Below are 57671 nucleotides of genomic sequence, written 5' to 3' on the forward strand. Positions count from 1 at the left end.
AGTGATAAGATCCGTAGTCAAGAGGGAAACAGCCCAGACCACCAGCTAAGGTCCCAAAGTATACGTTAAGTGGAAAAGGATGTGGAGTTGCTTAGACAACCAGGATGTTGGCTTAGAAGCAGCCACCATTTAAAGAGTGCGTAATAGCTCACTGGTCGAGTGACTCTGCGCCGAAAATGTACCGGGGCTAAACGTATCACCGAAGCTGTGGATTGACATCTTTGATGTCAGTGGTAGGAGAGCGTTCTAAGGGCTGTGAAGCTAGACCGTAAGGACTGGTGGAGCGCTTAGAAGTGAGAATGCCGGTATGAGTAGCGAAAGAAGGGTGAGAATCCCTTCCACCGAATGCCTAAGGTTTCCTGAGGAAGGCTCGTCCTCTCAGGGTTAGTCGGGACCTAAGCCGAGGCCGAAAGGCGTAGGCGATGGATAACAGGTTGATATTCCTGTACCACCTATTTACCATTTGAGCAATGGGGGGACGCAGGAGGATAGGGTAAGCGCGCGAATGGAAATGCGCGTCCAAGCAGTTAGGCCGATGACGAGGCAAATCCCGTCATCATCAAGGCGGAGCTGTGACGGCGAGGGAAATATAGTACCGAAGTTCCTGATTCCACACTGCCAAGAAAAGCCTCTAGCGAGGTAAAAGGTGCCCGTACCGCAAACCGACACAGGTAGGCGAGGAGAGAATCCTAAGGTGAGCGAGTGAACTCTCGTTAAGGAACTCGGCAAAATGACCCCGTAACTTCGGGAGAAGGGGTGCTCTTTGGGGTGAATAGCCCCGAGGAGCCGCAGTGAATAGGCCCAGGCGACTGTTTAGCAAAAACACAGGTCTCTGCGAAGCCGCAAGGCGAAGTATAGGGGCTGACGCCTGCCCGGTGCTGGAAGGTTAAGGGGAGCGCTTAGCGTAAGCGAAGGTGTGAACCGAAGCCCCAGTAAACGGCGGCCGTAACTATAACGGTCCTAAGGTAGCGAAATTCCTTGTCGGGTAAGTTCCGACCCGCACGAAAGGCGTAACGATCTGGGCACTGTCTCAACGAGAGACTCGGTGAAATTATAGTACCTGTGAAGATGCAGGTTACCCGCGACAGGACGGAAAGACCCCGTGGAGCTTTACTGTAGCCTGATATTGAATTTTGGCACAGCTTGTACAGGATAGGTAGGAGCCTTTGAAGCGTGAGCGCCAGCTTACGTGGAGGCGTTGGTGGGATACTACCCTGGCTGTGTTGAACTTCTAACCCGCACCCCTGATCGGGGTGGGAGACAGTGTCAGGTGGGCAGTTTGACTGGGGCGGTCGCCTCCTAAAAAGTAACGGAGGCGCCCAAAGGTTCCCTCAGAATGGTTGGAAATCATTCGCAGAGTGTAAAGGCACAAGGGAGCTTGACTGCGAGACCTACAAGTCGAGCAGGGACGAAAGTCGGGCTTAGTGATCCGGTGGTTCCGCATGGAAGGGCCATCGCTCAACGGATAAAAGCTACCCCGGGGATAACAGGCTTATCTCCCCCAAGAGTCCACATCGACGGGGAGGTTTGGCACCTCGATGTCGGCTCATCGCATCCTGGGGCTGTAGTCGGTCCCAAGGGTTGGGCTGTTCGCCCATTAAAGCGGTACGCGAGCTGGGTTCAGAACGTCGTGAGACAGTTCGGTCCCTATCCGTCGCGGGCGCAGGAAATTTGAGAGGAGCTGTCCTTAGTACGAGAGGACCGGGATGGACGCACCGCTGGTGTACCAGTTGTCTTGCCAAAGGCATCGCTGGGTAGCTATGTGCGGACGGGATAAGTGCTGAAAGCATCTAAGCATGAAGCCCCCCTCAAGATGAGATTTCCCATAGCGCAAGCTAGTAAGATCCCTGAAAGATGATCAGGTAGATAGGTTCGAGGTGGAAGCGTGGCGACACGTGGAGCTGACGAATACTAATCGATCGAGGACTTAACCAATAAAGCAGAGGCGACTGTTCAGACATGACAAGCAAATGTTCTGACGCTGGAAAGACGTTAGTCTTGTAAGCGGTAGGTTATTTGACTCGAATGTCTAGGAGCCGGAGCTAGAAATAGATACACCAATAGGCGATTTGCAAGGTTACAATACTTATTATCCAGTTTTGAAAGAACAACTCTTTCAAACTTTATAGTCTGGTGGCGATAGCGAAGAGGTCACACCCGTTCCCATACCGAACACGGAAGTTAAGCTCTTCAGCGCCGATGGTAGTTGGGGTTTTCCCCCTGTGAGAGTAGGACGTTGCCAGGCGATTAAAGTAGGCCCGTTGGTCAAGCGGTTAAGACACCGCCCTTTCACGGCGGTAACACGGGTTCGAATCCCGTACGGGTCACCATTTGGAGGATTAGCTCAGCTGGGAGAGCACCTGCCTTACAAGCAGGGGGTCGGCGGTTCGATCCCGTCATCCTCCACCATTTAATTTTATTAAATGGTCCGGTAGTTCAGTTGGTTAGAATGCCTGCCTGTCACGCAGGAGGTCGCGGGTTCGAGTCCCGTCCGGACCGTCATTTAAATGTGCAAAGGAAAAAATCCTTTGCACATTTTTTATTTTCAATTTATTATAAATTTATAGTTGTAAAAATATAGATATTATGTTAATGTAAATATAACTAAATGAAGGAGGCATCGAAAATAGCACAATGGATATCCGATAATTTTTTCGCTTAATTAATTGAAAAGCAAAAAAAATGACTTTGCCTAGGCAAAGAAGCGGGATATTTGTGTCTATTTTTAAATGCCTTGATCGGAATAAAAATGAGTGAGTATAGCAACAACCTCTGCATAAGAGGGTGTGGTCTATTCTTGTTTCATTTTATTTAAGGACACAGGTGTACGTATAGCCTGTGTTTTTTAATTTGTATATAATAAACCAATTTAATCAACAGACACTTTCCGCTTTTCTTTGGTGAAGAAAAATGGAGGAATTAATATGTTTATGTTAAAAGTAGAGAATGTCAAGATGGAACTTGATGGAGTAACTGTGTTTGAACATGCTTCGTTAGAGATTCAAGAAAATGAACGAGTGGCTTTGATCGGAGAAAATGGGGTAGGTAAGACAACGTTACTAAAAGGTATTCTTGGGCAACTACCAATGATAGAAGGGAAAATTACGTTTGGGGTTTCTCATGATGAAATTGGTTGGATGATGCAAGATTCAGACGGTGATGTTTGTCTTTCTACTCGTGAATGGGTGGAAAGTGAGAATCAAGAGTTGAGTGAACTGAGGAGAGGCTTGTTAAAGAGTCAAAAGGAGAAACGACTGGATGACTACAGTGAAATTCTTCAAAGGTATTTGGATATGGATGGATATCAATGGGAAGTTCAAGTAGAAAAGATGTTAAATCAGCTCGGTCTTTCACAAGCTGTATGGGAGTTGCCGTTTTCTAGCTTAAGTGGCGGGCAAAAAACGAGGGCTAAGTTGGCGAGAGTCATGATGAAATCACCTAAATTATTAGTTCTTGATGAACCGACAAATCATTTGGATACAGAGACGATCCATTGGCTCCAAGATTGGCTCAATCGTTATCGAGGTAGTGTGTTATTTATTTCTCATGAGCGGGATTTCATTGATCAAACGGCTCAGGTGACGTACGAATTGATGAAAAAAGGAACGAAAAAATATCAAGGTGGGTATCAAGCCTATAAAGTGCAAAAAGACCATGAGATCAAGTCGCTCCAATCGTTGTATGAGAAGCAGCAACAGGAGCGGAAAAAGCTAATGGAAACCATTCAAATGTATAAAAATTGGTATCAACAAGCAAATGCTGCCGCGAGTGTGCGTAATCCATTTGCACAAAAGCAAGCAGCGAAACAAGCGGCAAAATATAAAACGAAGGAAAAGGAGTTGGAGCGCTTAGAAAGTAAACTTGTCGACAAACCTCAAGAGGTGGCGTCTATTCAAGCGAGTTTTGATGCGAGAGACTTTTCTGGAAAGAAGATGCTGGATGTCAACCAAATTAACTTCTCCTATGGAAATGATCTTGTTCTTCGTCAAGCCAACATGCAAATTAAACAAGGTGATCGACTAGCGGTGATCGGTAAAAATGGCAGCGGTAAAACGACGTTATTAAAACTGATGGCTGGAAAATTAACGCCGATGAGTGGGAAGATAGTAAGAAATCCACAATTAAAGATCGGCTATTTTTTTCAAGAGCTTGAAAATTTACATCCTGAACATACGATTTTAGAAGAAATTTTGTCTTTGCCAAATATGACTCAATCTGAAGCAAGGACGATTCTTGCCTGCTTTTTATTCCGAAAAGAAGAGGTTTATAAGCAAGTGAAGGAATTAAGCATGGGGGAGAAGTGCCGTGTTGCTTTTGTAAAGCTTTATTTTTCTGGAGCTAATTTGCTTATTTTAGATGAACCGACCAACTATTTAGACATTGCGACTCGTGAACGGATAGAAGAAATGTTGGGTGACTACGAAGGAGCGGTTGTTGTCGTAGCTCATGATCCATATTTGTTACGGAAAATCGCGAACAAGGTCGCGATCATTGAGGAAGGAAAGGTGTCTAACTATATTGGCACTTATGAAGAATGGGAACAGCATGTGAGTATCTCACCAGAAATTCAACAACTGAAAAATGAGCAGCAACGATTAGAATGGGAGATTGCCGTGTTATTAAGTGAGGATGGCATCGAAACAGAAGAGCAGCAGCTTGAAAAAGTGAGAAAGCTGAAACAGCAGCTGGAGCAGTTGAAACGGATGGAAGATTAAAAAAGGCGTCAGCTCGTGAAACATAGAGCTGACGCCTTTTTTCTATATTCTTTTGTGAATCAGGAAAAAGTAAGCAAACAAAGCGACTAAATTACAGCCGAGAATAATGATTCCCATAGGTAGTGCATTTTCGTCTCCTGCTATTCCAACGAGTGGTGATACAAGGGCGCCACCGATCGAAGGAAGCAGCCCAAGTAGAGCAGAAGCACTTCCGGCTGCTTTTCCTTGGCTTTGCATGCTAAGAGAGAAAGCTGTCGTTGAAACGACCCCTACACTTGAAACAATTAGAAAGAGAGCGATCACCATAGCGATTAATGGTAGTTTAGCAAGAACAACAACGATGAGCAGAACTCCACCTATAAATGCCATCAAGACCCCGCTAAAAAGTAGCTTCACTTCACTAATCGTACTAGATAATCTCCCAGCGACTTGAGCTGTAAGGATAATCCCAACACCATTAATGGCAAATAAAATCGAAAATTGCTGAGGTGTCACTCCGTAAATATTCTGCAAAATGAAAGGCGATCCTGCAATGTAAGCAAACATACTTGCCATAATGAGAGCTTGTGTGAGTGCTAGCCCCATAAATGAACGGTTTTTTAAGAGTACCCCAAAAGTTGTTAATGTCGCTTTTAAACTACTTTCTGAGCGGTGGTGGATAGGCAATGTTTCTGGTAAAAAGAAAAACACTGCTAAAAACATGATCAGTCCAATTACGCCTAAAATGATAAAAACGGCAGGCCAAGAAGTGAAATTCAAAACGGCTCCTCCGGAAATGGGTGCAAGAATTGGTGCAGCTCCATTGACAAGAGCGAGTAAAGAAACAAATTTCGTTAATTCCTTTCCAGAATATAAATCACGAGCAGAAGCACGAGCAATAACAATTCCAGCAGCTCCTGTTAATCCTTGAACGAAGCGAAGGAAAACAAGTATCCAAATATTAGGACTAAAAGCGCATAGCACAGAGGCCATGGAATAAACGATTAACGTAGAAATAAGCGGTTTACGTCTTCCTTGTATATCACTTAAAGGGCCGAAAATTAATTGCCCGATAGCTAGCCCTAGTAAACAAGCAGTTAAGCTTAATTGTGCGAGTGAGGTCGTTGTATGTAAATCTTCTGCGACCATCGGAAGAGCAGGCAGGTACATATCCATTGATAATGGACCAAATGCTGTTAAAGACCCAAGAATAAGCACGATCCAAGCTTTGCTTAATGGGTTCGCCAGCTCTGTTTGTTTTTCTAATGAGTTCATCTTCTATTTCCTTTCAAGTTAATTTCCAATGCATGACACTAGTCTAACATAGGGGGTGGAAATATACACCTTTAGAACAGTAATAATAGTAAACATGATTAATATCATGGTGGGTTTATATGAAAACATATTTATCAGTAAGTTAATCTGTACCTTTTCGACAAAAATTTACAAACTTAAAGAAATACTAGCCACAAATAATATTTACTTTTTTATAACAAAGTATTAATAGAGGTTTAATAAATGTGAGCTATTCTATGCTTATCAACGACGTAGGAACGATTCTATGTAGTGTGGATGTTACATATATATTCTTTCTAGATTTAAGTTTCCATTATCTTTTCGACATATTTCAACGATTACTGTGTATGACAGAAATAAATAATTTATTTACTTTTTTATAACAAAGCATTAATAGAGAATTAATAAATACAAGATATGATTAATTTATAGAGCATATGGGAACGGTTCCATAAAAGTTCAGATTATGCTTATAGATGATCAATAGTTTTGTATTCCAGAAAATACGTAGTAATGGTAAATAAATAATAATATGGGAACGATCCCATAAAGTTTTGTAAAGGTGATGTGTAATGAATATTAAAGATGTCGCACAAAAAGCGGGCGTCAGTAAAACAACTGTTTCGCGAGTGCTAAATAATGAAAAGTATGTATCTGATGAGAAAAGAGAGAGAGTTCGTCAGGCTGTAGAGGAGCTAGGTTATGCGCCGAATTGGGTAGCCAGAAGTTTAGTGACGAATAAAACCAACTTGATCGGAGTCATTGTGCCGGAAGTTGATTTGAGTTTTTATTACTCGATCATTTCAGAGATGGAAAAAATCGCTTTCGAAAAAGGCTATAAATTATTTGTCTGTAATACGTTGCATCGTCCAGAGAAAGAAATTGAATATCTTAGTTTATTAAAGGAGATGAGGGTAGATGGCTTGATTTTAATGCATGAAGAATTATCGAAGCAATCGATTAACATCATTCAAGATTGGGGAATCAATTCAATCTTCTTATGTGGTGAAATATTGGGTTCTGATATTCCTAGTGTACTTATCGACAATTATGCTGCTGCAAAGGCGATGACGGAGTATTTAATTGAATTAGGTCATGAAGACATATTGTTTATTGCTGGTAGTGAATCCGAACACGCGACATTAAACAAGCGTTTAGCCGGATTCATGGATGGGATTAAACATTCAAACAAACCAATTACATATAAAGTTGCTTATGGTGATTACTCCATGGATAGTGGTTATCAAGCAATGAAAGACGTTCTAGAACATAACAACAAGCCCACTGCAGTATTTGCAATCAGTGATGACGTAGCTGTTGGGGCAATGAATTGTCTAATGGATTATGGGCTTCAAGTACCTAAAGATGTGTCTGTTGCGGGATTTGATGCCAGTAAAATTTCAACAGTTTGCCGACCGAAATTAACAACGATCGAACAACCGATCGGATTATTAGCTAAAACGGGAATGGATAAGTTGATAGATCATATTGACAAAACGACCCATGAGAAAAAAATCTATGTTCCGTACCAGTTGCTCATTCGTGAAAGTTGCAAGCCACTTAAAGGAGGTGAGCATGTAACGTAAACTACTAATTTGGAGGCTATAAAAATTTATGTGGTATTTTAAGGCTTTATCGAAAGGAAAAATTATTGAATTTATTATTGTTGCAATATTTTGCTTGTTCTTTTTTGGACCATTATTAAATCTTGTTATATTAGCATTTTCTGGAGAATGGAGATATCCCGATATGTTTCCAACATCTTGGTCGTTAGATTGGTGGAAGTATGTTTTTGAAAACGATCAAATTGTCAAATCCATTCTTTTATCTTTTTTAATTGCAACGATTGTCACCATCGTTTCTATTATCATTTGTATTCCTGCAGCCTATGCATTTGCGCGACTGCAATTTCCATTGAGAAGAATGTTCTTATTCTCGTTCTTGCTGACAAATGCTTTCCCTAAAATGGGTCTTTATGTTGCGGTAGGTGTGATGTTTTATCAGTTTGGTCTTATGAATACTTTTGTAGGTGTTGTGCTGATCCATGTGATTAATACGCTTATGTATATGACTTGGATTCCTTCAGCGGCATTTAAAAATGTCCAAAAATCACAAGAAGAAGCAGCGAGAGATTCAGGTGCGTCTCCTTTAAGAGTGTTTTGGCATATTACTTTGCCTATTGCCGCACCGGGTATTATTGTAGCTTCTATCTTTACTTTCTTGTCTTCTCTAGACGAAGCACAAGGAACTTTGCTAGTAGGAATTCCAGATTATCAAACGATGCCTGTTATTATGTATTCTATTATTGCTGACTATCCGGCTAATGCTGGTGCTGTATTTTCGATTATTTTAACATTGCCAACGATTGTGCTGTTAATGGCTGCTAAAAAGTTTCTTGGAAATGACGCCGTCGCTGGTGGATTTCAGATGAAATAAGGAAAAGGTGGATGTAATGAGTGTGCAATTAGAAGTTAAAGACTTAACAAATATTTATAAAACGGGAGACGGGATCAGAGATATTCATTTACAAGTGAAAAAAGGAGAACTGTTAACTTTACTAGGCCCTTCTGGGTGTGGAAAAACAACAATCCTAAGGTCTATTGGGGGCTTTGTCACTCCTCAAAAAGGACAAATTCTGATTGATAATGAAGATATTAGTCAATATACACCTGAAAAAAGACCGACAGCTATGGTGTTTCAAAGCTATAATTTATGGCCACATATGAATATATATAACAATTTAGCGTTTAGTATGAAGCTTAAGAAGATGAAAAAAGAGGAGATCCGAGAACGGGTGCAGTGGGCGCTGAAATTAGTGCATTTAGAAGGAATGGAAACGAAATTCCCTGCTGAACTTTCCGGTGGACAACAACAAAGAATTGCTTTAGCAAGGGCATTATTATTAGATCCTAAAGTCCTCTTGCTAGATGAACCTTTCTCTGCTCTCGATGCCAAATTACGTCACGAACTAAGAGAACAATTGAGAGAAATTCAAGCGATTCAAAATTTGACAATGATATTCGTTACGCATGATCAAGAAGAGGCTTTAGCTATATCTGATCGCATTGCGGTAATGAACAAAGGGAACATTGAACAATTAGATGCTCCAAAAGAGATTTACAATTCGCCTAATACTTATTTTGTAGCAAACTTCATTGGGAAGATGAATTTTATTGAACGACAAGCGAAAGATGGAATCGTTCAATTAGGAAATTCCGTGTTTGAAGTGCAGGATGTAGGAAATTCAAAAGTAAATATAGCTATTCGACTTGAAGATATAGAAATTAGTGATTGTAACGGAGATGTAAAGGGTACGATCAAGAAAATTATGATGTTAGGTCACTATGCAGAAGTAACCATTGAAACAGAACTTGGCTTATTCAAAACATTTATTGAAAAGAGAAAGCTAGAGACATTAGCTGTTAATCAACAAGTAGAAGTAAGCATTAAAGCTGCTACATTTTACAAAGATAATCAACTACAACCAGTTGTTAAAAGGAGCGTAAATCATGTTCAAAAACTTACAACAGTACACTAAAAAATTATCTATCACAGCTATCGCAGGTATGACGGCTTTATCACTGGCTGCTTGTAGTGATACTAAAGAAGAAGGTAAAACAGAAAGCGGCTCTACGTCTGAAGAGAAAGTAAAGGTATCTTTATATTCAACAGGATCATTAAATGTGCAAACCTTTTGGGAAGAAGTGATTCCGAAGTTTGAAGAAGAGCATCAAGATATCGATGTTGAATTAGTATTTTTAGCTGCTGGTCAAGGTGGACAATCGACAATGGATCGTATGCTGGCGGCGAAAAAAGCGAATAAAGACTCAGGTGTAGATATTTATGAAGGTGGACTTGAAGATGTCCTTCGTGGAGAAGAAGAAGGACTATTTGAGAAGTTAAATGAATCGAATATTCCTAACATTACAAATATTAATGAGAAAAATATGGATGGAACGAAAGAACTGGCGATTCCACACCGTGCTTCTGCCGTTGTACTAGCATACAATAGCGACAAAGTGAAAGACGTGCCTAATACACCAGATGAACTTTATAAATGGATGAAAGATCACCCGGGTAGATTTGCTTATAATGACCCTACAACAGGTGGATCAGGAAGCTCATTTGTTATTACAACGCTTTATAATCAGTTACCAGAAGATGCGATGAATAGTCAAGATGAGAGCATCATGAACGATTGGGATAAAGGATTCCAAATCTTAAATGATTTAGAGCCTTATTTATATAAAGAAGGGATTTATCCTAAGAAGAACCAAGGGACGTTAGATTTATTGGCTAACGGAGAAGTAGATATGGTACCTGCATGGTCTGATATGGCTTTAGAACAAATGAATAATAAATTACTTCCAGAAACGACTAAATTAAAGCAATTAGAGCCAGGCTTTACTGGAGGCCCTGCTTATTTAATGGTTCCAGCAGATAACGATGAGAAGGAAAAAGAAGCAGCTCAAGAGTTTGTAAACTATGTATTAACACCAGAAGTTCAAGAAGTTGTTATTGAAAAAATGTACGGCTTCCCGGGTATTAAATGGGATCAATTAGATCAAGATTTACAAAAAGAGTTTGAAAGTGTATCAGGAGAATACAGAATCTTTAACGGTGGTACGTTAGGAGAAGAGATCAACAAGAGATGGCAAAAGGAGATTGCTAATTAATGAATGAAAAGAAGCAAAAGTTTTTGGGAGTGGCGATGGTTTTACCATCGTTTCTCTCCTTATTTATTCTAGTCATTTGGCCAGTTTGTATTTCGATTAAACAAAGTTTTTTAAATGAAAACGAAGAATTTACTTGGGATAATTATAAGTATGTTTTAACAGATCCTATGATGGTAGCTAACTTCAAGCATACGATGATCATTACATTAGTTTCGTGTGTATTAGTATTAATGATCAGTTATGCACTTGCAGCTTATTTAAGGTTTTCAACGAGTTGGTTTGCCAAATTTATCGGTAGGTTCTACTTTATTCCGATGTTTATTCCGGGGATTATTGCCATCTATGGATTTATTAATATGTATCGTGAAACGGGCTGGATTGCTAGATTTATCGGTTCGGAAAACATGCCTACATTTTTGTATGATATTAAGGGGCTTATATTAATGAATTTATGGTTTAATATCCCATTTACTACGATGCTTTTGCTTTCTGCATTATCAGCGATTCCTAACTCAGTGATCGAAAGTGCTAGAGACGTAGGAGCTAAAAAGCTTACAGTGTTTTTTAAATTTATTTTACCTCTGTCTTATAATACGCTATTAGTAGCGTTAACCTTTGCATTTATGGGGATTGTTGGTAGCTTTACTGCTCCATTTTTAATTGATAAAAACGCTCCTCAAATGCTAGGAGTTTCGATGCAGCAACATTTCTCTGTCTATCATGAATTAGGGCAATCAAGTAGTATAGCGGTTATTTTATTTCTAATGTGTGCAGCGGTCGGCTTTATCTACATCAGAAATATGATGAAAAATGAAAGCTAGTTATAAGGAGTGCAAACTATGAAGCCAACGATCCATGAAATGAAACGAGACGTATTCAATCAATCAGTTGAATATATCGTTGATGCTCCAGCAAAAGGTTTATATAGTTTAGATATTCAAGCTACGTCTCATTCCGATTGGGGACGAAAAGGAAACGAGTCTAATTTATTAGTAGTAGAAGTAATGAATGAGGACAATCAAGCCTTTCATTATCATATTGTTACATATATGGGCGAGGAGCGTTATTGTTATAAATTATTTCTTGGATTTATTGCAAAAGGATCTTATAAAGTCACGATCAGTAATCAAGAAGTTCCTGTTTGTGAACGAACGATCGTAACGGTCCATGAGGTGAATTTAAGAGAATTACAGCTGTCTCCATTAGAAACACTAGCGCATCAGCATGCGCCAGTACTATACGGAAGGAATCATTTTTCACCATTTGATAGCTGTTATACAGATACTCCTTTAGCGTTGTCATATTTAATGGCGGAGTTAAGTAATGACATCATCGAAATAGAATATCATTATGTTTTTAGCCATGAGGATGAAGGAACACCAGGACAATTATTAATGTCAAAATGGGGAAGAACACTAGATATTGAATATTGTTATCGAGTGAAATGGAACCGAAAAACGTCTGAAATCGTAGAAGCGAGATATCAAGGACCTCATCATGAAGATCGTGCTTTTATCGGTCAATATGTGAGCGGCAGCCACCGTCCTATTTTGCAAACGAGAACGACTAATGGCAATTTTGATCATGTGATCGATTCGGAATACTGTTTTTCGGTCGCACCAGAGATTTTCTGGGATCATCAGACAGAGCCACGTGAATGGTTTATGAGGAAGCGTCCAGATATTAACTTAGTGATGATTAAGGAAGCAGAACGGCAACTATCCCAAAATTCGGTTCCGATGAATCAAATTTCCTCGCCTACGAACTATTTATATGCCTATTGCTTTACGGACAAAGAAGAGAGCGATCATGTGATTGACTTCGTGTATCAATTAGGTGGGAAAGAGGTTAGTTCCTCGCATGATTTTTATAGTCCAGTTTATGGATTAGGTTCTTACAGTGATGCATTTTCAAATTTTACTATTGCCTTTGAATACGATGAAGTGCAGCCATGCCTGTCTTCGTTGCGTGTTCGATTGTTAGAAGGTGAAAACATCACCATTAATAAAATAGAGTTTTATATGTTACGTGAGGATGGCATGTTGCATTTATTGGAACGAACAGAACAGCCTATCATTTTAACAAAAAAAAGCTCGATGATTTCGATAGGGGGATTAAGCAATGAGTGAAGCGTTACAGAATAAAGTAGAACTATTGAATAGCCGGATGGTCGTTCATCAAAGCTCTGATCAAAGTCATATTTCCCATCGATTTTTTTTGCCAGAAGGCATTGAAGCTCTTACTATTAGTTTTTCTTATTCCCCTAAATTCGTTGAATACGGGCCAGGGAATCAAGAGATTGTACGTAAAGCTTTTGATTTTTATGATGATAAATTGGCAAAGAATAAAAAAGTCGTAAAGGATTTTTCTCCTTTTAAAAATTTATTAACGATTTCAATTGAAGATCCTATTGGATTTCGGGGGAATTGCCATCGTTTTCATCCTGAAGGTTATGAGATCTATGTGTCAGACGAGAATTCGACTCCAGGTGTATTAAATCGTGAAATGAAGAGTGGGATGTGGACCATTACAATCAATAGTCATTGTATTTTGTCAGAAACTTGTGATGTACAGTTAATTGTTCATGGCACACAATCTATTCATCAAGATAAACGATGGTACAATAAGCCATTTGAAGATATAGAGAGGATCAACTTCACGACCAATAAGGACAGTGAGAGCCCAAGTAAAAACAGTGCATATTCTTGGAAAAGAAGTGAAATTCATTGCCATACGAACCATAGTGACGGGGTTCAAACAGTAGAAGAGCTTGTAAGTAAAGCGAAGGAATTAAACATTTCTTGTTTAGCGATTACTGATCATAATACGATGAGTGCAACGGAAAAGTTGGAACAATTAGAGGCAACGTATGGGGTCAGACTGATGAGAGGGATCGAGTGGACCACTTTTTATGGTCATATGTTAACACTTGGTTATGATCAATTAACGGCGATCAATTGGAGCAACGTGGGGCCTACCTCTATTGAAGAAAGTATTCAAGAAGTGAAGAAGGAAGGCGCGATTGTTGGGATTGCGCACCCGTACCAATTAGGCTCTCCTTTTTGCACAGGATGTTATTGGGAGTATGAGACGTTAAATATTGATCATTATGATTTTATCGAAGTGTGGAATGGAGAAAATCCGCACATTAGTAGAATCAATAAAGCTGCTTTTGAAACATGGACTGAATTATTAAATCAAGGCGTGAGAATTCCAGCTACGTGTGGTCGAGATTGGCACGTAAATGAAACAAGTAAACAATTGGCCTTTTTATATTTATACTTACCAGAAAACCCAACGATTGTGGACATGAGACAAGCGATTAAAAGAGGAAATTCATTTGTTAGCATGGGACCTCAGATTGAATTTCATGCGGCAGATGAGTATATCTCAGGTGATGTGCTATCTGTTCATAATCAAGATCAAATTAACGTTCAAATAGATATTTCTGAGTACAATGATCCATATGTGATTGTGATTGACTCAAATGTAGGAGCTGTATATAGAAGTGATTGTGAAGGGGATATTCGCCAAACTGTAGAAGTAAAAACGAATATCGATTCACAACAAGTCAACTGGATTCGGTTGTTAGTTTACTCGGATCGCAGAGAACTAATAGCCTTTACGAATCCGATTTATTTTGAAGCAGAAACGCATGAGTCATAACCGAAAAATCACTTTATTTTCTTTAGCTTCTATCATATTTATTGAACAAGTCTTTAGAGTTTTACAAGGAAATATCGATATTTTAGTATTAGGGAAAGTTTCAAATGATGCAGTAGCTACTGTAGGACTCATTAATCAAATTATGGCATTAAGCTTCATCTTTGTGAGCATCGCCGTTTTAGGAACCAATATTTTATTTTCCTATTATTACGGAGAGAGAAATTATTTAAAAATGTCACAAATGATGGCGAGCGGAATGGCCTTTGTCTTATGTGTAGCTATTGTATTATCGGTGGGATTGATCATTTTCTCTGAAGAAATATTGTTAACGATGGGATTAGATGATTCACTAGTGGATTTAGGAAATGAGTTTTTTATGATTTTGGCATTTTCTATTCCGATCCAAGGGATTAATTCCGTTTTTCTAGTATATTTAAGAAACGTGCAAATGAGAAGGGTCATTATCGTGACGTTAATCATTAGTACAATCGTTAATTTCATCGGAAATATTTCTAGTTTGTTTTTATTTGAATCTGTCCATAACATTATGCTTGTAGTCGCCATAATGACAGGTGTGTCTTATTTAATTCCTTTCTTTGTTTATGGCTATTTTATTTTGAAATCAGACATTGTTCAGTTGAAAGTGAAATATATTCATTCATCTAATGTGAAAGAAATCTTTCGATTAGGTGCTCCGACAGCGGCTGAACAGTTTTCATATATGATCTTTCAATTGTTTTTAAGTTGGGTTGTTCTATCTTGGGGATTGGAGCAACTAAAGGCAAAAACATATGTTCAAACGTGGTCGGAGTTTATTTTTCTTTTTACAATTACGATTGGGCAAGCGACACAAATTCTATTAGGTCAACGATTAGGGGCCAATAAAGTAGAAGAGGTTGTTCCGATTGTTTCAAAGAGCATTAAAGTGAATTGTGTCGTCAGTGTGATGCTTAGTTTATTATTATATTTGCTTCATGATCATCTTGTCGCTTTTTATCATCTTAATGATTCGATCGCGATGTATATTGCTAGCATGCTGTTAATTACGATTTTTTTAGAGCCGTTCCGAGCAATTAATGTCAATTTAATTAGCTCATTATATGCTATGAAAGATACGAAGTTTGTTTTTATTAGCATTTTCTCTCTTTGGTTCATTGTCGTACCTATCCTGTTTATTTTTAAAAATGAATTAACGATTGTGGATGTCTGGATGATCATGGTCGGGGATGAATTATTTCGCTCGATACTATTCTTCTTGAGATGGAGGCAACAGCTAAAAAATAGACTAGGTATAAAGGTGTGGCAAAAGGTTGTTTAATGGGCTGCCATGAGCAAAAAGGTAATGAGGCTGGGACAAAAGGTTTTCATCTAATAAAAGAAGCCGAACTATTATTTAGAACTTCGTAATAGTTCGGCTTTATTATGTCATTTGACTAAAATCAAATACTCAACTTCAAAAGATTGCGAAAAAACACCATTTGTTAGTGACGACGAGTGTTGATTTATGGAGGGGAGCGACAGCGACGCAAGCAAACATGATAGTAGCTGTGTATTTAGGGGTTTCTCTTGCCTTCGGTAAAAATATGATTAACTGGGCAGATGAAAAGTTTCGATATTATGTGCTTAAAGAGGATTCTAAGTCTGTCAAGAAGTATGGTATGGAGCATACAAACATGATTTCAGAGGCTGGATTCGTCATACTGTTGTCTTTGTCATAGGAGCTACATTTTTACTAGGACTGATGTTTCTTATTGATGACCCATCAAGGACTGAGGCATTGGAGGGCGCATTTAAACTATGGTCGCTCGTGCTTGGGATTGATTTACTTATCATTACCAGTCACTTCGTTTGGCCGACACGACCTAAAGTGTAAGGGGGTGCATATACATGCGTCCCCTTAGCTATTTGTATATTGGTTCAATGGAGAAATATATTGTAGAAAAAATATGATTTTTGACGGTACTGATTTACATATTCCTATTGTAGGACGAATGACTTAAAGAACCTTTTGATATCATATTATGAAAGTATCGATTAATAAAAATAGTTAAATATAACTATTAATTACATATTGTTTAATTTATTGTAATTATTTATCATTGAGGGCGTGGTAGGCAATATATTCATGATTAACAAATGATGTTAAAGGTAGAGAGGAGTGGATTGTATGAAAGGGAAATTAGGCACGTTCACTTTAATGATCGTTATAATGACAGTGCTTGCCGCATGCAGCAGTGAGGGGAAAAGTGAGGGACCTTCAGGCAAAAGTAAAGTAATGGAGGCATCTGTTGAAAATGCATCGTATATTTTAGCAGGTGAAGATGGTGAGGTGTCTGAAAGTCAAGAAAGGGGTCTATTACTAGTTAAATTTAAAATAAAGAATCTATCAAAAGAATCAATTGATGTCTCTATACATAGAAATATTAAATTATATGATGGGGATGAACAGCTCGAACCGGTTATAGACCTTTATAGCAGGGATGTAGATTTAGAATTATTATCTAACGGAGACGTTGGTGCAGGGAAGGAAAAGCCGCTTTTAGCCGCTTTTGAGGTAGAGAAAGATAAGCAATATGAAATTGGGGTACAACCTACGTTAAAAGACTATTCTAAAGAAGCGGAAGAAGTGAAGATCAAGCTAGATACGAAAGAGTATGCAGAGAGTTATGATACACTACAAGATCCAGCGAAAGCGTTAGTTGCCTATATTGATACGATTTACTTAGGGAAAGAAAATGTGGACTATGAAAAGTATGTATCCGCTGATAAAACGGCTCTTCAACAAGAGGCGAAAAGCGTATTCAAAGAACGTGTGGAAAGCTTGGCTTATGACACGACAATGGCGGATGCCGACATCGAGAAATATTATAACAGTTATAAATCGGCACTTAATCAAAAAGCGACAATCGAGGCCACAACGGTAGCGAATGCTAATGATCAAGCAGTTGTCCATTTGGAATATTCAACGGTACCTTTGCAAGGATTGAGTGAGGCTATGTTAAATCTTAAAAAAGAATACAACGACAACAACCCTTATGATTCAGAAAAGTCGGAACAATACGCTTTATCTAAATTTGATGTAATGGTTAATGGCATCGAAGTGAAGTCAGCGAGAGACCCACTAAAGATCAAGATGGTTAAAAAAGATGGAAAATGGACGGTGGACACATCTGACCATTATAGTGAGTACTTAGTGGAAGCGTTTGCTGACGGGTCAGTATACTAAGGGGGGGTGGCATATGACAAAAAACAAATTGCTGACCTTGATAGCGATGTTAGTAGCTGTATTGTTAGTTGGAGTGTACGTAGCGATGCAACAAGTAGTGAAGCCAGAAAAAACAGTCGAAAAGTTTACAGAAGCTGTTTCAAAGGAAGATCCGAAATTGTTGAAGAAATTAGTCATAACAGACAATAAGAAAGCGGCAGTGAATGATACGTCAATGAAGGCAATGATCGATTACTTAAAAAAGAATAATAGTAGCTTTGATGCGATTAAAGAAGGATTGAAGCAACAAGTTGAGGATGAAGACTACGTTGCTCAGAGTCAACAAATTAGTTTAATAGAAGATGGAAAGAAGTGGGGATTGTTTCCAAACTATAAATTGAAAGTTAATACAGTGATGCTCAAAGTTACAGGACAGAATAAAGACGATCAGCTAGCTCTTACGATTAATCAATTAAAAAAGCCACTATATAAAGAAGATGAGGCTTTATACGGACCTGTTATTCCAGGTGTTTATGAAATGAAGGTTAAAGTTAGTAACGCTATGGGTTCTTTTTTTGATGAGCAGAAAGTAGATGCATGGGGAAATAAAGAAGTTAGTATCATTACAGATAGTGTTCAACTTGCACGGGATGATGAAAAAGTACAAAAAGACATCTTGAGTGCGATTGATGTATTCAACAATGACGTGGCCTCGTTCCAAGCCTCTGGGTTCAATATTGAAAAGTTGACGAACGCAACGGATGATATTAAAAACGATCCTACGATGAAAGCTGACAAAGCGATATTTGAGGAGACGAAAAACTATATTGCAGAGTTACAATTCAAATATTTAGGTGCGATTGTTAATCTTGATCAAGTCAGCTTGAGTTACTTTGATGGGCAGTGGAAAGCCCAAGTGAACGCGCTCGTTGATTATCATTCAAAATTGACGCTTAAAGAGAGTGGAGAGAGCAAAGAAGAACAAACGAAGTCAATTGGACAATATTTATTAGTGTATAATACGGAGAAAAAACAATGGCTGATTGAAGGGCTGCAATCTAAACCGGCGATGGGAACTGAAGCTGATAGTTGGAAAAATAAATTAGACATGAAAGTGAAGAGTCCGCAAGTTCATACATGGAGTCAAAGTAATGAAGGGAATTATTTTTAATTCATATTTGGTGACTTGCACGAGGTAGATGACAAAGAGGGTCGTTTAAATAGTCCTATCGTGACTAATCGGTACTTAAATGAAATTCCCCAAGAATGATGATTGAATAACATTCTTGGGGAATAATGCTCCCTTTGTTTTTTCTCTTAATAAGGGAGACATCGAAAAACCTACACTGGTTGTATAATCTTACTCCTTCTTTCTACGCTTCCGTAGAAGGATAGCCCCGATTATAATGATCAATGACATGAATCCAACGATATATAGCCAAGACGTTTGTTGGTTTTTCAATTGTGTGTCGTTAGACTCCTTTGTATGAGGGAGCTCGATGCTTTGGCTGTTAGTGAACACTTTTCCGTTCTGATTTTTAACAGCGATGCTAAAAGGTTCTTCAGGAGAAGAAATGGTTGTTAATAACGTTTTATCAGTGAAATTACTTTTTGGGTTGATATTGTCTAACACGATTAAGGCATTTTCTTCGTTCCATATAGAAGGCTGAATCCAAGCGACTTGATTAGAAGTTTCTTGTACGAATCCTTGACTAGCTATATCGATTTTTCCATTCTCATAAGGTATGAGCAGTTGTTCTTGAACCTTATTTAAGTATTCATGTTCGTCTGGACCGCCTAAAAATAGTAATGAATTGTCTTTTAATATTTTTTCATTTACGTCCTCTTCCTTGACGATATGAAAGTTTTGTGTAGATAAAGCATTAGGAATGGAAGAGGTAATTAAGTTTAATTCTTGCAATGTACGGTCATCTATCTGATTAGGTACGATAACTGTTCCCGAATTGTTACTGCGAAAGGCAGAAGACCAATTCGTAAACACTTGATTGTTTAGTTGCTCGTTCATTTGAGGCAGTATCCACTGACTATCCGCAGAGACAAATACCCATTTTCGTTCGTCTGTTTGGATACAAGCAACATCCTCTTTTAAGCCTGTTACTTCCATATACATGTCTAAGAAGGAATTATTTTTAACCACACTACTATCTACTTTTAGCTCTTTTTCGATCCATGTTTGATTCGTTTCTTTTAAGTTATTAAGTGTAATCGGATGAGGAACATCGTTCACCCAAACAATCAGTTCGGCATTCGTTGTTAGTTCTTCTTTGACTTGAGCGAGTGAAGAGGTTTTAAATTTGAGCTTTAAAGTCAATGATGAACCTTCTTCAAAAGCAGGTACCGGATAATAGTAGTGAGGTGACTTCGGTGCATGACCGGATAAATATAAATCTTGGGCTCCCATCTGCTTGAAAGAGACGTTGTTGCTACGAGTGGCCGTTTTTGGTGTGTTTGTAATTTCCATAGAGTTTCCTGATAGCTGAGAGTGTAAATCAGGATGCGAGAGCACAGGTAACTTGTCAACGAGAGTATTTTCGGTATCTGCTAACACAAACATCCCCTCAGTTTTGGTTTTGCCGTTTGCTAATTGAATCCGTTGTACATGTAATGTATCTTTTTTTGCTTTTAGCTTACTTTGGTCCACTAACTTCTTGACTGTATTTCCCCACGAATCATAGGTTCCCACAAAAATATAATTGCCTGTCCATTGACGAATGCGATTTTCTTGTTGAATGAGCACATTATCTGTATTAGAAGCGATCGATTGCAAGTTGTTTTTCAGTAGTAATCCAGCCTTTACTTCTTCAGCAGAAGGATTAGTAGGAATGACGATGACCGTCGGTTGTTCTGCTGTATGAACAAATGGCTGTGGGAATTCTGCCAATGTTAATGGAGTCATTTCATTCTCTACGCGAAGGTAACTTGCCGGTTTAATATTAAACCAATTGCCAGTCGTGTTTTGATTCACACACACGCCTTCTTTGATCACCCCATAAAATTGGATGTCCACTGTATGATTGCCCTTCGTTAAATGATTTTTTTGTAATGGGATCGTTAGCTGACTATCTTTTGTCTTGTCTGAAATCGGCACTGACTTCACTGGCTGGCCGTCAATGGAGATCGTTAAGCTAGATGGTGCAATTAAAAGTTCAGAGTGATTCCACTTTAAATGAAGCACATTTGCTTTACTAGGTTGCTGATCCTTCGTTAACGAATAATTGTATTGAAACGTATTGTTTTGTCCATACAGAGTTTGATCTGTTGGAGTTATTCGCTGTGTAGCTGGCTGCTTTTCTGTTGGTATTGCTAAATTAGTTTGTAATGTCTGTACTGGTGGGGCGGCCATTACGTCATTAGTGCCATTCATTAGAAATAGGCTAATACAGACGAATGTGATGATTTTTTTTATATGCATAATAGATAACTCCTTATCCGAAGCGGTCTGTTTTGTACCAGCGAACTTCTTGCTGCAGCAAAACGCGTTTGATTTCTAAGAATAATGAATAGACGACGAGAATGATCCACATTTGACTATAAGTAAAGTACATAAATAATACGATGAAAAAGTTGCCCTTATTCAATTCGGAACGCTCGATACTTAAGGTAATGAATACTTCAGTGACATACAGTAAAAAGGCAAGTGCCCATAGCACGAGTGAAATGGTTCCGATGGACAGCTCCAAATCAATAAATAAATTAGTCACAAACAAGACATTGGACATGATGACACCAAAGAAAAACAAGAAATAGGTGAAGAAGAAATAGAAAAGATCAAAGATGATCCGCTTTCTGTTTAATTTAAAAAACTGAGAAAGAAATTTTAAGACAACATATTGATTTCCTCTTGCCCATCTTGTTCGTTGCTTCCACCATACGCTCCACGTTTGCGGCTCTTGTTCCCATGTAATAGCAGCAGGGAAAAAACGAATATGATAGCCTAGTTCGTATACGCGAATGGTTAATTCGGTATCCTCTGCCAATGCTTTTTCATCCCATCCACCAAGGGTTTCAATGATCGAACGTCTAATGGCGAAATTGGTTCCAGGAATGGTAGCGATTTTGAACCAGCTCCACCGCCCGCCTTGAGCCATCCATTGAAAACAAATAGTTTCGATATTAATAAAGCGAGTGAGTAATGTTTCATAAGCGTTGATGACACGAAATTTCCCGACAGCGGCTCCGGCTTTTGGATCATTTAATAGTGCCATCACTAAATAATAAACGGCATCTTTTTCAGGCGTATTGTCCGCATCGTAAACAACGATAATATCGCCCGTGGATTTCTGGAAACCATAGTTTAAGGCAGATGATTTTCCTTTTCCCGAGAAAGGAGGTTCTGTTTTGACGGTTTGAATGAATGGGAACTTTTCATGAAATTGTGCGGCAATTTCGCCTGTCCGATCAGATGAATTGTCGTTGATCACAATCACTTCTAATTTATCTTTTGGGTAATTCAGTCGCGACATTGCACGCAAAGTAGCTCCGATGACGACTTCCTCATTATGAGCTGGGATTAGGATCGATACTTTCGGGAGGTTCACCATTTTTCTTTCCCACTCAGGGATGACTTTTCTGTATCGTAAATAGTGTCTGAACCCGCCTTGCATGAGAAACATGTGATAAAGTAGCATGCTCCAAATGAGAACAAGTGAGATATAAAATAAAGTGTTAGCCATGCGTCAGCGCTCCTTAAACAATTGCTTTTTTCGTTGAGACCTTAAGTACAGAGTATATAAAGCGAACAAGGTAACAAAAAAGAATACGACGATAGAGAGCAAGAAGAGTGCTTTTTCAATGAATGTCTCAGGCATTATTTTTTGTATTTTGTCTTTAACATCGTTACTCTTTGTCTCATATTTTATCGAACTTTTTACACTTGTTTGCATATCTAGCCACTCTGTATCGCTTATGGACTCAATGAGTTCAATAACATCTGGTAAATAATCTACCCCTATGTATGGATGGTATAAAGCACCAATCGTACTATCGCGAACAAAAAGTAAAGGTTCTAGTTGTTTCTTCACATTTTCTATTGGCATGTAGGATGTTGTGTCAATATACCCAATCGTTTCAGGGTAGATAGTCATCCCATGCAAAAATGAAGGCTGTGCTACATAAGGTAACGTTCCTGTATTTTCCCCGACAAGGGAGTTGAACGACATTTGCCCGAAAATAGTAGGAAAATACTGAGGAATTGATTGGTAAGCTGTATATACCTTTGTATCGTCAGCCGCTTCAAATGAAACCGGAAAAAGCCCTAGACTAGACAAGCTGTCGATGGTTGCTTGTATCATCTCTTCCATAGATATTTGTTCTTTCTCTAAAATAGAGGATAAATATTGTTGATAATCTTCCTCATTAGAAAATGCTTCAGGTTTCTTTATGGAAGGCGTGTTTGTCTCGACATCGCTACTTCCTGCATTTGATTGATTTGGCTGTGCATCACCATGAGCGATGATGCTTCCACCGTTATTTTTCAGATATTGAAGTACTTCGATCAACGGTTGTTGATCAGCTAGATAAAGCTTTTCGGATGTATCAGGATGGCTGTATACAGGGGTCACAGCCATTAAAAAAGGAATTTGTCGATCAATGAAATATTGTCCAACCTTTCGCAATGTTTCAGCGTCTGATGAAGGGTTAATATCCTCTAAGCGAACATAACTCGTATGTTGCTCTTCGTGATCACTACGGAAAAACTCATGAAGAGCATCTGCAAGGAAATATTGAAATCCAGCAGTTAATGATTTAGCCCCCGCATAAAACACTTTTTCATTTTGAGAGATAAGAGGGAATGTCTCATCATCTATTTTCCCTGTTAATAACACTTGATCATCGGCGTGCAGCTTACTTGGCGAATATACATTTAATACGTTAGAAAGAACGATTTCCTTGCCGGTACGTTGCTGTTTGAAGGAAGGGACTTGATTCCTTTGTTTAAGTGGTCCTCCTTCATAAAGAGGAAATTGTTCAGCGTTTTCCCCGATCAATGCTAGCCTCCCAGAAAAGTGTGAAGATCTCTCTGTTAAGGTCAGCGGCAAAGAGGTTTGATCTAGCCCATAATAAACAAGCCAATCTGCCTCTTGAAGTATTTCTTGTGTCACTGCGGTATCTTTAACGATCTTAATCGTAACGTCAAAATGACTGAGTAAACTGTCCAACATCCACACACTTCCAGGTACATCTGTTTCATCGCTAGAATAGGTGAGTAGAACACGCTCTGTTGCTTGTTCTGCATGGGATGGAAACGGAAAAAGAATAACGAATAACAACGTCGTCATAATGAATTTATAGCGCATTTACTTTCAACTCGTTTCCAAGAAGCGTCAATAGCTCTTCTGCTTGACGTTCTTCTTCTTGACCTTTAACTGTAATGTGAGCGACGTGAGAAGAGAAGCTCAATGTTTTCCCTTTTTCCGTTTGATAGTCCTGAAGCAGTTGAGTGAATCGTTCGTAAATGATGCCAATATTTTCTTCAGGTGTATACGGAAGGAGGATGCCGAATATATCTTGTTCGACACGAAACTTCTTATCTGTTGTGCGGGTCATCTGCTGAATATCTGTTAAAAATGTTTCAAGTAAGCGATTATATTCTTTGTTTCCGTACATATTTTTAAATTCTTCAAGGTAGTCAATTTTGTACAAAATAATGGTAAATAGTCCACCATAGCGTTTCGTTCGACCAATTTCAGCATCGATCTCAAGAATCATTCGATCACGGTTATCAAAGCCTGTTTCAGAATCGATGGATACTAACGTTTTCACTCTAGATTGCGCACTTTTTAATTCGGAAAGTAACTGTGCAGAGTAATCATGGATGTAACCGCATAAAACAGTTAAAAGCACTAGCCCACTTCCGAAAATAAATAAATCGAACTCGGAAAATAAGAAAGATTGACTTTGAGGTTGCAAAAATAAATTCCAAAAATAAAGACTTCCTATCGTAAACAATACAACTAAAGTCGTCATTAATCCCCAACGAGAACCAACCATTAACGTTAGTATAATAATGAAAATAGCTAAGTATTTTCCTTCCGTTTCTAGTTCATTCAATTGTGGAAGATAAGAGAAATATAAATGTGAACAAAGCAGCAATAGTGCGATCGATAAAAAGAAGAAGCTTTGTTTACTGAATGTATCCTTCATTTAATAGTGTCCTTTCTGCTAGTAATGGAAGTAAGTTATCAAACGAATGGGTCTGTTGTTGTGAAATATCTATATATCCACCATATTCCGAGCGTTCTTTATTTTGAACAGAGAGGCTTTGCATTGCGTGATAATATTGAAGTGCCTGTTCTTTGTCTTCTCTTTCCACTGAATATAGAATGGCTAAAGAGTATACAGCAGGTGATTCATAGGTTACACTCGGTATTTTTGTTTCGAAGTGATAACGACCGACTAATTTTTTTTCTTTTTTAAATTCTTGGTTGACCCAACTTGCGAAGTGATCAGTAGATACATTCGCTTGCTCTAGATGATAGGCGACATATAGTTGATCAATTAAATTAATTTCTTTGTCATAATGAAATGTTTTAGATTTCGTGTTAAATGATTTTGGATAGAAGCCATTTTGAACGGGAATGGACTGTACCCATTTTCGCAGTGAGTTGGAGTCTTTAGTGGATCTGATCTGTAATTGCTGTAAAATATCGAGCGCCTCGCTATCTAAATAACTAATCGTTATGATACTGCTTTTGGCTTTTGTCGGAATGTCTACATAATCCACTGGCCATTTTTGCTCAAACGCATAGTCGTTCAAGGATTCTCCTATCTCCTTGGCGATCTCGATATATTCAGGGTGATCAAATATATGAGCTGCTTTATATAAAGCTCGCATAATGCGGGCATCATCAATCCATGCATTTACTTTGGAAGGTTTTCCTTCAGTGATTTCCCAGTAAACTAATGAAGAGGGATCAAGAAAATGATCTTGTAATAAGTTGACTTGTTGATCAAACTCTTTCTCTCGGCCACTTTCCACTAAATAAAGCATCCACAAACCTAATGACTCAGATAAAAATACGTTTGCTCGCTTTTGCACATCAGTTTGAATAAAACCTTCTTTTGTTAGTAAATGAGAGCGAATGAATTGTTCGGTTGCTAATTCGTTTGTCGTATAGTTTTCTTCTTTTTCTATTGGGTGGACGGTTGTATCTTGACAGCCTAATAAAGTGGCAAACAGTGTGCTGATTAACAATAAATGCCCCCATTTCATTATGCTACCCTCCTTTTCTAATAGTAAAACTATCATAAAATAAACCATATTAACACTTTGTTTACTATAAGAGAATATTTTGGTTCTTTTTACATGGGAGCTCGTTAAAGAAATTAGTATACAAGGCTGATCTCAACAAAATATAAACATTACTTCACAATATTTGCTGCTCTCCTTGTATTTTGACAAATCTCCATATAAAATATAATAGAACTGGAAAATTGTAGCTAGGGTTCCGCTTCCATTTAAGAAGGGCTGTGACCGAGGGCTACCTCTTCTGCAATAGCAGAAGGCACCTATTGACATAAAAGGTCCGAGGGGAAAGGTTCGGTGTATTTCGTATGCACTGAATTCTTTCTCTCGGACCTTTTTTATTTTGAAATGGAGGAAAAAAGAAATGAGTAATGATCTTCAATTGTATCCAGGAGTGGCGGTAGTGATTTTTGATGAAAAAAAGCAAGTGTTGTTGCAAAAACGGACGGATGTTGGTCTTTGGGGATTGCCGTCCGGTCATGTAGAGGCGGGGGAGACGGTCGAGGAGGCAGCTATTCGTGAAGTTCATGAGGAAACCAACTTGCATGTTCGAATTAAAAAATTAATCGGTGTCTATTCAGAGCCATCCTCTCAAATCTTTCATTATCCTGACGGTCGAACGGTTCATTTTATTACGACTTGTTTTCTAGCTGAAGTCATTGGAGGAGAGCTTCGCTGGCAAGCTAGTGAGTCGCTAGATGTGCAATTTTTCGCGGTGGATCAGTTACCTGTTGATTTATTACCGATGCACCCGCGCTGGCTAGATGATGCTCTTGCCAACAAAGAGAGGGCATTTATTCGCTAGTGGGATATGCTACAATAGTAGCAATATTCACAAAAGGAGATACTAGCCCTTATGCATGTACGTTTTCCGTTTCTTTATCTTATTCTTTGCTGGATGATTTGCCTTGTGTTGCTACCGACTAATTCTGTCGCTAGCATTGTTGGTCATGACAAGCAGGCGAAGGATCAGCAAGGAAAGAAAGTATATAAGATTGCTGGTGAACAGCATTTAGCTCCTTTTTCTTTTATCGATGAAAAAGGAGAGTTTACTGGCTTTAGTGTTGCCTTGTTTGATTATATTGCGGCGAAGGAAGAGGTGGAGTTCGAATACATTCCGATGGATCTTTATCAGGCGACAAAAGCTCTGCAAAAAGGAGAAGTAGACGCCGTTATGGGGATGAAATATTCTGCGGAGCAAGATGCACGTTTTTCTTTTTCAGAGTCGTATTTCACGATGGCTGATGCAGTCGTAGTTCCCAATGAATTGGCCCCAAAAGTGAAAAAGCTAACAGATTTGCGTGGGAAAACGATTGTAATGCAGGAGGAGCCTGTCGCTTTTGATTTATTATTAAATGTGAGAAAAGTGGATTTTCTATTAGCGCTTAATCCTGAAGATGCTTTGCAGTTTTTATTTATGGGACGAGCTGATGCTTATCTTTCGAACAAATGGACAGCCGAATATTATTTACAGCAATCAGGTAAGCAAAATGACTATACGGTTTTGGATCATTTAGGCGTACCTTCAGAATTTGCGGTCGCTGTTAGGCCGAATGAGACAGAGTTGTTGTCTTTGATTAATCGGTCATTGAATCGTATGGAGGCGAGTGGGGAGTATCAACAATTATATAATGATTGGTTTGTTCCGAATACAGACGAGCGATTGAAGGAACTAAAAAACTGGATCGTCTTCCTCGTTATTATCATCACGTTGGCCTTTGCTGTTTTGTACATGACGTATGCATGGAACAAGCGCTTACAGAAAGAAGTGGATAAGCGTACATCTGCGTTAGCGGTGGCGAATGAACAGCTCGAAGTACAGCGTCGAGCGATTTCCGACGCGAATGCGTTTAAAACGCAAATTATTAATCATATGTACTATGGCATCCTGACGTTTGATGAATCTTTTCAGCTGACAAGCATGAATCAGCGAGCTATGCAAATGCTTCATTTGTCAGACAAGGAAGCCGTGCAAACAAAGGATGTTTTAGCACAGCCGCTTATTCGCCGCATTTTTGATACATATGAGCACGTATGGGATCAGCAAATGGAGTTATTGAAAGAAGAAATTGAGATCGAATATGACGGGCAAACACAATATTTCTTATATCGCTTAATTCCACTGTATGAAGAAGGAGGAAAAATGAACGGTTATTTATTAACACTTGCGGATCGTTCAGAAGCGAGAATACTTGAGGAGAAACTTGCAACTCAGGAGAAAATGCGAGCGCTTGGACAGCTCGTCGCTGGAGTTGCTCATGAAATTCGTAATCCGCTGACCTCGATGAAAATGTTTATAGATTTACTTCCTCGTAAATATGAGGACCCTGTGTTTCGAGAAGAGTTGCTCAAGCATGTACCAGAAGCACTTCATCGGATGAATCGAATTGTGGAAAATTTATTGGACTATGCTCGGCCAAAATATCCGAAGAAGAAACTGTTTGCAGTTGAGCCTTTTATCCAATCGCTTGAAGCGATTATTCAGCCAACGTTAAGAAAAAAGGGCATTGAGCTCCGTTTACAGATGGAATCAGAGATGATGCTGTATAGTGATCCAGATCAAATGAAACAAGTGATGCTGAATTTAATGTTGAATGCGATTGATGCGATGGAAAATTGTTCAGAAAAAGTGTTATCGATTGTAGCTGAAACAGATGAAGAAATTGGTATGATTAAGGTGTTAGATACTGGAGAGGGTATGGAAAAGGAAGAGATTTCGCATATTTTCGAGCCTTTTTACACGACGAAGGAGCATGGAGTAGGGCTTGGATTAACCCTTTGTTATCAATGGGTGAAGGAGAACAATGGAGAAATGAATATTGAGTCTATTAAAGGACAAGGGACGATATTTTCCTTGGAATTGCCTATAAAAGTAGAAGGGGGAGAACAGTGAGATGAAGCCATCTATATTAATCATTGATGATGAATCGGCAATTGGCTCTTCTCTTTGCTTTGCATTAGAAAATGAATATGAAGTGACCGCTGTTACCTATGTTCCAGACGGATATGAGCTGTTGAAACAGAAGAGGGTCGATATCGTGCTACTCGATTGGCGGCTTGGAAAATATAATGGGCTTGAGGTATTGACTGAAATTAAAGCCATTCAAGCGGATATCGCTGTGATTATGATGACCGCCTATGGAACGATTGAATCGTCTGTTGAAGCGATGAAGCGAGGGGCCTATCATTATATTACGAAGCCACTCGACCTTGACGAGCTAGAAATTTTACTTAAAAAGGCTCTAGAGCATCGCCAGCTACATTATAAAATCCGGGAGCTAAGCGATACGATCGAGAAAATTAAGGGCTATGATCAAATGATCGGGGAAAGCGACGTGATGAAGCAAGTTTTTTCCCTGATTGATCGGGTGAAGGATATTGATTCTAGTGTGTTGATCTTTGGAGAGAGCGGTACAGGGAAAGAGCTAGTCGCAAGAGCGATTCATCGGCAAGGAAAAAGAAAGAACGGATCGTTTATTTCAGTGAACTGTGCGGCGATTCCAGAGGCCTTACTAGAAAGCGAATTGTTTGGCTATGAAAAAGGTGCTTTTACAGGAGCTGTCCGCAGCCAAGAGGGGAAAGTGGCTGCTGCAAGTGGAGGAACTCTTTTCTTAGATGAAATAGGTGAAATGCCCGCTTCTTTGCAAGCAAAATTGCTAAGAGTATTACAGGAAAAAGAGATTACACCACTTGGGTCAACAGAAACGAAAAATGTAGACGTACGGATTATTAGTGCAACGAATAAACATTTGCCGAGCATGATTGAGGAAGGTTCATTTCGTGAAGATTTATTTTTTCGCTTGAACGTTATCCCGATTCATTTGCCATTGTTACGTGATCGCAAAGAGGACATCGATTTGTTAATTTCCTATTTTTTGAAGAGGTATGCAGAAGAAATGCAGCGGCCATTGCCTACCCTTTCATCTAGTGCGCATGATCGGCTCATCAATTACGACTATCCAGGGAACATTCGGCAATTAGGTAATATCCTTGAATATGCCGTAGCGATGGCGAAAGAAAGAGTGATTCAGCTAGAGGATTTGCCAATCACTGTAGCTACGACAAAAGGAGCTGTCGCGGTCGAAGATTCTTCAACGAACAGTAAAGAGCTCATTGAAGTCCCACTTGGAGCGACGATGAAAGCAGCGGAGCGAATGATTATTGAAGCGGTACTTGAACATTGTGGAGGAAATCGGCGACAGACGGCTAGTGTGCTAGAGATTAGTGAAAGAAACCTTCGCAATAAATTACAATTGTATCGCCAAGAACCGAAATAGGATGAAAAAAATGCCGGGTAGGAACATTTTGCCGTTCTTACCCGGCATTTTTTGCCGCTTTTCTAACGAACGGAGAGTTATTTATGTTGCTTCAAGCAACGCTTAAAAAAATAAATAAAAGGCTTCATTCCTTTGAAAATGCTAGCTTCACTCAAAAAACAAATGGTTTTATTATCTGAATTTTAGAAATGGCACGGCAATTGCATTAAGATTTATAAAAATAACGACAACAGGGGTGGGGAAATGAAAAAATATACAGCATTAATCTTTTTACTCATTGCGATTCTCACGTTTACTGCCGCGTGTGGCAATACGTCTGTTAGTAAAGAAAAGAATGAAAACGATTTCAAAAATGGTGACCAAGCAGGAGAAGCTCTTGCGGGAGAGCCAGTGACGATTTTAACGGGGGGAACGTCAGGAGTCTACTTCCAATTAGGAAATGCGTTAGCGAAGCTTTATGGTGAAGAATTAGGCGCGCAAACAAGTGCTCAAACAACAGGCGCCTCCGCTGAAAATACGATGAAAATTAGTAAGCAAAAAGCAGAGCTAGGATTAGCGATGGCTGATACGGTGGCAGATGCTTATACAGGGGAAGGGAATTTTGTTCGCTCTGGAGCGTTAACAAATGTAAGAGCAATTGCTTCACTTTACCCAAACTATTTGCAAATTGTCGCTCGTAAGAAAGAGGGCATCCGTACATTAGAAGATTTAAAAGGCAAGGATGTAGCGGTTGGAGCGCTTGGAAGTGGAACAGAGATTGTGGCGAAACGAATTTTACAAGGAGCAGGCATTACATATGATGACATTAATGCCGATTTTCTATCTTTTTCGGAGGGAATTGAAGGAATCAAAAATGGGACAACTGATGTTGCTTTTCTTTCTTCAGGATATCCAAATTCAGGAATTATGGAATTAGCCGCAACGGACGAAGTGGAAATTATCCCAGTACCGAAAGAATTAACAGAGAAGCTTCAAAAGAAATACCCAGCGTTTAAAGTGGGAGCGATTCCAGGGAACACATATAAAGGTGTTAAAGAGGATCGTGACACCGTTTTAGTTAAAAACTTAATGATTACGCATCAAGATTTACCGGAGGAAAAAGTATATTTACTAACAAAAACAATGTTTGAAAATTTAGATGATCTTCGTAATGCGCATAATGCCGCGAAGCAAATCGAATTGGAAACAGCAGTGGAAGAACTACCGTTACCGCTTCATCCAGGAGCAGAGAAGTACTACAAGGAAGAAGGAATAATCCAATAGAGAGGGGATGACGTTATGACAGAAAATAAAAACACAATGCCCGAAACAGCCGGGGGAGAAGAGGAAATTCTACAAAAGTACGACAGTGAATCAAGATTCCGAAAAATTGACACAGGCTTTTGGCGTTGGGCCGTTTTTATTTTAAGTGTTGGTTTGGCAGGCTATCATTTATATACGGCTTACTTCGGTCCACTTGATGCTCTTCGTCACCGATCGTTGCATACAGCGATTATTGCGACTTTAGTCTTTATTTTGTACCCAGCTTTTTATAAAAAGAGCACAAGTAACAAAGTGACAATTGTTGATATGCTCTGGTCCGTAGCAGCCCTTGCTACGGGTGGGTATATGATCTTTGATTATGAAGGTATTGCTACAAGAATGTCCATCTATATGCCAAGTAATGTAGATATTGCTTTTGGTATTTTAACGATCATTGTTGTGATTGAAGGTGGGCGTCGCGTAGCAGGGAATGCTTTGACGATTTTAACGGTTTTATTCCTTGCTTACGCCTTTTTCGGACATTCATTTCCAGATTTATTAAAACATTCAGGTAAAGACTTAGAAGATATCGTCACGTATATGTATTTATCAACGGAAGGAATTTATGGTATTGCGATTTCTGTATCGGCTTCTTATATTATCCTCTTTATTTTATTTGGAGCATTCTTAAATAAATCAGGGATGGGGAAGTTTTTTACAGATATTTCGCTTAGTGTAGCAGGCCATACATCTGGTGGACCGGCGAAAGTATCGGTGATCTCCAGCGGCTTGTTAGGCTCGATTAACGGAAGTGCGCTTGCTAACGTTGTAACAACGGGAGCATTTACAATTCCATTGATGAAACGTGTTGGCTACAAGCCAGCATTTGCGGGAGCGGTGGAAGCGACGGCTTCAGTCGGTGGGCAAATTATTCCACCAGTTATGGGAGCAACGGCATTCATCATGGCGGAAACATTAGGGATGCCATACAATCAAATTGCTCTTGCAGCGATTTTACCTGCTTTCTTATACTATTTAGGTATTATTTTAATCGTACATTTCCGGGCAAAAAAATTAGGCTTAAAAGGAATGTCTAAGGCTGAGCTGCCAAGCTTCTGGTATGTATTAAAAAATGGCGGTCACTTATTAATTCCGATCATCGTGTTAATTAGCATGTTAATGGCAGGAAAAACACCGCTATATGCTGCTTTCTATGCGATTGTGTTATCCGTTGCGGTTAGTTGGTTTAATAAAGAAACACGCATGGGTATTAAAGAAATTCTTGCAGCGATGGAAGAAGGAGTTCGGGCTGCTCTTGGTGTAGCGATGTCATGTGCGATGGTCGGTTTGATTGTTGGTGTTAGTACGTTAACGGGCTTAGGTCCAAAACTTACTCAATCGATTCTGGTACTTGGTCAAGGAGATATGTTCTTGACGCTCGTATTTACAATGGTCGCTTGTATCATTATGGGGATGGGATTACCATCTATTCCGACGTACATTATTACAGCGACGATGGCAGCACCTGCTTTGCTTGAGTTAGGAGTAGCTCCATTCGTTACTCATATGTTCGTGTTCTACTTCGGAATTTTAGCGAACGTCACGCCACCAGTTGCTTTAGCTGCTTTTGCAGGGGCAGGAATTGCAGGGGCGAGTCCAAATAAGACGGGATTTGAAGCATTGAGACTTGCGCTTTCTGGGTTTATTATCCCTTACATTTTCGTCTTTTCACCGGTCCTTCTGATGCAGGATGTGACTAGTCCATGGGAAGTCATTTGGGTCACGATCACAGCAATTATCGGTATATTAGGATTGAGCGTAGCGCTAGAAAGATACTTTATTACCGATGTACCTTTACCGCTTGCCATTATTTGTTTAATTGGTTCGGTCACATTAATCGTTCCTGGAATGTGGACGGATGTGACAGGGCTTGTCGTACTAGGTATTGTGTTCGGACAACAATTGCTGTCTCGTTCGAAAGGACAACCGAAAGTACAAGATTCAAATGCGATTTAATGACCAAAACAGCTGTTAGGGGGCTCCTAACAGCTGTTTTTGATTACGTGAAATATTCAAGTTTGGCTTCGGGAAAGTATTGTTCGATATAATGTCCAAAAGTAGTTTGAATTTCCTCTTGTTCTTCTTTTGGGTAGACGTATTTTCCGATTCCATATCGTCCCCACTTGTATTGTCGCTGTTCTTCCTCCATTTCTAGCTTTGTCATCGGGTAATTTTTTTCAATGACGCGTTTCGCTGGTTTCGTGAATCGATGCTGAATGAGTTCAAAGGTTAAATCTTTCGTGGCATAGGTTGGCAATGTTTCTTTCAGTGTTTGGAATAGCTCTAAATAACCTTGCTGCCAATCATCATATAAATAAATCGGGGCAATAATAAAACCAAGGGGATAGCCTGCTTTCGCTATTTTCGCTGCTGCTTCTACCCGTTCGGCCAGTCTAGAAGTTCCAGGTTCGAGGTATTTGATCACATAGTCTGCATTCATGCTAAAGCGAAAGCGAGTTTTCCCATTATGTTTCGCATCTAGTAAGTGGTCAACATGGGCAAACTTTGTCACAAACCGAAGTTTGCCATATTTAGATTCACCAAAAAATTCAATCGCCCGTTTTAACGAATGAGTTAAATGATCAATGCCAACGATATCTGATGTACAAGAGGCTTCAAATCTAGTAATATCGGGTGCTCTTTCGGTCATATAATTACCTGCGGCTTCTAATATTTCCTCGGTATTTACATATGTTCGAATGTAAGGCTTGCTTCCCATCGTTGTTTGTAAATAACAATAATGACAATGTCCCATGCAGCCAGTCGCTAAAGGAATAGCATATTCAGCAGATGGCTTTGACGTATCAAATTTGAGCGTTTTACGTACCCCGACGACAAGAGTAGATTTAGCGATGCGATATTGCTGGAAATGATTATCACCGGGTAAATTTCGAACTTGATTGTGAGAAGTCGTCTGTCTAATTTCAATCCCCATATTGGTGAATTTCTTTTTTAATTCGTGTCCAAGCGGGTACTCTAGTGCTCGGGGCTCGATATACACAAGCTGAGGGATAAAAGGTTTAACCAATGTTCGTCCTCCTACTCAATCGCCCCGAAGTAACGAGCGAAATCCTGTTCCGCTGCCGCTTCAGATGGATAAATAGCAATTTGTTGATCTAGGGGATAATATGTTTCGTATAAAAACAGTGCCAATTCTCCCGGCTGATCCGGGTGGTGCACAACTGCGGCTTGTTGCACATTCGCAGCTGTATACGTGTGAGGATTACGATAAATGACATATACGATATCCCCTGCTTGATAAGCTTGTTCGGATAAGTCCATATCAGCACCTGCTTTCTTCAAAAATGTACCTATCCTTAGAGTGTCTTGTTATGAAGAAAACATTCGTTGATTTTCAAAAAAAAGAGGACACTTCTTATATGCGAAGTGTCTTCTGTTAGTAAATATATATTTAGACGCGTATTCGGCGATGGACGAACAAACCGATTAATACAAGGATCATTAGAGAGCCTAAGGCCGTTCGGCTAGCAATATTACCATAGTCGGCTAAAAGTAGAGTGATCGTTCCGTAAATGAGAGGCCCAACAATGGCGGATACTTTTCCTGAAAAAGCGAATAAACCGAAAAATTGTCCGCGTTTCTCTTCAGGTGTAAGCTCGATAATAAACGTTCTTGAAGTGACCCAAACAGCCCCCAATGAAACCCCGAATAGACTGCCTGTTACCCAGAACATGGCACCATTCACAGCAAACGTACCGAGACATAACGCAATAAGCAAGATGATTCCGACATACATAACGGATCTTTTCGCGCCAACAGCTTTTGTCACATACCCAAAAATAAAGGAGCCAATAATGCTTGCTATCGTTGATACTAAGTAAAGCAGGATAAATTCTCCTGATGAAAAGCCGACGATCGCTTTTGCATAAACGGCCATCATCGCAATCGCAGTGGCAATGGCATCATTGATAAAGAAATAAACGATCATAAATAAAAAGATCGCTTCGTGCTGCTTCATTTCTTTAAATGTAGCGTAAATTTCCTTGTACCCTCTTAGGAAGTCTCCTTTTGCGGAGGGAGGTAGCGGTGTTGTTTCCTTTCCAGTCAACATTAACGGTAAAGAAAATAGCAAGAAAAGTATCGCTGTCGGAATAAAGGCACGATGGAAGTTTCCATCACCGATGAAAGGGTAAATCGCTAATCCGGCGAGCGTTCCGATATAGCCTACGGCGACTCCGAATCCAGAAAGTAGTGGAATCTCTTCTTTTGATCCTAAATCAGAAAGCATGGCATCGTAGAAGATTAAGCTAGAATGATAAAAAAACTTTGCGATGACAAATAATGAGATGACGAGTACAAGAGCGGCGGGAAGGCCGAAAAGGCTACTCCCAACGTTCATTGATGCGAAAATCCCCATGCCAATTGTACATAATATTGTAATGAGTGAAAAAGGAATAATATACCTCTTTTTTCTCCCGGTGCGGTCAATCATGACACCGAAAAGTGGGGAGAATAAGACAAGAAATAAGCTAGCTACAGCGTTAGCGTATGAAATAAACGTGCTAGCAATTTGATTTAATTGCTCACTTCCACCAATAGCTTCTTGCAAATAGAAAGGAAAGAAGATTGTAATGATATTGGAAGAAAAAATCGTATTGGCAAAATCATAAAGCGCCCATGAAAGAACAGGCAGTGAAAAAAATAATCCCCATGTCGATCGTTTACCGGGCAGGGTGTTTTCTTTTCCTTGAAGATGCGCCATCCCCTTCACCTCTTTTTCTTCATTATAAATCTATTTTTCCTTTATTTTTGTTTATTCTGAAAAAAATTACATAACATTTACAAAAAAGCTGACTCATGTGCGAGTCACTTATGAGTCAGCTTCTTTGCAGTGTGCAGTTTTTGTATGAACAATCATGCCGGTCATTGTTCCGATCAGTGCACTAAATATGATATCAGAAGGATAATGGTGACCGACCCAAACTCTTGATAAACCAACTAAGCCGGAAAGATAAGAAAGCATTCGTCCCCAAACTCGATCACGCAGGAAAACGGCAGTAGACAAGGCGAATGATAATAGTGTATGTTTGCTCGGAAAGGATGAGTTGACCTTAGTTGGCATTAAGATGCCTACTTTTTGCTTCATAAATGGTCGCTGCTTAAAGCAAAGTCCTCTTAAAATCAAATCAATACACCAAGCGACTGCGACAGATAAGATTGCAGAGCGGGCCGTTCTTCTTTTCGGACCGCCTAATATCCATTTGAGAAGCACTGTGAACATAAACGCATAACGAGCTTTTCTTGATAGCAGAATCATCAATTGATCGATGAGAAAAAAGCGTCCTGATAGCTGTTGGATACCCCAAAATAATCTTTTGTCCATTAAATAGTCTCCCTTATCAAGTGATTAATTACAGTCATAACTTGCCCAGCTAAGCTATAATTAAACAAGGAAAAAGCAGGGGAGAAATGGAGTTAACTGCTACCGCAACCACCTCCACAACTTGAAGAAGAGCAGCTAGAAGAGGAACAAGAAGAACTTGAGTCATTTCCCGAATCACATGTAAAGCTAGAGCAGCCACTGGAGGTAGACGATCCATGTGCCGCTTCTTTAGGAAGCAAATGATCCATCTCCTCTTGATAATTGCCCGCTTCATACAGAGAGAAATAAACCATAGCCGGAAGTAAATACGTATAATGATTGTCTGAAGTCATGCGTTTGAAAGACTCCTCGTCCTTATCGTGCTTGATGGATTCCGCTTCTTGAATGTCATACTTCAATAGCTGAATGATCGTTCTTTGAGGAACTTCTGCTTCCTCGTCTTTTTTTAAATATCGCTCTAATAACGATGATTCAGACAAGGATCGGAAGTTTTCTAACAGCTCAGCTTCAAGAGGATGTTTTAAAAATGGTCCCCATAACAAGCGACTGTTGACGGTCGGTTCAAATAGTTGCAGATACACCCAATCAAATAAGGCTCGTTCATTTGGAACGGGGACAACTTCCATATTAGGGGTATGATGCAGAAATTCTCCGTAAAACTTATGACAAAATGTGTCATAATCCTGCGTGAACATTAACATTTCATGCCAAATTTCATCGACCTCCTCACTGAACATCGGCACAGTCTTTAGGATCTTCGCTAAAATAAAATATCTTTTTAATTCAAATAGACGCCAATCAAAATCATCTTCTGTCCACGTAGGGTGATTTGTTAAGACGCGATCCTTTACTTTATTAATGAAATCGGGAGAGAGCGATTCATTCAATTTGCTTTCTAGCGGTAAGAACTCAGGGTGGCGTTCATCGATTAACGACGGGATTTCAATTCGATGTAGCTTTAATTTTTTCGGCCTTTTATTGACGGCGATAAGTGTAGGAACAACGATAAATAATAAAATAGCAACAAGAAAAATTATCCAAACCTCACTCATAAGAATCCTCCTTTTCTTGGTATAATTCTATTGTAATAGTGAGAGAACGAGAATGACAAACATTTTCGCAAAATGATACTGATATTAATTCGATTGGTTTTATAAGAATTAAAAAGAATTAAGGAAAAGCTTGTTCATTTGCGGTAAAATAGAGGCGTAGAAAATGTGGTGAATCGCCTGTATGGTTTCACTACATATTATATTAAGTAAGCGAGGAGTAGAGAAATGGAAAAAGTACTTATTTTCGGTCATAAAAACCCAGACACAGATTCAATTTGTTCAGCGATTGCTTATGCAGCTTTGAAAAAAGAATTAGGAATGAACGTAGAGCCTGTTCGTTTAGGAAATACAAACGGTGAAACAGAATATGCTTTAGAGAAATTCGGTGCACAACTGCCTCGTTTAATCGAAAAAGCAGCTTCAGAGGCACAAAAAGTGATTTTAGTTGACCATAATGAGCGTCAACAAAGCGTAGATGACATTGATGATGTCCGTGTTCTTGAAGTCATCGATCACCACCGTATTGCTAACTTCGAAACGAGTGACCCTTTGTATTACCGTGCTGAGCCGGTTGGTTGTACAGCGACGATTTTAAATAAAATGTATAAAGAAAATGGTGTAACTATTCAAAAAGAGATCGCTGGTTTAATGCTATCCGCGATCATTTCAGATACGTTATTGTTTAAATCACCAACTTGCACAGAAGAAGACGTTGTAGCAGCACGTGAGCTTGCTGATCTTGCTGGCGTAGATGCAGAAGAGTATGGACTAGCGATGTTGAAAGCTGGAGCAGACTTAAGCGACAAATCTGCAGACGAATTAATCTCGCTTGATGCAAAAGTATTTCCAATGGGTAGCCGTAAAGTAGAAATCGCTCAAGTGAATGCGGTAGATACAGCGGATGTACTCGTACACAAAGCAGAAATTGAAGCAGCATTGAACCGTACTGTAGATGAAAAAGGGCTAGATTTGTTCTTATTTGTTGTAACGGATATTTTAAATAGCAACTCTGTAGCACTTGCAGTAGGTAAAGAGCAAGCTGCAGTTGAAAAAGCATTTAACGTACAATTAAAAGATAACAAAGCGATTCTTGAGGGCGTCGTTTCTCGTAAAAAACAAATCGTTCCACCGTTAACAGATACGTTAAAAGATATGTAATTATGAAAACAAGTAAGGCTTCTCCGGCAAATAGGGAGAAGCTTTTTTTGTGCTGTGGAAGTACACGCGTGAAACAATATTGATAAGGACACTTATTCAATTTGGCAGAAAATTTGATAAATTTTTCCATTGACAACATTTATCGAGTATATTTATACTGATAACTGATAATAGTTATCAATAAAGATAATTAACAATAATTATAAAAAAGGGGATACAAACGTGAAAAAGAGTTACAAACATTTATTACAAACGTTGATTTTCGCAGCTTTAATGATGGTAGTTGTTGGATGTTCTTCAAATGAAACTGAAGAAAAATCTAATAATGAAGATACGAAAACAGAAGATACTGCTGAAGGATATCCAATTACAATTAAACACGTGTTTGGTGAAACTGTAATTGAAGAAAAACCAGAGCGCGTTGCGTCAATCGCTTGGTCAAACCAAGACGTTGCATTAGCTCTTGGTGTTATACCTGTTGGTTTCTCTGCTGCAAACTACGGAGTTCAAGATGATAGCGGAATGTTACCTTGGACTGCTGAAAAGTTAAAAGAACTTGGTGAAGAAAAACCAAATATCTTCCAAGATACAGATGGTTTAGATTTTGAAGCAATTGCTGATGCACAGCCAGACGTAATCCTTGCTGCATATTCAGGAGTTACACAAGAAGAATATGATACTTTAAGTGAAATCGCTCCTGTTGTTGCCTACCAAGAAACTCCTTGGGTATCTTCATGGAAAGATACAGTGCTATATGATGCAATGGCTATGGGGATGGAACAAGAAGGAAAAAAATTAATCGCAGATACAGAGCAATTAATTACTGATAAAGCAGCAACTGTTCCTGAAATGGCTGGTAAAAAAGCTGCATTCGTAGCATTTAGTTCTGCTGATTTATCTAAATTCTACATTTATACACCAGGAGATCCACGTGGAGAATTCCTTGAAGAATTAGGAATGCAATACCCTGAAAATATCACTAGCCAAATTACAGATGAAAATAGCTTCTATTTAGAACTTAGCTCAGAAAATGCGGATATATTAAATGACTTAGATATTTTTGTAACATATGGTGATGAAAAAACGTTAGCTGCATTGCAAGCTGATCCATTATTCGGAAAAGTTCCAGCAGTACAAAGAGGCTCTGTTGTAGTAATTGAAGACAACACTCCACTTGCAGCAGCTGGTACACCATCACCATTATCAATTGAATATACAATTGATCATTACTTAAAATTAATCTCAGAAGCTATTAGCAAAGTTAATTAATGGATAATATACAAATGAAGAAGTTGCATACCCCAAAGTATTTCTTTCTCTTAATGGGAATATCCATTATATTACTTTTTGTATGCATCCTTGCTTCACTTGCCTTTGGCTCAAGAACAGTTGGGTGGAATGAACTGATGGATGGTTTGTTCCATCCAGCTGTTCAGTCATATGAGGCGGATATTGTTCGCCAAAGAATTGTTCGGACTGTATTTAGTTTCATGTGTGGCGCGGCATTAGGGGTTTCTGGGGCTCTTATGCAATCGGTCACTCGCAATCCTATTGCAGATCCTAGCATATTAGGTGTAAATACAGGTGCGGCTTTATTTGTCGTATGTGGAATTACATTTTTCAATATTAGTTCTGCTAATGAATATATTTGGTTTGCATTAGTAGGTGCGATCATTACGGCTTTATTTGTCTTTGGGATTGGCTCAATGGGAAGTGGTGGAGCAACACCCCTTAAACTTGTGTTAGCTGGCGCAGCCACAAGCGCGGCGCTCTCTTCTTTAGTAATGGCCATTATGATTCCGCGTTCAAACGTTATGGACCAATTTCGTTTTTGGCAAGTTGGAAGTGTTGGGGCAGGCAATATGAATTCAATTTATACTTTCATCCCCTTTTTTCTTATAGGTATATTAATAGCAATAATGGCGGCGTCATCACTGAATGCACTTGCGCTCGGAGATGAAATGGCTACTGGTCTCGGTGTGAGAACAGGAGTACTGAAACTAGTTGCTTCTTTCGCAGGAGTATTACTTTGTGGTGTAACGACAGCTCTAGCTGGTCCAATCGGATTTATTGGGCTTCTTGCACCTCATCTCATAAGGCTTATCTTAGGTTCTGATCAACGTTATGTGATACCGATGTCTGCGCTTTCTGGTGCGATCATATTAACGTTTTCAGATGTTTGTGGAAGGCTACTTGGTAGTCCTGGTGAACTTGAAGTTGGTGTAGTGACAGCGTTTATCGGTGCTCCTATACTTATTTTACTTACAATGAAAGCGAAAGTACGTGGATTATGATGAACCAATCAATGAATCGAATTATACTAGGTAGAACGAAAAGACGTCGTCGTTTTCTCCTAATGACTTCATTCCTTGCAGTAGTAGTATTCTTACTTTGCTGTACAATGCTAATGCTTGGAAATACTATTTATCCAGTTTCAGATGTGATAAGTGTTCTTCTAGGTGAAAAAGTAAAGGGGGCAACATTTGCAGTTGGAACGATACGCCTACCAAGGATGCTGGCGGGCGTATTTGCTGGATTTGCATTTGGGGTTGCCGGTACTGTTTTCCAAACGATGCTTCGTAATCCTTTAGCGAATCCGAATGTCATAGGGATTACAACTGGTTCTAGTGCAGCTGCGGTATTTTGTATCGTTATTCTGCATACAAGTGATATGGTTGTGTCAATTGTTTCTGTGATTGCAGGGCTTGCTACAGTGATTGTCATTTTCTTATTATCTAAGGGAACATCTTTCTCTATCGGACGTTTGGTACTAGTAGGCATTGGCATTCAAGCCATGTTAAACGCGGTAATTAATTATTTACTACTTATTAGTAAACAAAATGATGTACCAACTGCGATGAGATGGCTTAGTGGGAGTTTGAATGGTTCAAAAATGGAAGAACTTCCTCCACTAATGATTACTGTTCTTATTTGTGTGCCTATTATTATAGCACTTAGTAAACATTTAGAAATATTAGAACTAGGTGAACTTGCCGCTACTTCACTTGGTGTAAATACTAACAAAACAAGAATACTACTTATAATATGTTCTGTATTGATCTTATCATTAGCTACAGCTACAACTGGTCCAATAGCGTTCGTCGCTTTTCTTGCTGGTCCAATAGCGAAAAGACTAGTTGGTGCAGGGTATTCAAGTATTATTCCAGCAGGACTTGTTGGTATCATTTTGGTTCTGGCATCTGATCTAGTTGGGCAATTTGCATTTACCGCAAGATATCCGGTAGGGGTAATCACTGGAATTCTTGGCGCGCCTTACTTGATTTACTTGCTCATTCGAATGAATCAGAAAGGAGATTTATAATGAAACCGACAGATATTTTTAAAGCAGAAAACATTACTTCCGGGTATGAAAATAAAACGATTTTAAATGATATCACTGTTTCCATACCAAGTAATAAAATTAGTATCATTATTGGAGCAAATGGTTGCGGTAAATCTACCTTACTGAAAACAATGGCGAGACTTATTAAGCCTACTTCAGGGCAAGTAACTTTACACGGCAAACCAATTGACAAAATGCAACCAAAGAAACTAGCTCGTATTCTAGGCCTACTTCCTCAATCACCTATTGTCCCAGAGGGGATTACAGTTGCTGACTTAGTTGGTCGAGGAAGATTTCCACACCAAACATTTCTTAAAGGTTGGACAGAAAAGGATTATGAAGCTGTTGCTGAGGCAATGGAAATTATGAAAATCACTGAATTTGCCGATCGCAATATTGATGAGCTTTCAGGCGGTCAAAGGCAGCGTGTATGGATTGCGATGGCTTTAGCACAACAAACTGACATATTGTTTCTCGATGAACCGACAACCTATTTAGATATCACCTATCAGGTCGAAATCCTTGACTTGCTGACAGATCTTAACCAAAAATACGGAACAACGATTGTAATGGTTCTTCATGATATCAACTTGTCCGCACGTTATGCAGACCATATTTTTGCTCTTCATAATGGAAAGCTTGTTGCTGAAGGTGAGCCATCAGAGGTTATTACAAGTACATTGATAAAAGACATATTTGGTCTTCAGTGCACTGTAATAGAAGACCCCGTTTCAGGCTCTCCCTCTGTGGTACCAATAGGACGACATCATGTAAATAAGGAAGTAGAAGTACTCACCCATGTATAATGATATTGATCTTACACATAGGTCGCGAAAAGTCCCGTTAGGAAAGTGGAGCTTCAAACTTGTTGCTTTCTAAAAAAATTAAAAATGGACAAGGGAATGAGTTCAGTTGCGAAGCGATGAATGGCTTCGAACTGTTACTCATTCTTTTTTTTTCGAGGGTCTATAAAGTTTAGATATTGCCATGTTCTGTTATAATCAGCAGCATCATATACAGGCTGTTGTTCGGCACCACGATTAGAACAACTAAAGACGCTTCCCCCTTATGAATCGCAACAAAGACATCTAATTGCTTCTTCTCATCATTAAATTGACAAGTTTCTATATATCATGGTTCTGGAATGTGTAAATATTACAAAAACTACTCAAAAAATTGACAATTTAAAATAAAAAAATTATGATAGTATAGTTTACATTTAATATATTACACTCTCTTTGTTTTTAATTTTTAGATAATACTGTAAATACAAATTGATGTAGAAAATTTTGGAAGGGGTTTCGATATGGACAGCGACTATAGGAAAAAGATTGTCCAGAGTGTACCGCAAAAAGGTTTTTTTGGTCATCCTAAAGGATTATTTACGTTATTTTTCACTGAGTTTTGGGAACGGTTTTCATATTATGGGATGAAAGCCCTTTTAATCTATTATATGTACTACTCTGTCTCTGAAGGGGGATTAGGGTTTGATAAAAGTACAGCTTTAGCGATTATGTCTATTTACGGTTCGCTTGTATATATGTCAGGAATTATCGGTGGTTGGATTGCTGACCGTTTATTAGGGACATCTCGAACCGTCTTTTACGGTGGAGTCCTGATTATGTTGGGGCACATTGTATTGGCATTGCCTTCAGGTGCAACAGCATTATTTGTTTCCATGGGCCTTATCGTCATCGGAACAGGTCTATTGAAACCGAATGTTTCTAGCATTGTTGGAGATGTGTATAGCGAAGAAGATCCACGTCGTGATTCAGGCTTCAGTATTTTCTATATGGGAATTAACGCCGGGGCTTTGATTGCGCCGTTAGTAGTAGGGACAGTCGGGCAGCAATATAATTTCCACCTTGGATTTGGATTGGCTGCAATCGGAATGTTTATTGGATTAGTTGTATTTGTTTTAACAAAGAAGCAAAATCTGGGGCTAGCTGGTACGTATGTGACAAATCCGTTAGCGCCCGAAGAAAAGAAAAAGGTATTTATCCGAATTGGTCTAATTGTTACCTTAGTTGTGGGAGTTGGATCAGCAGGGATTGTTACAGGTACTTTAACTATTGATCGTTTTATTACTTTAGTTAGTATTTTAGGGATTATTATTCCAGCTACTTACTTTATCGTGATGTATCGAAGTGAAAAAACGACGGATGTAGAGCGTTCTCGTTTGCTTGCTTATATCCCGTTATTCGTCGCAGCGATGATGTTCTGGGCGATTCAAGAACAAGGATCAAATATTTTGGCTCTTTATGCGGATGAGCGTGTTCAATTGCAGTTTGCGGGAATTGAATTAAAATCCTCATGGTTCCAAACATTAAATCCGCTGTTTATTGTCACACTCGCACCAATATTTGCTTGGTTATGGGTCAAGCTAGGGAAGCGTCAGCCATCTACACCAAAGAAATTTTCACTTGGCTTATTTTTCGCGGGTCTTTCTTTCTTAGTAATGATTTTCCCAGCTTATCTAAATGGAACGGAGTCACTTGCCAACCCAATGTGGCTTGTACTTAGCTTCTTCTTAGTTGTTCTCGGTGAGTTATGTTTATCCCCAGTTGGATTAGCAGCAACAACTAAGCTCGCACCATCCGCGTTCTCGGCGCAAACGATGAGTCTTTGGTTTTTAACGAATGCTTCAGCTCAAGCAATCAATGCGAAAATTGTCGGCTACTATACAGATGAAACAGAAATCGCCTATTTCGGTATTATTGGTGGAGTAGCTATTCTGCTAGGACTTGTATTGTTTATGGTATCTCCAAAAATCCAAAAAATGATGCGAGGCGTCAATTAAGTAGTGAGAGTGGAAAAGAACGGTTTCGGCCGTTCTTTTTTTTATTTTCCGGGAAATAACGACAAGAAACAACGAAATTATTATAGAAAGATCTTCATTATCTCGACAGTAGGTTTACCATGTCATCATATGTGGACGGATAAATTTGAAACCTTTTTGTTACTTTACCGTATAAAAGAATAGATAAAAGCGGAGCGGGAGGTTTATAGATAATGAATGGAGAAAATGTACAAATAGCAACTAGGTTTGCTTCTGATTATGAAAGGTTGGTCAATGCAGTGAGCTGGAGTGTGGATAAACGTCAATTGCTATCGATTATTTGTCAGTACCATCTGAGCGGAAAGCAGTTTGATTCATTAAGCTACTTACAGTTGTCAGATTATATAAAGAAACAAGGAAAGTGGACATCGCCGTTGCGAACGAATTTCAACTACTCATTGACAGCGATGCTGCAGACAAATCTTGAAGATCCCTATCAAGGCTTTGAGGATGTGCAAAATTGTTACCGCTTACTGATAGACAAAGGGTTTCGGAAATCCAGCTACACCTATATTGCGGCAACCGTTGCTGTACTGACTTCTATTGAATATAAATATGATATGTCTAAGCATGCCTCTCGTGCTATGGCGATATATAGGGAAATGAGAAAAGAACACTTCTTTTTAACTTCTTATGAAGATTACCCGTTAGCTATTTTGTTGGCACAATCAGAGCAAAATCATCACGGAATCATTAATGAAATAGAATATTATTATGGAGCGTTAAGTGATGGTCCATTTCGACCTGGGAACGATTTGCAATTTTTAACGCATATTTTAGCTCAAGGTTCTTTTAATAATCGTCAAGCTCTTGCGGAACGAGCGATCCAGTGGCTTGAAGGATTGCGAAGTCAAGGAGTGAAGGTGAAGGGGACTCATTATCCAATCATCGGTATGCTCGCCATTTTAGCAGAGCCAGATCAATTAATGGATGAAGTAATCAGTTTATCCGATGTCTTGAAAGAAGAAAAAATATTTAAATGGTATCGAGATATGAGTTTGCTCGTCGCTGCTCAATTAGTCATTAAAGATAAAGTGGAAGATAGCAATGTAGCGACTGCTAGTTTAGCGGTATCCATTGAAGCAATCTTACAAGCGCAGCAAGCGGCGATGTTTGCGGCAATTTCAGCGGTAACGGTTTCTTCCGCCACAACTAGTTCTTCATAATTATTAATTAACAGAAAAATTAAAATAGATTATGATTCAATTATATCAAGCATAAACACTCTTCTTGATCGTTATTAAGATCTGGTGGAGTCCTAAAAGCAAGAGAGAAATACACAGAGTTAGTCAGTGATATTTTCCTTCATAGGAATTAATATCTCTGGCTTTTTTTATTTCGATTTTTAAAGAGAAGACGCTAATATTGTATCCAATCAAAAATTAAGAGCCATCTGGGAATGAGAGTTTTTTATGTGGATATTCTACTAAAATAAGCTGAATTGCAAGATTGTTATATAATAATCTTGCAATTCAGTATTTTATATGATACATTTTTTGTATCCAATATCCAATAAGAAGGAATTGGATAAGTTTATTTTTTCTTAATCGAGGTGTACGACCATGGATTTTCAGCCTTCTAAAGATAAGACAACGGTAGTCAATTATGTGACGAAAAACTTAAGACAGGCGATTTTGAACGGCACATTTAAAGATGGAGAAAGATTGATCCAAGAGGATTGGGCTAACATTTTAAATGTGAGTCGTATGCCGATTAGAGAAGCGTTAAGGCAGCTTCAATCGGAGGGATTGGTGAAAATTGTTCCGCATAAAGGGGCCATTGTGACACCAATTACGAAAGAAGATATAGAAGAAATTTATTATTTGCGCTCTTCTTTAGAGGGGTTAGCTGTCGAAAAATCGCTTCCTTTTTTAACGAGGGAAGATAAGCAAGAGCTAGGTGAAATTTTAAGTAAGATGGAATCTTTAACGCTCACAGATGAAACAAATGATTATTACATAGCGTTAAATGAAAGCTTTCACAAGTTGTTACGCAAAGGGTGCCCGTGGACGAGGGTGTTAAAAACGGTAGAGAACTTAGGGATTTCTCCAATTGCTCCAAGCTTGCTAGTAGACTATTATGCGGATACTCAAAGAGAGCATCGATTTATTTATGAAGCAGTAGAAAGAAATGATCCAGCTGAATTGCGGGCGGCGATTGAATACCATTTATTGAGGACAAAGAACAACCTCATCTCTTATATGGAACATTTAAAGCCATCCGAGGAAAATATAATCAATCATTCAAATAATTAATTGATTAATAGGAGGAAATGAATATGTACGACTTTGGTATAGTTGGCGGAGGAATTGTTGGCCTTTCCACAGCAATGGCATTATATGAGCGTTTTCCAAATGCAAAAGTTTTATTGTTAGAAAAAGAACCACAATTAGCTATGCATCAAACAGGACATAACAGTGGAGTTATTCATTCAGGTATTTATTATAAGCCTGGAAGCTATAAGGCGCGCTTTGCTCGTCAAGGAAGTCAATCTATGAAAGCGTTTTGCCAGCAGCATAATATTGAGCATGATATTTGTGGAAAAGTCATTGTGGCCACAAAGAATGAAGAGTTGCCGTTACTTGATAATTTATATAACCGCGGACTTGAAAATGAGCTAGATGTGACGAAAATCAGCAAGGAAGAATTAAAGGAAATCGAGCCGCATGTAAATGGTTTAGCAGCGATTAAAGTAGCAGCAGCGGGAATTGTTAACTACAAGCAAGTTAGTGAAAAGTTTGGTGAAATCATTCGTGAAAACGGTGGCGACATCCGTCTAGGAACAAAGGTTGAAAATATTTCTGAATTACAAGATGGAATTACGATTGAAACGACAAAAGGAACATTTAAAACTAAGTTCCTTATTAACTGTGCTGGATTACAGAGCGACCGTATCACAAACATGACCGGATACAAAACAGATGTGAAAATCGTTCCATTCCGTGGAGAATATTTTAAATTAGTGCCGGAAAAAAGACATCTCGTTAAAAATCTAATTTATCCTGTGCCAAACCCTAAATTCCCATTCTTAGGTGTTCATTTCACTCGTATGATCGGTGGAGAAGTAGATGCGGGTCCAAATGCGGTTCTAAGCTTCAAGCGTGAAGGTTATAAGAAAACAGACTTCAATGTTAAGGATTTATCTGAAGTAATGGGGTATCCAGGATTCTGGAAGCTTGCCAGCAAATTTATGGGAGAAGGAATTGAAGAAATGCTTCGTTCGTTCAGCAAAGCGAAATTCGTTGCTAGTCTTCAAGAGTTGATCCCTGAAATTCAATCAGAAGATTTGATTCCTGCACCTGCTGGAGTCCGCGCGCAAGCATTGAAAAGTGACGGAAGTATGGTTGATGACTTCTACATGATTCCTGGCGAAAGAAGTATTCACGTATGTAACGCTCCATCACCAGCAGCGACAGCTTCGATTGAGATCGGTAAAGAAGTAGTGAAACAAATTGCTGAGCATCCGAAAGTATCTGAAATCGTTCGTTTCCAACATATATAGGAGGCTATTAAAATGATTAACTCAAAAGTAATGTTTATTGCCGGACATGCTAGATTACCGCAGGGGATGGCTGCAAAAAGTGTGTTTGATACGTTAACAATTACTGCGGAAGTCGATGTTAAATATGGTGTTATTTTAGAAGCGTCTTGTACGTTAGCGACAGAACACGGTAGAAACTTCATCGGTCAGCTACTTAGAGGAGTTAGTTTAAACGACGGGATTGAAGAACCACTGAAGCATCTTCAGTTGTATTACAAAGGAAAAGCGGCTAATGCGTTAGCTGCCGCTTTGAATGATCTGCATTTACACTATCAGCAAGTTTCGAAAAGTGTAAAATAATAGTCAAAAAATATTGACAATTCTATGACGGAAGCATATACTGATTATAGTTAATAAATATATACTCACCTTGAGAAAATTGCCTTTTCCAATCACGTGGGTAATATCATATAACCGGTCTTTCATTCGCATGTAAAATAAAATATTAACTGAAATATTTACTGTGACTCCACTTCCATGGAGCAGTGAAGTAAGTATAAGCCAGTTTACCTACCTTTTTCTAAAGGGGCGTAAACTGGCTTTTTTATTTTCTTGCATGAGGCCAACCAATAATGATAAAACCTAGGAGGAATTTTTAATGAGTACAATGGAAAAACAAGCTAAAACATTTATTGCAAAAACACCTAATTACGAGGTAACATCTCATCCGCAAAGCGATCGTTTATATCACATTGAGTTAGATCGCACAATTATCCAAGCATTTTTAGCTAAAGCAAAACAAGAAGGTGTAACGGTTCAACATTTGGAGTACACGCCGTATGCTAGACGAATTGTTGCAGACTACTTGTTACAATTAGTAGGAAAAGAATTCCAAGATATTTTAAGAGGCATCCTTCATGACCGTGAAACAGGTGGCTACACAATCGGTTTGCAAGAAGAAACAGTCGATAAAGAAGAATACGTCATTTTTGCAACAGCTTTAACACATATTGTTGGTACACCAAATTTTGATGCTATGACGAATAAATACTATGCTCGATTCACTGTTGGACATACAGATTCAAGTGATTCTTACCTTCGTCAAGCTTATCGCTTATTCACTCTACACACAGATGGAACGTTCGTTGATGAGCCAACTGACTGGTTGTTAATGATGAAAATGACAGAAGAAAATGCGGTAGGTGGCGAATCTCGTTTATTACATTTAGATGAGTGGAAAGATTTAGAGAAGTTTTCTACTCATTCACTAGCTAATCATAAGTTCACTTACAGAGCGCCAAGCAGTAAAAACGTGGATCAAGAAGTTCAACGTGCAACATTCTTCAATGACAACAACAAACCTTGTATTTGCTACATCGATCAATTCGTGTATCCAGACACAATTGAAGAAGCAAAATACTTGAAAGAGCTTTCTGATTCTATGGAAAACGATGAAAGCGTAATTGAATTGAAATTACCTGTTGGTGATCTAGTCATGCTAAACAACCTATTCTGGTTACACGGTCGTGCAGCATTTGAAGTGAACACAGAATTAAATCGTGAGCTTATGCGTCAACGCGGACGTTTCGCTAATATTTAATAAAGACAAAAGGATGCAGACGACGAGTCTGCATCTTTTTTACTGCTTAATCCTTGATTATGTAGTAAATCAATTCTGACTTAGATAAGGTGATTTTGACTTATGCAGAACATACTAGGCTATGATTTTTTTCATAAAACAAGCAAGAAAACGCTTGAAATAAGGGGTTTATTTCAATAGTTAGCGGTGAAAATCAATGGCACGGAAATTGCTTATTATTAAGTAATAAAAAAAACGAGGTGTAGTTATGGAAACAAAATCGCAGGTGACAGAGATTAAAGACCAGAAGTTAAAAGAGGAGAAAAATCCACAATTAGAATTCCAAGCGATCTTAAAGCAAGCAACAGAAATGCTTGGCTATTCAGATGAGGTATTTGAGTTTTTCAAAGAGCCGATGAGATTTTTAGAAGTAAGTATTCCAGTGAAAATGGATAATGGAGTAACGAAGGTTTTTCGTGGCTACAGAGCACAGCATAATGATGCTTGTGGACCAACAAAAGGAGGCATTCGCTTTCACCCAGAAGTTCATCCAGATGAAGTTAAAGCTTTGGCCGGTTGGATGAGCTTAAAATGTGGAGTGAACGGTTTGCCATATGGAGGAGCAAAAGGCGGGATTGTTTGTGAGCCACGAAATATGAGCATGAATGAGCTAGAACGTTTAAGTCGTGGGTATGTACGTGCAGTGAGTCAGCTCGTTGGTCCAACGAAAGATATTCCGGCACCAGACATGTATACGAACTCGCAAATTATGGCTTGGATGCTTGATGAATATGATCATATTAGAGAGTTTGATTCACCAGGTTTTATCACGGGAAAACCGTTAGTACTAGGTGGTTCAGAAGGCAGAGAAACAGCTACTTCAAAAGGTGTGCTGTACACGTTACAAATTATGAGTGAGTTGCAAAATATGCCGCTTGAAGGGCTAAAAGTCATTGTTCAAGGGTTCGGGAATGTCGGCGGTTATTTAGCTTACTTCTTACACGAAATGGGCGTGAAGGTAGTCGGTATTGCTGACGCTTTAGGGGCTATTTATGATCCGGAAGGTCTTGATATCCCTTATTTACTTGAACGACGCGATTCTTTTGGTATCGTAACAGGCTTGTTCGACAACGTGATCACAAATGATGAGCTGTTAGAAAAAGAATGTGACGTGTTAATTCCGGCGGCGATCGGTGGAGTGATTACAGAGGAAAATGCTGATCGAATCAACTGTAAATTTATTGTGGAAGCGGCGAATGGTCCAACGACGAAAGAAGCGATTCAAATTCTTGATCAGCGTGGAATTTCTGTCGTTCCAGATATATTAGCCAATTCTGGTGGCGTCATTGTTTCTTATTTCGAATGGTGTCAAAACAACCAAGGGTTTTACTGGACGAAAGAAGTGGTGGAAGATCGTTTAAAAGAAAAAATTCATGCGAGCTTCTTAAATGTTCAACAAACGTCAGAACGTTTTGATGTATCGATGAAGACAGCTGCTTATATGGAAGGTATTCGTCAAATGGCGGAAGCTTCTCGTTTACGAGGATGGATTAATTTTTAAAAAGCACGACATGGGAGGAGAAGAGCTATACTTGGAGAGCTGCGGATTTGAAGGCAAAGGGAATGGTTGTGATTGGGAAATCTTATCGTAAGAAGGCTGAAGGGAACGCAGAGAGTCTAGCAGCAATAAAGTATAGCTCTTGGGTGGGACAATTAAGGCTAAAAGGAGATGAGTACGAATGTTTGAGGAGATGATTACAAGTCCTTATCAAGGCATTGTTCATGAGGTTCTAATCAGCAAGGAGATGAGAATCTATGAATGGGAACCGCTATTTTTAATTAAAGACGAAGCTGGCGAGCTCTTTCCTGTGAAAATGGGAGTAAGCGGCGAAATTCAGTCATTAGAAGTGGAAGAAGGAGATGCAGTCATCCCTGGCATGGTACTTGCTTTTGTGAAAGAAGAACTCGTTATTAGTGCATGTGATTAACTTAAAATATCTTAAAAAAGAAGATGGATGACCGTCTTCTTTTTTTTTGAGTTTTATTTGTATATTCTAAAAAGAAAATATTGTGATAAAATTTTGTTAAAATAGTAAGGAGGTACAAAAGGGAAGGGAGGAATTCGTATGTTTAATATTAATGAAGAAAAAGTAAAGCCGCTTATCACAATCGCTGTCGAAAATCAGACGACTGACGATGATATTGATGTGAGCGGAATGAAAGAGCAGTATATATTTATTACAGAACAAAATAAATTAACGAGCTATATTCATTTAAAAAGTAATCGTTTAGCTGATAAAGGTCAAATCAAATTTCAGACATTAATAAATGAATCTGTTTCCATTGATAAAGTATATCATGTGAATAAAACGATTTCCTTGCCTGTGATGTTTCAAGTGATTGGCGAGCCACTGACAATTATTACGAATGAACAAGGGGAACCAATCGGGTATTTAAAGCGTGAGGAACTGTTAGCTGAATTGTTTAAGCAAGAAGATCAAAGTATCAATTTCATTCAAACGTTATTAAAGTCCATTCCAATGGGGATGTTTGTTGTCGATCGGGAAAAGAACATTATTAACTGTAATGATGCCGGTTTGAAAATGATTAAGTCTACTTCTGAAAAAGTGATGAATCAACCGGCTCAATCGATTTTTCATCCTGTGCATATTGAAAGCGTGTTCGCGACCGGAAAAACAATTTTAAATCAGGTCCAATTAACAGATGAAATGGGTGTGTTATTAGATTATTGTCCCATCTCGAATCAAGACCATGAAATAGAGGGGATGTTGGTCGTCGTTCAAGACATTCCGAAAATTGAAGAGATGGCGATGGAAATAGAGGATATTAAAAATTTAAACACGGATTTAAACGCTATTTTATCAACGATTTATGATGAAATATTAGTAGTGAATCATAAAGGGGAGCTCATTCGCTACAGTGAAAATGTGATTCCTGATTTTTGGGGAGTTGATTTGCAAGATTTATTAGGAAAAAACCTTGCACGGTTAGAAGAACAAGGGTTATTCAGCCCCTCTGTCACAAGATTAGTACTTGAACGAAAGAAAAAAGTGTCGATTGTTCAAGAAGCAAAAAATGGCCGAAAGGTTCTCGCGGTAGGAAATCCAGTTTTTAATGAAAAAGGAGCCATCGACCGCATCATCGTCGCTTCAAGGGACATTACCGAAACAACAAGGCTAAAAAGTGAACTAAAGGAAATAAAGAAAATTTCCGAGCAGTACAAAAAAGAGTTAGATAGCTTTAAAAATCAAGACCGCACGTTGAAAAAGTTAATGTATCGTAGTCCGAAGATGGAAAAGATCGTCACACAAGTAAAGAAAATTGCTGAATTCTCGTCAACTGTCTTAATTACTGGGGAATCAGGTTCAGGAAAAGAAGTCATTGCTCAGGCGATTCATCAGCTCGGAAGGAGATCGCATAACCCATTTTTAAAATTAAATTGTGGTGCCATTCCAGAGAACTTGCTCGAAAGTGAGCTGTTCGGCTATGCCAAAGGAGCTTTTACAGGAGCAGATAAAGAAGGAAAAGATGGCTATTTTAAAATGGCGGATCAAGGGGTATTGTTTCTCGATGAGATCGGTGAGATGCCATTACATTTGCAAGTGAAATTATTGCGGGTACTTCAAGAACAAGAAGTCATCCCTGTCGGAAGCACGGTTGCCGAAAAAGTCGATGTGCAAATTATTGCGGCGACGAATAAAAAACTTGAAAAAATGGTGGAGCAAGGGACGTTTAGGGAGGATTTATTTTATCGGTTAAATGTGATTCCAGTACATATTCCTCCACTAAGAGAACGAACGGAAGATATTTCAATATTAGCTTTTTACTTTCTACAACAATTAAATGATAAATACGATAAACATTTTCATTTAACGCCTGATGCCGTGAATGTATTAGAGTTTTATTCTTGGCCGGGTAACGTACGAGAATTGCAAAATATTATTGAAAGGTTGGTAGTTTCCTCCGATGAACCTGCGATTGATGCGGAGTTTGTGAGCCAATTTTTGTCGCTTGGCTATGACTTTAAGAAGTCAAAACCGATCATTACAAGAGTCATTCCGTTGCAAGAAGCACTAGATGATGTAGAGGAGCAATTAATTACGCTAGCGATGAAACAATATAAAACAACGACGAAAGCAGCGAAAGCTTTAGGAGTCAGTCAGTCATCGGTTAGCCGAAAGTATCAAAAAATTATGGAACGAAAAAACTCTCTCGCTATTAATGAATATAGAAAGTAAAACATAAGGAGACTTGGAGAGCATCCAGTCTTCTTTTTTTATTCGATTTATCATATGTTATGCGATTTTGCATAAGAAAACGAATACTTATTCATATAAAAAATAAACAAGACCACCCAATTATCGCGTTTTTTGCAAAAAATATTAATTTTAGAAAATTGGCACGATAGTTGCATTATATAAAACAAACAGATCAATAAGGAGGATGGGTACATGTTAGATACACAAAAGAAAGCAATGGCTAAAGGTGAAAAGACTCTTGATTTGAAAATGCATATCAATGGTGAGTGGAAAGATGGAAGCGGTAACAAAACACGTGAAGTCATTAATCCAGCGACTGGTGCAGTCATCGCTCATGCAGCAGAAGGAACAGTAGAAGATGCGCGCCAAGCGATTGCGGTTGCTAAAGAAGCTTTTGAAAGCGGTATCTGGTCAGATCTTCCACCTGTAGAAAGAGCTGCTTATTTATATAAAATTGCAGACAAAATTGATGAAAAGGCTGAAGAGCTTGCTCAACTTGAAACGATGAATAATGGAAAGCCTCTACGCGAAGCTGGATTTGACATGGGCGATGCAGCGGCTTGCTTTAGATATTATGCAGGGATGATTACACAGCCTGATGGTCAAACATACCACGTAGCCGATCCAATGCAAGCAATGGTTGTTAGAGAGCCAGTTGGTGTTTGTGGACTAATCGTTCCTTGGAACTTCCCTCTTTTAATGAGTGTGTGGAAAATCGCTCCAGCTCTTGCGGCAGGAAACACGGTTGTGTTTAAACCATCTGAAGTGACACCAGTAACACCAACGAAATTAATGGAAATTATCGAAGAGGCAGGCGTACCAAAAGGTGTTATGAACATGGTTCATGGAGCAGGCCCGGTCGTAGGTAACGAAATTGCGGCTCATAAAGACGTTGATATGGTGTCGTTTACTGGTGGGACAAAAACTGGTAAGCACATTATGAAAACAGCAGCGGACACGATGAAGAAAATTTCATTAGAGCTTGGTGGTAAATCACCGAATATCATTTTTGCTGATGCGGACTTTGAAATAGCGGTAGACTATGCGCTATTTGGGATCTATTGTGGTTCCGGTCAAGTATGTTCAGCAGGCTCTAGAATTTTAGTCGAAGAAAGCATTTACGATCAATTTATCGAGCGCTTCGTTGAACGTGCGAAGCAAATTAAAGTCGGACCAGGTTTAGACGAAGAAACAGAAATGGGTCCACTAGTGAGCCAACAGCATATGGAAAAAGTATTGAATTATATCGAGATCGGAAAAGAAGAAGGAGCTCGCTTGCTATGTGGCGGTGAACGCTTAACGGAAAACGGTCTTGGAGATGGATACTTTGTTGCGCCAACAGCTTTTGCAGATACAACGCAAGATATGAGAATCGTTCAAGAAGAAATTTTTGGACCTGTAGTAGCTATCCAAAAATTCAGCAGTGAAGAAGAAGCGATTCGTCTAGCGAATGGCACGGATTACGGCTTAGCTGGAGCGGTCTTTACAATCGATGGAGCGAAAGCGATGCGTGTCATTAAAAAGCTTCGTGCGGGAATTACGTGGATCAACTCTTATCACCCAACATATAACGAAGCACCATGGGGCGGCTACAAACAAAGTGGTGTAGGTCGCAGCTTAGGAACATTCGGCTTAGAAGAATTCCAAGAAATTAAGCAGATTAACATCAATATGCAAGTAGAAGAAACAGGCTGGTTTAAAAACTAATACCTTTCAAAATAGGAGTGGACAATCAATGACAACTGAACTGAAAAATAACGTAAGCAATGAGCAACAAGTTTCTGAGTATATTGAAAAAGTTTTATCTTTAATTGAGAAAGAAGAAGTGACACAAGAAGAAGCGCAGTGGGTAACGAAAGAAACAGTTGATGGCTTCCGTGAGCATGTAAACCCAGGATTTTTAGCTTACCGTAAAACCGTTACAGAAGGTGGCCAGTTTGCGGCAGTGGAATGGTCTGATGGTGGATCTTGCTTTACAGATATTAATGGAAAAACATATATTGACTGTCTAGGAGGATTCGGTATTTACAACGTCGGACACCGTAACCCGAAAGTGGTCAAAGCAGTAACAGATCAATTGAAGCGTCAAGCCCTTCATAGCCAGGATTTATTAGATCCACTACGTGCAATGCTGGCGAAAATTTTAGCTGACATTACACCGGGTGATTTGAAATATGCATTCTTTACAAACAGTGGAACAGAAAGTGTGGAAGCGGCGTTGAAAATTGCGAAAATGTCTACTGATCGTACGACATTTATCGCAACAACGAAAGCTTTTCATGGTAAAAGCTTAGGGTCTTTATCAGGAACAGCGAAAGGCATATTCCGTAAGCCGTTTCTACCATTGATTCCAGGCTTCCGTCATGTCGCATTTGGGGACATCGATATGATGAGAAAAACATTTGAAGCTTGTGCCATGGTTGGTGAAGATGTAGCGGGAGTGATTTTAGAGCCAATCCAAGGAGAGGGTGGAATCATTATTCCGCCAGCGAACTACTTGCAAGAAGTAAGAGAGCTTTGTGACGAGTATGGGGCGATTTTAATTTTTGATGAAGTACAAACAGGTATGGGCCGTACAGGAAAAATGTTCGCGGCGGATCTATTCGGAGTAGAGCCGGATATCCTTTGCTTAGCAAAAGCGTTCGGTGGTGGAGTAATGCCAGCTGGTGCGGTTGTAGCGAACGAAAAAGTATTCCAAAACTTATTCGACAATCCGTTCATGCACACAACAACTTTCGGTGGAAATCCACTAGCTTGTGCGGCGGCGATTGCAACGATTGGCGTATTGCTTGAAGAAAATCTTCCTGAAAGATCGGCTGAAGTGGGAGAATACTTCTTAAAAGGCTTAAAAGAAGCGGCACAAGGCCACGAAGATAAAGTACTTGAAATCCGCGGTCAAGGCTTAATGATCGGAATCGAGTTCCACAAAGATGAAATCGGCTATGAAGTGTCAAAAGGTATGTTTGATAAAGGTATTCTTGTTGCAGGAACGCTTGTTAACTCGAAAACGATCCGCATCGAGCCACCATTGACAATTAGCTATGAAGAAGTAGACACAGTGATTCAATCATTTAAAGAAGTATTAGCTACAGTGGAAGTATAATCGAATGATATCAACCACTTGCACGAGCGGGTGGTTGATTTTTTATTGAGCGGAAGCTGGAATGTGGGGGCGAATTAGTCGCGGACGGCCTATAATTGGTCACGAATCCG

General features: G+C 39.1%; 44 protein-coding genes, 3 tRNA genes and 2 rRNA genes (1 of these 49 only partly in view). 38 read left to right on the forward strand and 11 right to left on the reverse strand.

Going from position 1 to position 57671, the window contains the following annotated elements:
* The 6 genes from ACSVDJ_RS02050 to abc-f all read left to right on the forward strand — a co-directional run.
* Positions 1 to 1935, forward strand: a 23S ribosomal RNA gene (locus ACSVDJ_RS02050) (it extends 998 nt beyond the left edge of the window).
* Positions 1936 to 2129: 194 nt separating this feature from the next.
* A 5S ribosomal RNA gene (gene rrf / locus ACSVDJ_RS02055) occupies positions 2130 to 2245 on the forward strand.
* Between the two features lie 10 nt (positions 2246 to 2255).
* Positions 2256 to 2330 (forward strand) — tRNA-Glu (locus tag ACSVDJ_RS02060).
* 3 nt (positions 2331 to 2333) lie between these two features.
* Positions 2334 to 2409, forward strand: a tRNA-Val gene (locus ACSVDJ_RS02065).
* 16 nt (positions 2410 to 2425) lie between these two features.
* Positions 2426 to 2499: transfer RNA gene (locus ACSVDJ_RS02070), tRNA-Asp, on the forward strand.
* Between the two features lie 425 nt (positions 2500 to 2924).
* The gene (gene abc-f / locus ACSVDJ_RS02075) at positions 2925 to 4715 is read left to right on the forward strand and encodes a ribosomal protection-like ABC-F family protein (protein ID WP_439170259.1); all 1791 of its coding nucleotides are present in this window, start codon (positions 2925 to 2927) and stop codon (positions 4713 to 4715) included.
* A gap of 42 nt (positions 4716 to 4757) precedes the next feature.
* On the opposite strand, the gene ACSVDJ_RS02080 is transcribed toward abc-f, so the two are convergent.
* Positions 4758 to 5969 (reverse strand): multidrug effflux MFS transporter, encoded by a 1212-nt coding sequence (locus ACSVDJ_RS02080; protein WP_439170260.1) that lies wholly within the window; start codon positions 5967 to 5969, stop codon positions 4758 to 4760.
* Positions 5970 to 6562: 593 nt separating this feature from the next.
* Between ACSVDJ_RS02080 and ACSVDJ_RS02085 the strand changes: the two genes are divergently transcribed.
* From ACSVDJ_RS02085 to ACSVDJ_RS02135, 11 genes are all read left to right on the forward strand, one after another.
* Complete coding sequence (locus ACSVDJ_RS02085) at positions 6563 to 7576, forward strand: LacI family DNA-binding transcriptional regulator (RefSeq protein ID WP_439170261.1); 1014 nt, start codon at positions 6563 to 6565, stop codon at positions 7574 to 7576.
* Positions 7577 to 7604: 28 nt separating this feature from the next.
* Positions 7605 to 8426, forward strand: a complete 822-nt coding sequence (locus ACSVDJ_RS02090; protein ID WP_439170262.1) for an ABC transporter permease — start codon at positions 7605 to 7607, stop codon at positions 8424 to 8426.
* A gap of 16 nt (positions 8427 to 8442) precedes the next feature.
* Positions 8443 to 9528, forward strand: a complete 1086-nt coding sequence (locus ACSVDJ_RS02095) for an ABC transporter ATP-binding protein (protein WP_439170263.1) — start codon at positions 8443 to 8445, stop codon at positions 9526 to 9528.
* Positions 9500 to 10666, forward strand: coding sequence for an extracellular solute-binding protein (locus ACSVDJ_RS02100; RefSeq protein WP_439170264.1), 1167 nt, complete (start codon positions 9500 to 9502; stop codon positions 10664 to 10666). Before ACSVDJ_RS02095 ends, ACSVDJ_RS02100 begins: the two co-directional genes overlap by 29 nt.
* On the forward strand, positions 10666 to 11487 hold the full coding sequence (locus tag ACSVDJ_RS02105; protein WP_094834724.1) for an ABC transporter permease: 822 nt from the start codon (positions 10666 to 10668) through the stop codon (positions 11485 to 11487). Before ACSVDJ_RS02100 ends, ACSVDJ_RS02105 begins: the two co-directional genes overlap by 1 nt.
* An 18-nt stretch (positions 11488 to 11505) precedes the next feature.
* The gene (locus ACSVDJ_RS02110; RefSeq protein WP_439170265.1) at positions 11506 to 12795 is read left to right on the forward strand and encodes a hypothetical protein; all 1290 of its coding nucleotides are present in this window, start codon (positions 11506 to 11508) and stop codon (positions 12793 to 12795) included.
* The gene (locus tag ACSVDJ_RS02115) at positions 12788 to 14332 is read left to right on the forward strand and encodes a CehA/McbA family metallohydrolase (RefSeq protein WP_439170266.1); all 1545 of its coding nucleotides are present in this window, start codon (positions 12788 to 12790) and stop codon (positions 14330 to 14332) included. The genes ACSVDJ_RS02110 and ACSVDJ_RS02115 overlap by 8 nt, the downstream gene beginning before the upstream one ends.
* A complete protein-coding gene (locus tag ACSVDJ_RS02120) occupies positions 14322 to 15650 on the forward strand; it encodes an MATE family efflux transporter (RefSeq protein WP_439170267.1) in 1329 nt (442 codons plus the stop codon). Before ACSVDJ_RS02115 ends, ACSVDJ_RS02120 begins: the two co-directional genes overlap by 11 nt.
* Positions 15651 to 15816: 166 nt before the next feature.
* Positions 15817 to 16050 carry a hypothetical protein gene (locus tag ACSVDJ_RS02125; protein WP_439170268.1) on the forward strand — a complete coding sequence of 78 codons (234 nt, stop codon included), beginning with the start codon at positions 15817 to 15819 and terminating at the stop codon, positions 16048 to 16050.
* A 449-nt stretch (positions 16051 to 16499) separates the two neighbouring features.
* A complete protein-coding gene (locus ACSVDJ_RS02130) occupies positions 16500 to 17558 on the forward strand; it encodes a DUF5105 domain-containing protein (protein ID WP_439170269.1) in 1059 nt (352 codons plus the stop codon).
* 13 nt (positions 17559 to 17571) lie between these two features.
* Entirely contained in the window at positions 17572 to 18708 is a 1137-nt protein-coding gene (locus ACSVDJ_RS02135) for a YvbJ-related protein (protein WP_439170270.1), read from the forward strand.
* Positions 18709 to 18897: 189 nt separating this feature from the next.
* Here ACSVDJ_RS02135 and ACSVDJ_RS02140 read toward each other — a convergent pair whose 3' ends face one another.
* Genes ACSVDJ_RS02140 through ACSVDJ_RS02160 form a run of 5 tightly spaced genes read right to left on the reverse strand, consistent with a single transcriptional unit; the run spans position 18898 to position 25770 of the window.
* Positions 18898 to 20970, reverse strand: a complete 2073-nt coding sequence (locus ACSVDJ_RS02140) for a cellulose biosynthesis cyclic di-GMP-binding regulatory protein BcsB (RefSeq protein WP_439170271.1) — start codon at positions 20968 to 20970, stop codon at positions 18898 to 18900.
* 13 nt (positions 20971 to 20983) lie between these two features.
* Complete coding sequence (locus tag ACSVDJ_RS02145) at positions 20984 to 22231, reverse strand: glycosyltransferase family 2 protein (protein WP_439170272.1); 1248 nt, start codon at positions 22229 to 22231, stop codon at positions 20984 to 20986.
* Positions 22232 to 22234: 3 nt separating this feature from the next.
* Positions 22235 to 23854 carry a DUF2334 domain-containing protein gene (locus ACSVDJ_RS02150; protein ID WP_439170273.1) on the reverse strand — a complete coding sequence of 540 codons (1620 nt, stop codon included), beginning with the start codon at positions 23852 to 23854 and terminating at the stop codon, positions 22235 to 22237.
* Positions 23844 to 24701, reverse strand: coding sequence for a diguanylate cyclase domain-containing protein (locus ACSVDJ_RS02155; protein WP_439170274.1), 858 nt, complete (start codon positions 24699 to 24701; stop codon positions 23844 to 23846). The genes ACSVDJ_RS02150 and ACSVDJ_RS02155 overlap by 11 nt, the downstream gene beginning before the upstream one ends.
* Positions 24682 to 25770: a glycosyl hydrolase family 8 gene (locus ACSVDJ_RS02160; RefSeq protein ID WP_439170275.1), complete on the reverse strand. Its 1089-nt coding sequence runs from the start codon at positions 25768 to 25770 to the stop codon at positions 24682 to 24684. Before ACSVDJ_RS02160 ends, ACSVDJ_RS02155 begins: the two co-directional genes overlap by 20 nt.
* Positions 25771 to 26167: 397 nt before the next feature.
* On the opposite strand from ACSVDJ_RS02160, the gene ACSVDJ_RS02165 reads away from it, so the two are divergent.
* From ACSVDJ_RS02165 to ACSVDJ_RS02185, 5 genes are all read left to right on the forward strand, one after another.
* Positions 26168 to 26608: an NUDIX domain-containing protein gene (locus ACSVDJ_RS02165; RefSeq protein WP_439170276.1), complete on the forward strand. Its 441-nt coding sequence runs from the start codon at positions 26168 to 26170 to the stop codon at positions 26606 to 26608.
* 51 nt (positions 26609 to 26659) lie between these two features.
* Positions 26660 to 28696, forward strand: coding sequence for a transporter substrate-binding domain-containing protein (locus ACSVDJ_RS02170; RefSeq protein ID WP_439170277.1), 2037 nt, complete (start codon positions 26660 to 26662; stop codon positions 28694 to 28696).
* Between the two features lies 1 nt (position 28697).
* Entirely contained in the window at positions 28698 to 30080 is a 1383-nt protein-coding gene (locus ACSVDJ_RS02175; RefSeq protein WP_439170278.1) for a sigma-54-dependent transcriptional regulator, read from the forward strand.
* Positions 30081 to 30323: 243 nt separating this feature from the next.
* On the forward strand, positions 30324 to 31343 hold the full coding sequence (locus ACSVDJ_RS02180) for a TAXI family TRAP transporter solute-binding subunit (RefSeq protein WP_439170279.1): 1020 nt from the start codon (positions 30324 to 30326) through the stop codon (positions 31341 to 31343).
* A 15-nt stretch (positions 31344 to 31358) separates the two neighbouring features.
* Positions 31359 to 33338, forward strand: a complete 1980-nt coding sequence (locus ACSVDJ_RS02185) for a TRAP transporter permease (protein ID WP_439170280.1) — start codon at positions 31359 to 31361, stop codon at positions 33336 to 33338.
* A gap of 43 nt (positions 33339 to 33381) precedes the next feature.
* Here ACSVDJ_RS02185 and splB read toward each other — a convergent pair whose 3' ends face one another.
* The 5 genes from splB to ACSVDJ_RS02210 form a co-directional block, all read right to left on the reverse strand.
* Positions 33382 to 34410: a spore photoproduct lyase gene (splB, locus tag ACSVDJ_RS02190; RefSeq protein ID WP_439170281.1), complete on the reverse strand. Its 1029-nt coding sequence runs from the start codon at positions 34408 to 34410 to the stop codon at positions 33382 to 33384.
* 11 nt (positions 34411 to 34421) lie between these two features.
* Positions 34422 to 34664 (reverse strand): transcriptional regulator SplA domain-containing protein, encoded by a 243-nt coding sequence (locus ACSVDJ_RS02195; RefSeq protein ID WP_439170365.1) that lies wholly within the window; start codon positions 34662 to 34664, stop codon positions 34422 to 34424.
* A gap of 130 nt (positions 34665 to 34794) precedes the next feature.
* Positions 34795 to 36105 (reverse strand): MFS transporter, encoded by a 1311-nt coding sequence (locus ACSVDJ_RS02200; RefSeq protein WP_439170282.1) that lies wholly within the window; start codon positions 36103 to 36105, stop codon positions 34795 to 34797.
* A 108-nt stretch (positions 36106 to 36213) separates the two neighbouring features.
* Entirely contained in the window at positions 36214 to 36726 is a 513-nt protein-coding gene (locus ACSVDJ_RS02205) for a phosphatase PAP2 family protein (RefSeq protein WP_439170283.1), read from the reverse strand.
* A gap of 92 nt (positions 36727 to 36818) precedes the next feature.
* On the reverse strand, positions 36819 to 37778 hold the full coding sequence (locus ACSVDJ_RS02210) for a UCP032817 domain-containing protein (RefSeq protein WP_439170284.1): 960 nt from the start codon (positions 37776 to 37778) through the stop codon (positions 36819 to 36821).
* 225 nt (positions 37779 to 38003) lie between these two features.
* Between ACSVDJ_RS02210 and ACSVDJ_RS02215 the strand changes: the two genes are divergently transcribed.
* From ACSVDJ_RS02215 to ACSVDJ_RS02290, 16 genes are all read left to right on the forward strand, one after another.
* Entirely contained in the window at positions 38004 to 38936 is a 933-nt protein-coding gene (locus ACSVDJ_RS02215; protein ID WP_439170285.1) for a manganese-dependent inorganic pyrophosphatase, read from the forward strand.
* A gap of 273 nt (positions 38937 to 39209) precedes the next feature.
* On the forward strand, positions 39210 to 40205 hold the full coding sequence (locus tag ACSVDJ_RS02220) for an iron-siderophore ABC transporter substrate-binding protein (protein ID WP_439170366.1): 996 nt from the start codon (positions 39210 to 39212) through the stop codon (positions 40203 to 40205).
* Between the two features lie 53 nt (positions 40206 to 40258).
* Entirely contained in the window at positions 40259 to 41230 is a 972-nt protein-coding gene (locus tag ACSVDJ_RS02225) for an iron chelate uptake ABC transporter family permease subunit (protein ID WP_518619898.1), read from the forward strand.
* Positions 41227 to 42258 (forward strand): FecCD family ABC transporter permease, encoded by a 1032-nt coding sequence (locus ACSVDJ_RS02230; RefSeq protein WP_439170287.1) that lies wholly within the window; start codon positions 41227 to 41229, stop codon positions 42256 to 42258. Before ACSVDJ_RS02225 ends, ACSVDJ_RS02230 begins: the two co-directional genes overlap by 4 nt.
* Positions 42258 to 43085, forward strand: a complete 828-nt coding sequence (locus ACSVDJ_RS02235) for an ABC transporter ATP-binding protein (RefSeq protein WP_439170288.1) — start codon at positions 42258 to 42260, stop codon at positions 43083 to 43085. The genes ACSVDJ_RS02230 and ACSVDJ_RS02235 overlap by 1 nt, the downstream gene beginning before the upstream one ends.
* Positions 43086 to 43585: 500 nt before the next feature.
* On the forward strand, positions 43586 to 45079 hold the full coding sequence (locus ACSVDJ_RS02240) for a peptide MFS transporter (RefSeq protein ID WP_439170289.1): 1494 nt from the start codon (positions 43586 to 43588) through the stop codon (positions 45077 to 45079).
* 212 nt (positions 45080 to 45291) lie between these two features.
* Positions 45292 to 46284, forward strand: coding sequence for a DUF4003 family protein (locus tag ACSVDJ_RS02245; protein WP_439170290.1), 993 nt, complete (start codon positions 45292 to 45294; stop codon positions 46282 to 46284).
* Positions 46285 to 46680: 396 nt separating this feature from the next.
* Complete coding sequence (locus tag ACSVDJ_RS02250) at positions 46681 to 47373, forward strand: GntR family transcriptional regulator (protein ID WP_439170291.1); 693 nt, start codon at positions 46681 to 46683, stop codon at positions 47371 to 47373.
* Between the two features lie 23 nt (positions 47374 to 47396).
* Entirely contained in the window at positions 47397 to 48620 is a 1224-nt protein-coding gene (gene lhgD / locus ACSVDJ_RS02255) for an L-2-hydroxyglutarate dehydrogenase (protein WP_439170292.1), read from the forward strand.
* 12 nt (positions 48621 to 48632) lie between these two features.
* Positions 48633 to 48959, forward strand: coding sequence for a DUF3870 domain-containing protein (locus ACSVDJ_RS02260; RefSeq protein WP_439170293.1), 327 nt, complete (start codon positions 48633 to 48635; stop codon positions 48957 to 48959).
* A 298-nt stretch (positions 48960 to 49257) separates the two neighbouring features.
* A complete protein-coding gene (gene glaH / locus ACSVDJ_RS02265; RefSeq protein WP_439170294.1) occupies positions 49258 to 50199 on the forward strand; it encodes a glutarate dioxygenase GlaH in 942 nt (313 codons plus the stop codon).
* 247 nt (positions 50200 to 50446) lie between these two features.
* Entirely contained in the window at positions 50447 to 51739 is a 1293-nt protein-coding gene (locus ACSVDJ_RS02270) for a Glu/Leu/Phe/Val family dehydrogenase (RefSeq protein ID WP_439170296.1), read from the forward strand.
* Positions 51740 to 51917: 178 nt separating this feature from the next.
* Entirely contained in the window at positions 51918 to 52166 is a 249-nt protein-coding gene (locus ACSVDJ_RS02275) for a biotin/lipoyl attachment domain-containing protein (protein ID WP_439170297.1), read from the forward strand.
* Positions 52167 to 52304: 138 nt separating this feature from the next.
* Complete coding sequence (locus tag ACSVDJ_RS02280; RefSeq protein WP_439170298.1) at positions 52305 to 54437, forward strand: sigma-54 interaction domain-containing protein; 2133 nt, start codon at positions 52305 to 52307, stop codon at positions 54435 to 54437.
* Between the two features lie 237 nt (positions 54438 to 54674).
* On the forward strand, positions 54675 to 56165 hold the full coding sequence (locus ACSVDJ_RS02285; protein WP_439170367.1) for an aldehyde dehydrogenase family protein: 1491 nt from the start codon (positions 54675 to 54677) through the stop codon (positions 56163 to 56165).
* Between the two features lie 28 nt (positions 56166 to 56193).
* The gene (locus ACSVDJ_RS02290) at positions 56194 to 57561 is read left to right on the forward strand and encodes a putrescine aminotransferase (protein WP_439170299.1); all 1368 of its coding nucleotides are present in this window, start codon (positions 56194 to 56196) and stop codon (positions 57559 to 57561) included.
* Positions 57562 to 57671 lie beyond the last annotated feature (110 nt).

Origin of the sequence: Bacillus sp. Hm123 (genome assembly GCF_051842975.2) — a bacterium.
Taxonomy (GTDB): domain Bacteria; phylum Bacillota; class Bacilli; order Bacillales; family Domibacillaceae; genus Bacillus_CE.

Bases quoted from the DNA above. Each gene is read 5' to 3' on its own strand.
- abc-f (WP_439170259.1), top strand. From the start codon at position 2,925: ATGTTTATGTTAAAAGTAGAGAATGTCAAGATGGAACTTGATGGAGTA.
- ACSVDJ_RS02080 (WP_439170260.1), bottom strand. From the start codon at position 5,969: ATGAACTCATTAGAAAAACAAACAGAGCTGGCGAACCCATTAAGCAAA.
- ACSVDJ_RS02085 (WP_439170261.1), top strand. From the start codon at position 6,563: ATGAATATTAAAGATGTCGCACAAAAAGCGGGCGTCAGTAAAACAACT.
- ACSVDJ_RS02090 (WP_439170262.1), top strand. From the start codon at position 7,605: ATGTGGTATTTTAAGGCTTTATCGAAAGGAAAAATTATTGAATTTATT.
- ACSVDJ_RS02095 (WP_439170263.1), top strand. From the start codon at position 8,443: ATGAGTGTGCAATTAGAAGTTAAAGACTTAACAAATATTTATAAAACG.
- ACSVDJ_RS02100 (WP_439170264.1), top strand. From the start codon at position 9,500: ATGTTCAAAAACTTACAACAGTACACTAAAAAATTATCTATCACAGCT.
- ACSVDJ_RS02105 (WP_094834724.1), top strand. From the start codon at position 10,666: ATGAATGAAAAGAAGCAAAAGTTTTTGGGAGTGGCGATGGTTTTACCA.
- ACSVDJ_RS02110 (WP_439170265.1), top strand. From the start codon at position 11,506: ATGAAGCCAACGATCCATGAAATGAAACGAGACGTATTCAATCAATCA.
- ACSVDJ_RS02115 (WP_439170266.1), top strand. From the start codon at position 12,788: ATGAGTGAAGCGTTACAGAATAAAGTAGAACTATTGAATAGCCGGATG.
- ACSVDJ_RS02120 (WP_439170267.1), top strand. From the start codon at position 14,322: ATGAGTCATAACCGAAAAATCACTTTATTTTCTTTAGCTTCTATCATA.
- ACSVDJ_RS02130 (WP_439170269.1), top strand. From the start codon at position 16,500: ATGAAAGGGAAATTAGGCACGTTCACTTTAATGATCGTTATAATGACA.
- ACSVDJ_RS02135 (WP_439170270.1), top strand. From the start codon at position 17,572: ATGACAAAAAACAAATTGCTGACCTTGATAGCGATGTTAGTAGCTGTA.
- ACSVDJ_RS02140 (WP_439170271.1), bottom strand. From the start codon at position 20,970: ATGCATATAAAAAAAATCATCACATTCGTCTGTATTAGCCTATTTCTA.
- ACSVDJ_RS02145 (WP_439170272.1), bottom strand. From the start codon at position 22,231: ATGGCTAACACTTTATTTTATATCTCACTTGTTCTCATTTGGAGCATG.
- ACSVDJ_RS02150 (WP_439170273.1), bottom strand. From the start codon at position 23,854: ATGCGCTATAAATTCATTATGACGACGTTGTTATTCGTTATTCTTTTT.
- ACSVDJ_RS02155 (WP_439170274.1), bottom strand. From the start codon at position 24,701: ATGAAGGATACATTCAGTAAACAAAGCTTCTTCTTTTTATCGATCGCA.
- ACSVDJ_RS02160 (WP_439170275.1), bottom strand. From the start codon at position 25,770: ATGAAATGGGGGCATTTATTGTTAATCAGCACACTGTTTGCCACTTTA.
- ACSVDJ_RS02165 (WP_439170276.1), top strand. From the start codon at position 26,168: ATGAGTAATGATCTTCAATTGTATCCAGGAGTGGCGGTAGTGATTTTT.
- ACSVDJ_RS02170 (WP_439170277.1), top strand. From the start codon at position 26,660: ATGCATGTACGTTTTCCGTTTCTTTATCTTATTCTTTGCTGGATGATT.
- ACSVDJ_RS02175 (WP_439170278.1), top strand. From the start codon at position 28,698: ATGAAGCCATCTATATTAATCATTGATGATGAATCGGCAATTGGCTCT.
- ACSVDJ_RS02180 (WP_439170279.1), top strand. From the start codon at position 30,324: ATGAAAAAATATACAGCATTAATCTTTTTACTCATTGCGATTCTCACG.
- ACSVDJ_RS02185 (WP_439170280.1), top strand. From the start codon at position 31,359: ATGACAGAAAATAAAAACACAATGCCCGAAACAGCCGGGGGAGAAGAG.
- ACSVDJ_RS02195 (WP_439170365.1), bottom strand. From the start codon at position 34,664: ATGGACTTATCCGAACAAGCTTATCAAGCAGGGGATATCGTATATGTC.
- ACSVDJ_RS02200 (WP_439170282.1), bottom strand. From the start codon at position 36,105: ATGGCGCATCTTCAAGGAAAAGAAAACACCCTGCCCGGTAAACGATCG.
- ACSVDJ_RS02205 (WP_439170283.1), bottom strand. From the start codon at position 36,726: ATGGACAAAAGATTATTTTGGGGTATCCAACAGCTATCAGGACGCTTT.
- ACSVDJ_RS02210 (WP_439170284.1), bottom strand. From the start codon at position 37,778: ATGAGTGAGGTTTGGATAATTTTTCTTGTTGCTATTTTATTATTTATC.
- ACSVDJ_RS02215 (WP_439170285.1), top strand. From the start codon at position 38,004: ATGGAAAAAGTACTTATTTTCGGTCATAAAAACCCAGACACAGATTCA.
- ACSVDJ_RS02220 (WP_439170366.1), top strand. From the start codon at position 39,210: ATGATGGTAGTTGTTGGATGTTCTTCAAATGAAACTGAAGAAAAATCT.
- ACSVDJ_RS02225 (WP_518619898.1), top strand. From the start codon at position 40,259: ATGGGAATATCCATTATATTACTTTTTGTATGCATCCTTGCTTCACTT.
- ACSVDJ_RS02230 (WP_439170287.1), top strand. From the start codon at position 41,227: ATGATGAACCAATCAATGAATCGAATTATACTAGGTAGAACGAAAAGA.
- ACSVDJ_RS02235 (WP_439170288.1), top strand. From the start codon at position 42,258: ATGAAACCGACAGATATTTTTAAAGCAGAAAACATTACTTCCGGGTAT.
- ACSVDJ_RS02240 (WP_439170289.1), top strand. From the start codon at position 43,586: ATGGACAGCGACTATAGGAAAAAGATTGTCCAGAGTGTACCGCAAAAA.
- ACSVDJ_RS02245 (WP_439170290.1), top strand. From the start codon at position 45,292: ATGAATGGAGAAAATGTACAAATAGCAACTAGGTTTGCTTCTGATTAT.
- ACSVDJ_RS02250 (WP_439170291.1), top strand. From the start codon at position 46,681: ATGGATTTTCAGCCTTCTAAAGATAAGACAACGGTAGTCAATTATGTG.
- lhgD (WP_439170292.1), top strand. From the start codon at position 47,397: ATGTACGACTTTGGTATAGTTGGCGGAGGAATTGTTGGCCTTTCCACA.
- ACSVDJ_RS02260 (WP_439170293.1), top strand. From the start codon at position 48,633: ATGATTAACTCAAAAGTAATGTTTATTGCCGGACATGCTAGATTACCG.
- glaH (WP_439170294.1), top strand. From the start codon at position 49,258: ATGAGTACAATGGAAAAACAAGCTAAAACATTTATTGCAAAAACACCT.
- ACSVDJ_RS02270 (WP_439170296.1), top strand. From the start codon at position 50,447: ATGGAAACAAAATCGCAGGTGACAGAGATTAAAGACCAGAAGTTAAAA.
- ACSVDJ_RS02275 (WP_439170297.1), top strand. From the start codon at position 51,918: ATGTTTGAGGAGATGATTACAAGTCCTTATCAAGGCATTGTTCATGAG.
- ACSVDJ_RS02280 (WP_439170298.1), top strand. From the start codon at position 52,305: ATGTTTAATATTAATGAAGAAAAAGTAAAGCCGCTTATCACAATCGCT.
- ACSVDJ_RS02285 (WP_439170367.1), top strand. From the start codon at position 54,675: ATGGCTAAAGGTGAAAAGACTCTTGATTTGAAAATGCATATCAATGGT.
- ACSVDJ_RS02290 (WP_439170299.1), top strand. From the start codon at position 56,194: ATGACAACTGAACTGAAAAATAACGTAAGCAATGAGCAACAAGTTTCT.